At 71.7% G+C, this 45,360-nt stretch carries 41 protein-coding genes and 1 pseudogene (1 of these 42 only partly in view); 21 read left to right on the top strand and 21 right to left on the bottom strand.

Features of this window, described 5'->3' with window-relative positions; translation table 11 throughout:
• Positions 1-101: 101 nt before the first annotated feature.
• Positions 102-848 (bottom strand): GntR family transcriptional regulator, encoded by a 747-nt coding sequence (locus AB0I72_RS21675; protein WP_358571538.1) that lies wholly within the window; start codon positions 846-848, stop codon positions 102-104.
• A gap of 340 nt (positions 849-1,188) precedes the next feature.
• On the opposite strand from AB0I72_RS21675, the gene AB0I72_RS21670 reads away from it, so the two are divergent.
• Together AB0I72_RS21670 and AB0I72_RS21665 are read left to right on the top strand one after the other, a co-directional pair.
• Positions 1,189-1,536: a PLD nuclease N-terminal domain-containing protein gene (locus AB0I72_RS21670; protein WP_358571524.1), complete on the top strand. Its 348-nt coding sequence runs from the start codon at positions 1,189-1,191 to the stop codon at positions 1,534-1,536.
• 127 nt (positions 1,537-1,663) lie between these two features.
• Positions 1,664-2,218 (top strand): GNAT family protein, encoded by a 555-nt coding sequence (locus AB0I72_RS21665; protein WP_358571522.1) that lies wholly within the window; start codon positions 1,664-1,666, stop codon positions 2,216-2,218.
• Between the two features lie 64 nt (positions 2,219-2,282).
• Here the strand turns inward: AB0I72_RS21665 and AB0I72_RS21660 are convergent, their stop codons facing one another.
• From AB0I72_RS21660 to AB0I72_RS21645, 4 genes are all read right to left on the bottom strand, one after another.
• Positions 2,283-3,557 carry a dihydrolipoamide acetyltransferase family protein gene (locus AB0I72_RS21660; protein ID WP_358571520.1) on the bottom strand — a complete coding sequence of 425 codons (1,275 nt, stop codon included), beginning with the start codon at positions 3,555-3,557 and terminating at the stop codon, positions 2,283-2,285.
• Between the two features lie 16 nt (positions 3,558-3,573).
• Complete coding sequence (locus AB0I72_RS21655; protein ID WP_358571518.1) at positions 3,574-4,587, bottom strand: alpha-ketoacid dehydrogenase subunit beta; 1,014 nt, start codon at positions 4,585-4,587, stop codon at positions 3,574-3,576.
• Positions 4,588-4,602: 15 nt separating this feature from the next.
• A complete protein-coding gene (gene pdhA, locus AB0I72_RS21650) occupies positions 4,603-5,709 on the bottom strand; it encodes a pyruvate dehydrogenase (acetyl-transferring) E1 component subunit alpha (protein ID WP_358571516.1) in 1,107 nt (368 codons plus the stop codon).
• Positions 5,710-6,240: 531 nt separating this feature from the next.
• Positions 6,241-6,924: a GntR family transcriptional regulator gene (locus tag AB0I72_RS21645; protein ID WP_358571514.1), complete on the bottom strand. Its 684-nt coding sequence runs from the start codon at positions 6,922-6,924 to the stop codon at positions 6,241-6,243.
• 729 nt (positions 6,925-7,653) lie between these two features.
• Here AB0I72_RS21645 and AB0I72_RS21640 point away from each other — a divergent pair.
• The gene (locus AB0I72_RS21640; RefSeq protein WP_358571536.1) at positions 7,654-8,415 is read left to right on the top strand and encodes a phosphatase PAP2 family protein; all 762 of its coding nucleotides are present in this window, start codon (positions 7,654-7,656) and stop codon (positions 8,413-8,415) included.
• An 87-nt stretch (positions 8,416-8,502) separates the two neighbouring features.
• On the opposite strand, the gene AB0I72_RS21635 is transcribed toward AB0I72_RS21640, so the two are convergent.
• Entirely contained in the window at positions 8,503-9,690 is a 1,188-nt protein-coding gene (locus tag AB0I72_RS21635; RefSeq protein ID WP_358571512.1) for an FAD-dependent monooxygenase, read from the bottom strand.
• An 85-nt stretch (positions 9,691-9,775) separates the two neighbouring features.
• On the opposite strand from AB0I72_RS21635, the gene AB0I72_RS21630 reads away from it, so the two are divergent.
• Complete coding sequence (locus tag AB0I72_RS21630) at positions 9,776-10,372, top strand: TetR/AcrR family transcriptional regulator (protein WP_358571510.1); 597 nt, start codon at positions 9,776-9,778, stop codon at positions 10,370-10,372.
• Between the two features lie 109 nt (positions 10,373-10,481).
• Here AB0I72_RS21630 and AB0I72_RS21625 read toward each other — a convergent pair whose 3' ends face one another.
• From AB0I72_RS21625 to AB0I72_RS21615, 3 genes are all read right to left on the bottom strand, one after another.
• Positions 10,482-10,988, bottom strand: a complete 507-nt coding sequence (locus AB0I72_RS21625; protein ID WP_358571508.1) for a hypothetical protein — start codon at positions 10,986-10,988, stop codon at positions 10,482-10,484.
• Entirely contained in the window at positions 10,988-13,414 is a 2,427-nt protein-coding gene (locus AB0I72_RS21620) for a hypothetical protein (protein ID WP_358571506.1), read from the bottom strand. The genes AB0I72_RS21625 and AB0I72_RS21620 overlap by 1 nt, the downstream gene beginning before the upstream one ends.
• A 593-nt stretch (positions 13,415-14,007) precedes the next feature.
• Entirely contained in the window at positions 14,008-14,391 is a 384-nt protein-coding gene (locus AB0I72_RS21615; protein ID WP_358571504.1) for a DUF6507 family protein, read from the bottom strand.
• A 302-nt stretch (positions 14,392-14,693) separates the two neighbouring features.
• On the opposite strand from AB0I72_RS21615, the gene AB0I72_RS21610 reads away from it, so the two are divergent.
• The gene (locus AB0I72_RS21610; RefSeq protein ID WP_358571502.1) at positions 14,694-15,083 is read left to right on the top strand and encodes a hypothetical protein; all 390 of its coding nucleotides are present in this window, start codon (positions 14,694-14,696) and stop codon (positions 15,081-15,083) included.
• Positions 15,084-15,157: 74 nt separating this feature from the next.
• Positions 15,158-16,660: a multicopper oxidase family protein gene (locus tag AB0I72_RS21605; RefSeq protein WP_358571500.1), complete on the top strand. Its 1,503-nt coding sequence runs from the start codon at positions 15,158-15,160 to the stop codon at positions 16,658-16,660.
• Between the two features lie 171 nt (positions 16,661-16,831).
• Here AB0I72_RS21605 and AB0I72_RS21600 read toward each other — a convergent pair whose 3' ends face one another.
• On the bottom strand, positions 16,832-18,295 hold the full coding sequence (locus AB0I72_RS21600; protein WP_358571498.1) for an alanine/glycine:cation symporter family protein: 1,464 nt from the start codon (positions 18,293-18,295) through the stop codon (positions 16,832-16,834).
• Positions 18,296-18,873: 578 nt separating this feature from the next.
• On the opposite strand from AB0I72_RS21600, the gene AB0I72_RS21595 reads away from it, so the two are divergent.
• Positions 18,874-20,625 (top strand): NAD+ synthase, encoded by a 1,752-nt coding sequence (locus AB0I72_RS21595; RefSeq protein WP_358571496.1) that lies wholly within the window; start codon positions 18,874-18,876, stop codon positions 20,623-20,625.
• 67 nt (positions 20,626-20,692) lie between these two features.
• On the opposite strand, the gene AB0I72_RS21590 is transcribed toward AB0I72_RS21595, so the two are convergent.
• From AB0I72_RS21590 to AB0I72_RS21570, 5 genes are all read right to left on the bottom strand, one after another.
• Positions 20,693-21,205, bottom strand: a complete 513-nt coding sequence (locus AB0I72_RS21590) for an N-acetyltransferase (RefSeq protein WP_358571494.1) — start codon at positions 21,203-21,205, stop codon at positions 20,693-20,695.
• 252 nt (positions 21,206-21,457) lie between these two features.
• A complete protein-coding gene (locus AB0I72_RS21585; protein WP_358571492.1) occupies positions 21,458-22,366 on the bottom strand; it encodes a DMT family transporter in 909 nt (302 codons plus the stop codon).
• Positions 22,367-22,617: 251 nt separating this feature from the next.
• Complete coding sequence (locus AB0I72_RS21580) at positions 22,618-23,604, bottom strand: ATP-binding cassette domain-containing protein (protein WP_358571490.1); 987 nt, start codon at positions 23,602-23,604, stop codon at positions 22,618-22,620.
• Between the two features lie 3 nt (positions 23,605-23,607).
• The gene (locus AB0I72_RS21575) at positions 23,608-24,435 is read right to left on the bottom strand and encodes an ABC-2 family transporter protein (protein WP_358571488.1); all 828 of its coding nucleotides are present in this window, start codon (positions 24,433-24,435) and stop codon (positions 23,608-23,610) included.
• Positions 24,428-25,228, bottom strand: a complete 801-nt coding sequence (locus AB0I72_RS21570; RefSeq protein WP_358571486.1) for an ABC-2 family transporter protein — start codon at positions 25,226-25,228, stop codon at positions 24,428-24,430. The genes AB0I72_RS21575 and AB0I72_RS21570 overlap by 8 nt, the downstream gene beginning before the upstream one ends.
• Before the next feature lie 293 nt (positions 25,229-25,521).
• On the opposite strand from AB0I72_RS21570, the gene AB0I72_RS21565 reads away from it, so the two are divergent.
• Entirely contained in the window at positions 25,522-26,292 is a 771-nt protein-coding gene (locus tag AB0I72_RS21565; protein ID WP_358571484.1) for an SDR family oxidoreductase, read from the top strand.
• Between the two features lie 54 nt (positions 26,293-26,346).
• Here AB0I72_RS21565 and AB0I72_RS21560 read toward each other — a convergent pair whose 3' ends face one another.
• On the bottom strand, positions 26,347-27,408 hold the full coding sequence (locus AB0I72_RS21560; RefSeq protein WP_358571482.1) for a hypothetical protein: 1,062 nt from the start codon (positions 27,406-27,408) through the stop codon (positions 26,347-26,349).
• An 85-nt stretch (positions 27,409-27,493) separates the two neighbouring features.
• On the opposite strand from AB0I72_RS21560, the gene AB0I72_RS21555 reads away from it, so the two are divergent.
• Both AB0I72_RS21555 and AB0I72_RS21550 read left to right on the top strand, forming a co-directional pair.
• Complete coding sequence (locus AB0I72_RS21555; RefSeq protein WP_358571480.1) at positions 27,494-28,096, top strand: TetR/AcrR family transcriptional regulator; 603 nt, start codon at positions 27,494-27,496, stop codon at positions 28,094-28,096.
• Positions 28,097-28,174: 78 nt separating this feature from the next.
• Positions 28,175-29,032: an amino acid-binding protein gene (locus AB0I72_RS21550; RefSeq protein WP_358571478.1), complete on the top strand. Its 858-nt coding sequence runs from the start codon at positions 28,175-28,177 to the stop codon at positions 29,030-29,032.
• Positions 29,033-29,056: 24 nt separating this feature from the next.
• Here the strand turns inward: AB0I72_RS21550 and AB0I72_RS21545 are convergent, their stop codons facing one another.
• Positions 29,057-29,785, bottom strand: a complete 729-nt coding sequence (locus tag AB0I72_RS21545) for a DUF6518 family protein (protein WP_358571476.1) — start codon at positions 29,783-29,785, stop codon at positions 29,057-29,059.
• 161 nt (positions 29,786-29,946) lie between these two features.
• Here AB0I72_RS21545 and AB0I72_RS21540 point away from each other — a divergent pair, with 161 nt between their 5' ends.
• From AB0I72_RS21540 to AB0I72_RS21530, 3 genes are all read left to right on the top strand, one after another.
• Positions 29,947-30,708: a L,D-transpeptidase family protein gene (locus AB0I72_RS21540; protein WP_358571474.1), complete on the top strand. Its 762-nt coding sequence runs from the start codon at positions 29,947-29,949 to the stop codon at positions 30,706-30,708.
• A gap of 179 nt (positions 30,709-30,887) precedes the next feature.
• Positions 30,888-31,709, top strand: a complete 822-nt coding sequence (locus AB0I72_RS21535) for a protein phosphatase 2C domain-containing protein (RefSeq protein ID WP_358571472.1) — start codon at positions 30,888-30,890, stop codon at positions 31,707-31,709.
• Between the two features lie 421 nt (positions 31,710-32,130).
• Positions 32,131-32,550, top strand: coding sequence for a hypothetical protein (locus tag AB0I72_RS21530; protein WP_358571470.1), 420 nt, complete (start codon positions 32,131-32,133; stop codon positions 32,548-32,550).
• 88 nt (positions 32,551-32,638) lie between these two features.
• Here the strand turns inward: AB0I72_RS21530 and AB0I72_RS21525 are convergent, their stop codons facing one another.
• Positions 32,639-33,631: a DUF389 domain-containing protein gene (locus AB0I72_RS21525; protein ID WP_358571468.1), complete on the bottom strand. Its 993-nt coding sequence runs from the start codon at positions 33,629-33,631 to the stop codon at positions 32,639-32,641.
• Between the two features lie 203 nt (positions 33,632-33,834).
• Here AB0I72_RS21525 and AB0I72_RS21520 point away from each other — a divergent pair, with 203 nt between their 5' ends.
• The 4 genes and pseudogenes from AB0I72_RS21520 to AB0I72_RS21505 all read left to right on the top strand — a co-directional run.
• Complete coding sequence (locus AB0I72_RS21520) at positions 33,835-34,908, top strand: NAD-dependent epimerase/dehydratase family protein (RefSeq protein WP_358571466.1); 1,074 nt, start codon at positions 33,835-33,837, stop codon at positions 34,906-34,908.
• A 168-nt stretch (positions 34,909-35,076) separates the two neighbouring features.
• Positions 35,077-35,763, top strand: coding sequence for a glycosyltransferase family 2 protein (locus AB0I72_RS21515; protein WP_358571534.1), 687 nt, complete (start codon positions 35,077-35,079; stop codon positions 35,761-35,763).
• Positions 35,760-36,431, top strand: a complete 672-nt coding sequence (locus AB0I72_RS21510; RefSeq protein WP_358571464.1) for a DUF2064 domain-containing protein — start codon at positions 35,760-35,762, stop codon at positions 36,429-36,431. The genes AB0I72_RS21515 and AB0I72_RS21510 overlap by 4 nt, the downstream gene beginning before the upstream one ends.
• Positions 36,428-36,892: pseudogene (locus tag AB0I72_RS21505) on the top strand (methyltransferase domain-containing protein); the annotation flags it as partial. The gene AB0I72_RS21510 and the pseudogene AB0I72_RS21505, both read left to right, overlap by 4 nt.
• A gap of 224 nt (positions 36,893-37,116) precedes the next feature.
• Here AB0I72_RS21505 and AB0I72_RS21500 read toward each other — a convergent pair.
• Entirely contained in the window at positions 37,117-37,608 is a 492-nt protein-coding gene (locus AB0I72_RS21500) for a hypothetical protein (protein ID WP_358571462.1), read from the bottom strand.
• Positions 37,605-38,951, bottom strand: a complete 1,347-nt coding sequence (locus tag AB0I72_RS21495; protein WP_358571461.1) for a molybdopterin-dependent oxidoreductase — start codon at positions 38,949-38,951, stop codon at positions 37,605-37,607. The genes AB0I72_RS21500 and AB0I72_RS21495 overlap by 4 nt, the downstream gene beginning before the upstream one ends.
• 161 nt (positions 38,952-39,112) lie before the next feature.
• On the opposite strand from AB0I72_RS21495, the gene AB0I72_RS21490 reads away from it, so the two are divergent.
• Positions 39,113-40,501 (top strand): hypothetical protein, encoded by a 1,389-nt coding sequence (locus AB0I72_RS21490; protein ID WP_358571460.1) that lies wholly within the window; start codon positions 39,113-39,115, stop codon positions 40,499-40,501.
• A gap of 53 nt (positions 40,502-40,554) precedes the next feature.
• Here the strand turns inward: AB0I72_RS21490 and AB0I72_RS21485 are convergent, their stop codons facing one another.
• Positions 40,555-41,169, bottom strand: coding sequence for a TetR family transcriptional regulator (locus AB0I72_RS21485; protein WP_358571459.1), 615 nt, complete (start codon positions 41,167-41,169; stop codon positions 40,555-40,557).
• A 161-nt stretch (positions 41,170-41,330) separates the two neighbouring features.
• Between AB0I72_RS21485 and AB0I72_RS21480 the strand changes: the two genes are divergently transcribed.
• The 3 genes from AB0I72_RS21480 to AB0I72_RS21470 form a co-directional block, all read left to right on the top strand.
• A complete protein-coding gene (locus AB0I72_RS21480) occupies positions 41,331-42,554 on the top strand; it encodes a beta-ketoacyl-[acyl-carrier-protein] synthase family protein (protein ID WP_358571458.1) in 1,224 nt (407 codons plus the stop codon).
• 79 nt (positions 42,555-42,633) lie between these two features.
• Positions 42,634-43,887, top strand: coding sequence for a cytochrome P450 (locus AB0I72_RS21475; RefSeq protein WP_358571456.1), 1,254 nt, complete (start codon positions 42,634-42,636; stop codon positions 43,885-43,887).
• A gap of 101 nt (positions 43,888-43,988) precedes the next feature.
• A protein-coding gene (locus tag AB0I72_RS21470) for a beta-ketoacyl synthase N-terminal-like domain-containing protein (protein WP_358571454.1) crosses the window boundary here: on the top strand, positions 43,989-45,360 show its 5' portion. The gene runs 767 nt beyond the window's last position; only the first 1,372 of its 2,139 coding nucleotides appear in the window; its start codon is at positions 43,989-43,991; its stop codon lies beyond the right edge, outside the window.

Here is a 45,360-nt window from a genome sequence, read left to right as displayed (position 1 = left end):
CCCGCAGTCCCCGGCCTCGGCGCTCAACCCGGCGCTGCGGCTGCGGACGCAGCTGAGCGTCTCCCGTGCACGGGAGACGGGCCACCGCCGTCTCGCGTGGGTCAGGCCCGTCCGCGCGGATCGCCGGAGCGGCGCGGACGGGCGAGGGACAGTTTGTAGAGCAGTCGACACTGCTCCGCCGCGCCGATGAGGTCGGAGGTCTCCACGGGACGGCCGCCGCTGTAGTGCGTGCGCTCCACGACGAGTACCGACATGCCCGGAGCGGCCCCGAGGAGGGTGGCCTCCGAGTCGCGCAGGGACCGTACGCACACCTCCTCGACCACCCGGTCGACGGGGTGGCCCGCGGTGCTGAGCCGGTCGAGCAGGCCGAGGTCGGCCGCGGCGTCGAAGGGGGTGCGCAGCGTGCCCGCCGTGAGGGCGGCGGACTCCCAGGAGATGTGGAGGGCGATGGGCACCCGCGCGGAGAGGCCCCGCTGGGTCGTCCGGTACACCGGGTCCCCGTCGCGCAGGCGCAGGCGGGAACTCAGGGGGGACGCGCAGGGCTCCTGTTCGGTGCCGAACCGCTCGCGGCTGAGCCGACCGAGCCCCGAACCGGAGGAGGCGTCCGTGCGGCACAGCCGGAACACCTCGGGGACGTCGCGGACGAAGTAGCCGGAGCCCGGTCTGGCCTCGACCAGGCCCTCGGTGACCAGGAGGCGGAGCGCGGTGCGGGAGATCTGTTCGCTGACGCGGTAGGCGCGTGCCAGCCGGGTTCGGGAGGGCAACCTGGTGCCGGGGGACATCTCGCCGCGCAGGATCGGTTCGCGGAGCTGTTCGGCCAGCCAGAGGTACCGGGGCTGCCTGACCACGGTCACTCGACCACGGTCGCCGGGCCCTCCGTGGCCGCGTCCGCTCTGGGCTCCCACGGGGGAGCGGTGGGGCGGACGGGTGGGTGGGGGCCCGCGTCGGGCCGGGTGGAGGGGGTGGACCTGCCAGTTCGCCGAAGCTCGCCCATGTGCCCAGTAAAGCAGTGGAAAGCGCAGGTGGGGGGCGCTACCTGAAAGTAGTCGGTTACGGCCGACCCAAGACCGTGGATTCGGAACGACGCCGCGTGCACGGGAAACGCCCGAAAGCAACGGAATGTCAGGGAGTGAACACGATCTGTTATTACTCTACCTCGTAGTGGCAGCACCGCATATGGGGAGAGTCATGTTCACGTACCTCGCCGACACCACCGATCCCGTCGCCACGCTGGCGGCCGGGATCACGGGGGTCATCGTCCTCGCCCTCGGCCTGGCGCTGTTGGTTCTGTTGGTGGCCGCGGTCGTCTCCACGCTGGTCCACAAGGACACGACCGGCGGGGGCAAGCTCCTGTGGATCATCTTCGAGATCTCGTACCCGCTGTTCGGTCCCGTGGCCTGGTTCGTCGTCGGTCGCAAGGGCCACCTGAACCGGATTCTCGGCATCGCCAAGAACCGCTCCCGCCACTCCGCTCCCCCCAGCGTCGGTCAGCACAGCGACGTCTCCAACGACCAGAACGGCCTCGGTCACGCCTGACCCCGCCCCGTTCCGGCCGGACCCGACGGTCCGGAGGCCGCCGCCGTCGTCCACAGGCTGTGGACGACGACGGCGGTCGCGTGTGCGAGGATCCGGTGGACACGCACGCCGAACGTGAGGAATGGGTATGTTCGCGATCTCCCTGGGCGGATCGGCCGAACTCCGGCCACTGGAACCCTGGCGGGCCGAGGAGTTCCTCGCTCACATGGACCGCGGTCGCGAGCACGTCGGCCGACACGTCGGCCTCCCGGACATCGTCCCCGACCTCGACTCCGCGCGGGCCTGGCTCCGGACCTACGCCGACAAGGCGGCCGCCGACACCGGGCGGCTGTACGGCATCTGGGAGGACGGGCTCCTCGTCGGCGGTGTCCTGTTCCGGGTCTTCGACGCCGCCTCGGGCACCTGCGAGGCGGGCTGCTGGCTGGAACCGGCCGCGGTCGGGCGCGGGCTGGTCACCCGCGCGACCAGGGTCATCATCGACTGGGCGTTCCGGGAACGCGGGATGCACCGCGTGGAGTGGCACGTCTCCTCCGAGAACCTCCCGAGCATCAACGTCGCCAAGCGCCTCGGGATGAGCCGTGACGGCGTCCTGCGCGAGGACAGCCTGTACCGGGGTGTGCGGCAGGACACGGAGATCTGGTCGGTGCTCGCCCACGAGTGGCCGGGCGGGCAGGCGGACTGAACGACGAACGCCCCGGCCGGGGATCCGGCCGGGGCGCCCGCGAACGCGCGGCGCTCGTGGAGCGTTACAGGATGATCCGCATGGGCTCTTCCAGGATCTCCGCGAGGTCCTTGAGGAAGGCCGCGCCCACGGCGCCGTCCACCGCGCGGTGGTCCACCGACAACTCCAGGGCGATGCGGTTGCGCACGGCGACCTCGCCGTCGACGACCACGGCCTCCTGCCGCATCGCGCCGACCGCGAGGATCGCCGCCTCCGGCGGGTTGATCACGGCGGCGAAGCTGTCCACGCCGAACATGCCCAGGTTGGACACGCTGAACGTGCCGCCGCTCATCTCCTGCGGCTTGAGCTTGTTGTCGCGTGCCTTGCCCGCCAGTTCACGCGTGCGGGTGGAGATCTCCGACAGCGTCGCCTTGTCCGTGTCGTGCAGGACCGGGACCACCAGGCCCGCCTCCACGGCCACGGCCACGCCGACGTTGACCCGGTGGTGCTGGAGCAGCGTGTCGTCCACCCAGGAGGTGTTCACGGCCGGGTGCAGCTTCAGCGCGGTCGCGCACGCCTTGACGATGAGGTCGTTGAAGCTGACCTTCACGCCCGTGCTCGCCAGCTGCTCGTTGATCTGCGCGCGGAAGGCCTTGAGGGCCTCGGCGTCGATCGTGCGGCGCAGGTAGAAGTGCGGCACCTGCTGCTTGCTCTCGGTCAGGCGGCGCGCGATCACCTTGCGCATGTTGCTGACCTTGAGCTCCTCGGAGGCGCGGCCGTCGTCGAAGGCCGGGGCCTGCGGCGCGGCGGCCGGGGCGGCCGCGGCGGGAGCGGCGGCCGGAGCCTCGGGGACACCGGCCTTGGCGGCGGCCTCGATGTCGGCGCGCACGATTCGGCCCTTGGGACCGGAGCCCTTGATCCTGGTGATGTCCAGGCCGTACTCCTTGGCCAGCCGACGGGCCAGCGGGGAGGTGCGCGGACGCTCACCGTCGACCGACGGGGCGGCCGGGGCGGCGGGCTCGGCGGCGGGGGCCGGGGCCTCGGCCCCCTTCTTCTCCTCGGCCTTCTCCTCCCGCTCGGCGGGGGCCGGGGCGGCCGGAGCGGACTCCTCGGGCACGGCGTCGGGGCTGTCCCCGATCACACCGATGACCTCGCCGATCGGCACCGTGTCACCCTCGGCCACGGACTGCTTCACCAGGAAGCCGTCCTCGTAGGCCTCGTACTCCATGACGGCCTTGTCGGTCTCGATCTCGACCAGGACGTCACCGGAGGCGACCTTGTCGCCCACCTTCTTGACCCAGGTGCTGATGACGCCTTCCTCCATGGTGTCGGAGAGGCGTGGCATGTGGATTTCGCTCATGACTGGAAAAACTCCTCTACCCGACCCGCTTGCCGACGGCGCTCAGGGTCTCCTTGATGGCGGTGCTGATCGACTCGACGGAGGGCAGGGCCGCCGTCTCCAGCGGCTTGGCGTAGGGCATCGGCACCTCCGCCATGGCCACGCGTCGGACCGGGGCGTCCAGGTAGTCGAAGGCGCCCTCCTGGATGGACGCGGCGATCTCCGCGCCGATCCCGTAGGTCAGCCAGTCGTCCTCGCAGATCACCGCGGCGCCGGTCTTCTTCACCGAGTCCACGAACGTCTGGCGGTCCAGCGGGCGCAGGCTGCGCAGGTCGACCACCTCGACGCTGATGTCCTCCCGCGCCAGCTTCTCGGCGACCTGGCTGGCCACCATCGCCATGCGGGAGTAGCCGATGAGCGTGATGTCGGTGCCCTCGCGGGTGACCGCGGCACGGCCGATCGGGGCGACGTCGTCGTTGTCGGCCTCGGCGTAGTCCTCGGGCACCTCGCCCTTGGAGTTGTACAGCCCCAGGTTCTCCAGGAACAGGACCGGGTCGTCGTCGCGGATGGCCGCGCGGAGCATCGCGGAGGCCTCCGCCGGGGTGCTCGGCGCGAGCACCTTCAGGCCCGGGATGAAGGAGTAGAACAGCTCGATGTTCTGCGAGTGCGTCGCACCGAGCTGCTGGCCGCCGCCACCGGGGGTGCGGATGACCATGGGCACGCTGGTCTGGCCGCCGAACATCCCGTAGATCTTGGCGGCGTGGTTGATGATCTGGTCGATGGCGATCAGCGAGAAGTTGATCGTCATGAGCTCGACGACCGGGCGCAGGCCCAGCATGGCCGCGCCGATGGCGGCGCCGACGAAACCCTCCTCGGCGATCGGGGTGTCCTTGACCCGGCGGGGGCCGAACTCCTTGAGCAGGCCCTCGGTGATCTTGTAGGAGCCCTCGAAGACGCCGATCTCCTCGCCCAAGACGAAGACGTTCTCGTCACGGAGCATCTCGGCGCGAAGGGTGTCCCGCAGAGCCTGGCGGTAAGTGATCACAGACATGTGCTGGTTCCTTCTCTACTCCGCGAACACCGGGTCGGCGGGCATGCGCCGCGACTCGTTGGGAACCGGGGTGGCGTACGTGTAGTCGAAGAGGGTGGAGACGTCGGGCTTGGGGCTGTTCTCGGCGAAGTCGGCGGCCTCGGTGACCTCGGCCTTGACCGCGGCGGCGATCTCGTCGCGGATCTCGTCGGTCAGCACGCCCGCCTTGGTGAGCTGGGCCTCGAACAGGTGGATCGGGTCGTTCTCGTCGGCCCGCGCCGTGTCACGCTGCTCGTCGGTGCGGTACTTGGCCGGGTCGACGACCGAGTGCCCCTTCTGGCGGTAGCTCCACGCCTCCAGCAGGAACGGGGTCTGCTCCTCGCGGGCGCGCTCCACGAGGCGGCGGGCGGTGTCGCGCACGGCCAGGACGTCGCGGCCGTCCACGCGCTCGCCCTCGATGCGGAACGCGGCGCCGCGCTTGTACAGCTCGGGCTCGGCCGAGGACATCTCGACGGTGGTGCCCATGCCGGTGAAGTTGTTGATCACCACGAAGACGATCGGCAGGTTCCACAGCTTGGCGATGTTGAGGGACTCGTGCCAGGCGCCGATGTTGGTGGTGCCGTCGCCCATCTGGCACATGACGACCTCGTCGCCGCCCTTGTAGGAGACGGCCAGCGCCGCGCCCGTGGCCAGCGGGAGCTGACCGCCGACGATGCCGTAGCCACCGAGCATGCGGGACTCGGTGTCGTACATGTGCATCGAGCCGCCCCAGCCCTTGGACACGCCGTCGGAGCGTCCGTAGAGCTCGGCCATGACCCGCTTGGGGTCCATCCCCTTCTCGATCGCGTACCCGTGGTCGCGGTAGTTCGTGAAGAGGTAGTCGGTCTCCTTCAGGGCGGTCATCAGGCCGACGACCGTGGCCTCCTCGCCCAGGTTCAGGTGGCAGTAACCGCCGACCCTGGCCTGGGTGTACGCCTGCGCGGTGCGCTCCTCGAAGCGGCGGATGAAGAGCATCCGGCGGTAGTAGTCGAGGAGGGTGTCGGGGCTCTCGTCGCCGAGGTTCGGGGAGGTGTCCTTGCGGGTCCGCCGCCGGGACCCGGAGGACCTGGCGGTGCCGCCCTTCGGCTTGGCCGTGTCAGCCATGGTGTGCCTTTCTACGTACGAGAAGGCCTGTCGCCCGGGCCTGTGGGCCGGAGCGCGAGGCCCGCCGTGGCCCGCTGTCGGGCGTGACCGTGGCGTACGCCGTCGCCGGGCTCATTCGGCGGTGGCGTTCTTGTGGCTGTCGCGGGGCGCGTCTCGGGGACTGTGGCTCGTTGCTCCCCTGACGCGAAGCGATGATGGGGTCTCGTGTGCAGTTGTCGCCGGGACCCTTGACCGCATTGCTTCCCGGTCTGGGGTGCCCTATGCATCCCGTGCGGTCGGCGCGGCGGTCTCCGGTCACCCGGGTTCGTCCACCGGCCGGATGAACGACACCGTGATCCCGTGGGACACGTGCGTGTGACGTGTGTCGCGCACACTCTACGGACTGATCGATGATCGATCAATACGACTTTACGGTAGATCTCCGAAGTTTGGTGCGAAGGGGCAGGTCATCCCGGATCGGCTCGGAGAGTCATCCCGGATCGGCTCGGAGAGTCGTCCCGGGGCCGGCCGGAGCGCGATCCCGGGCCCGTGTCAGTGGTGCACGGCCTGTCCGTGGGTCCGGAGGGCGGCCTCGACGTAGTTGAGGACGTGGTCGCTCACCATCTGGCCCACCGCGGGATCGCCCTCGCGGAAGGCCCGCGTGATCTGGTCGTGGTCGGCCGCCTTGGCGTGCAGCTCCATGTCCAGCCACCGCACGGACAGGGCGGTCCAGACCTCGACGCCCAGCGACTCCCAGGTGTGCAGCAGCACGCTGTTGTCGGCGGCGCGCACGATCTCGCGGTGGAACTCGACGCTGTGCCGGATCTGCTCGGAGACGTCGCCCTGGGCGGTGGCCCGCTTGAGCGCCTCGACCTCCCGCTCCAGCGCGGACGGGTCCGCGGCCAGCCGGGGCGCCGCGAGTCGGGCGGCGACGAGCTCCAGACCGGCGCGGACGGGGTAGATCTCCGCCATGTCCTGGACCCCGAAGGCGCGTACGCGGGCGCCCTTGTTCGGCACCGTCTCGATCAGCCGCAGAGTCTCCAGCTCCCGCAGCGCCTCGCGGACGGGAGCCTGGCTCACCCTGAGTTCCGTCGCGACGCGGCGCTCGACGATCCGTTCGCCGGGCTTCCACCGCCCGGACAGCAGGCCCTCGACCAGTACCTGCCGGATCTGCTCCCGGAGCGGCTCTCGGGCCAGCTTCGAGGGATCATCCGGCAACTGCGGGAGGTCGACCATCCACGGCCCTTCCGTTCCACGGCTCGCGCGCGCCCTGCGCGAGCCCGTCCGCTCAGCGACGTACAAGCTCCTTGAAGGGTGCCACACCGGCGCGGGTCGACCGGACCGCGTGCGTCGAACGTCTAACGGAAGCGTCACGAACGCGTCTCCTCGGAGTGAACCATGCCCGACTGCTACCGGGGCATCGGGCAAAGTCCCAGGTGGAAGGAGCACGGTTGACCCGACGGGACGCTCTTGGGCCGAAGTGTCCAGGTAGGCTCATCTGTCGGCAATGTTCACCCCTGCTTCGGCGAGGAGTGTCCCACGCCATGGCAAAGGACCCGACGAGAGCGCCCTGAACTGCGCTGACGACCATATTCGCGAGGCGGGGCGCACCCCATGGGCGCCACAGCCGTCCAGTTTGTTCCTTGGACGCCGGACCTGCACGTGACCGGACACGACGTCGTGAACCGGTTCCAAGGCCCGGCCGTCGAACGGGGTGACGGGGAACGTACCCCGTCCTGAACGACGAGCCCCGAGTCGGCCCTGAGGACGTCAGGATCAGTACCAGCAACCGCGGCTAGCCCGTCCCCCGCGCTCCGACAGCGCCAAGGCGAGCCCCCGAGAGACAGCACTGAGCACATGACGCACTCTTCGCGGACCCGGCACGCACGGTCCATCCACGTGACGAAGGCACACGACAGACAGCAGCGGTCCCCCGCACCGGGACCGTACAGCGGTCCCATTCCGGTGGTGCGCACCTCGGGCGCGGCCCCGGGGGTCCCCGTCGTGCGTTCCGTCACGTGGCCGAGTGTGAGCGAGATCGCGTGGGGGCTGGCCTCGGACCGGGTCGCCATCATCCTCGCGGTCGCGCTCATCGTGATGACGATGCTGGCCGCGGGGCCGCTGCACCCCGTCGACGTGTTCCTCAACGAGCTGCCGAGGCCCTACTGGGACCTGCTGCGCGAACCGCTCATCCTCTGGCCGGACACGGTGGCCTCGCGTGCGGTGGCGCTCCCCGTTCTCATGGTGACCGCGATCCAGCTCGCCTACTGGCACCGCAGCTGGCGGCCGATCGTGCTGAGCGCGGTCGGGGTGGTCGGCATGATGTCCCTGGTGTCGGTGATGAAGCTGGCGATCAACCGGGGGCACGCCAAGAACTTCGACCCGGACTTCTTCCAGGGGATGGGCAACGTGGCCTTCCCCTCCGGGCACGGGGCCAACGCCATCCTCATCTACGGGCTGGTGCTGTTCCTCATCATCCGCTTCGCCGCGGCCCGCCCGCACATCATCCGGAGGCTGGGGTACTGCATCGTGGGCATCGCCCTGCTGCAGTCGACCGTCTCCGTCTACCTGCACTTCCACTGGTTCACGGATCTGCTGGCGGGGATGGTCGCGGGCGGTTTCGCGCTCCGGGTGACCATCCGCCTGGACCGGATGTTCCCGCACGGCCGCACGGTCGAGTGGTGGCCCTGGTACGGGCGCGAGGCGCCGGTCGAGACCGGCGCCTGACCCCCCGAAGCACGCGGCGCCCGTCGGAGTCCCTCCGACGGGCGCCGCTGTCACGTGCGGGGCGGCTCGCACACCGATGCGGACGCGTCAGGCCCCGTTCGGAGCGGATCGCTCGGTACGGGTTCCGTCCGTCGGGGGACGCCAGCCCAGGGTCTCCTCCAGGGGACCGAAGAACAGGCGGGGCAGGAGGCGGATGGTGAGCACCATTCCGTTGTCGCGCAGCGCCCTGGCCAGCGGATTTCGCATGAGGGACATCCGCCCGGCGGCGGCGGAGCGGCGGACGGTCGCCGAGGTGCGGGGGAGCCGGGCGGCGGTGTAGGCGGCCAGTCGTTCCGGCACCGCCGCACCCTTCCCGACCGCGTGGGCCAGCACGACGGCGTCCTCGATCGCCTGGCAGGCGCCCTGTCCCAGGTTCGGGGTCATGGCGTGCGCGGCGTCGCCGAGCAGCGCGACCCGGCCGCGGTGGTGGGCGGGCAGCGGGGTGGGCATGTGCCAGACGTCGTTGCGCAGCACCGCGTCGGGGTCCGCACGGTCGATGACCCTCGGGATCGGGTCGTGCCAGTGGCCGAAGCGGCGGAGGAGTTCGGCGCGCTCGTCGGCCGCGTGCGCGTTCGCGGGCAGGCGGCTCATGGCGTACAGGTACACGCGGCCGTCGGCGAGCGGCATGACCCCGACCGATCCGCCCGGGCCCCACGACTCCGCGGACACCGAGGCGTCGACGCCCTCGGCGATCAGGCGCCAGGTGGTGGAGCCGGAGTAGACGGGGCCCGGGTGCTCGGGGAACAGCGTCGCGCGGGTGCGCGAGCGGATGCCGTCGGCGGCCACCACCAGGTCGGCCGCCCACTCCCGGCCGTCGTCGGCGGTGACGCGGGCGGGGTGGTCACGATCGCCCATGTCGGTGAGCACCGCGCGCGTCCGCGTGTGGATCGCCGGTGCGACCCCTCCGCCGGACAGGATCTCCATCAGTTCCGCGCGGGGGACGATCGCGATGGTGTCGCCGAACCGCCGGCGCATCTCGTCGACGTTGGTCGGCATGATCCAGCGCCCGCGCCAGTCGCGGATGCCGCCCGTGCCGATCGCGGCCCGCTCGCGCACCGCGTCGCCCAGGCCGACGGTGTCCAGTGCGCGCAGGGCGTTGGGCGCGACCGCGAGGCCCGCACCGACCGGTGTGGGGTCGCGCTCCTCCAGGACGTCGACCTCCCATCCGCGTGCCTGGAGGGCCTGGGCCGTGGCCAGCCCGCCGATGCCGCCCCCGATGACGACCGCTCTTGCCATGTCCGCTCCCCGTGGTCGCAGGCTCTACACCTGTAGAGCCATTACTCTACAGGTGTAGAGACGACGGGTGAAAGGGGGTCGGCGCGTGCCGAACCCGAACGAGCGGGTGGAGCTGATCGCCGCCACCGCCGTGGAGCTGATCGCCGACCGGGGGCTGCGCGGGCTCACGCACCGGGCGGTGGACGAGGCCGCGGGGCTCCCGCCGGGGTCGACCTCGTACCACGCGCGGACCCGGCTACGGCTGATCGAGACCGCGCTGACCTGGCTGGTCGACCAGGAGGAGAGGGACACGATGTCCCTGCTCCGCCAGATGAGGGGGGACCGGGCGGAGGTGGCGCGGCTGGCCGCCCGGTTCCTGCGGGCCTCCGTCACACGCGACCGGAAGCGGTCGCTGGCGCGGTACGAATTGGCGTTGGAGGCGGGGCGCAACCCCGAACTGCGGGAGATCTACGACCGGTTGGGTGAGCGGTTCCGCGCGATGCTCGACGAGCTGATGGTCGCTCTGGGCTCCCCGACGCCGAGGCGGCACACGCGCGCGTTCCTCGGGTGGATCGACGGGACGCTCTTCGACTCCCTCGCCGGGGTCGGCGCCGCCGCGCCCCTGGGGGAGGAGGAGCTGCGGGCGATGGCGTCGGCCGTGCTCGACGGACTGTTGGACGCCGACCCGGCGCACGGGGGGTAGGTCGGTGGGACTGGAGATGACGGCCGGCAGCGCCGCGCGGCTGGGGCTCCGGCGGACGAGCGCGTGAGTGGGAACCGGATTCGGTTCTCGCCCCACCAATGACCGCGCCCTACTCAGACTGATCGAGCTGATCGAGCGATTCCTTGTCGAAGCTGAGTAGAGGCCTAACCCGGGCATACCTGCGAACCTCGCCTCGCGGTACGGAGAGCCCGTCCACCTCGATGAAACCGGCTGGCGTGAGGTTGATGGTGTCTCCGCGCTCGTATACGAGGAGGAGAGGGAAGAATGGGTCGGGTAGATCGGGGAGCTGTTCCCCCGCATCCTTCAGGGAGGCGAAGTGAAGTGACCATTCCACGGTTCGCCTCACGTAGAAGGTGACGAAGCCGGGAAGCGCCCTCAGAGTGTCGTCGACGGTCTCCTCCGGGGCCCGGACATCCGGGTTGACCCAGTGGGCGATGTCGAAGAAGGGCCACCCCTGAGCTTGGATTTCCTGGGTCCAGATGGCGGATCGCCTGAGGTACTCCTGAAGGAGCCGTGCCTGGGACCTCCTGAACAGGGGTTTCTCATTCCATTCGACCGCCCGCAGTCGGGAGGCGATCTCTGTGCACTCGTTCATCACTTATTGAACCTTTCGAAGATCTCCCGTGCGATTTCCTCGGAGTTCGACAGGTCCGCGTTGGGCCTGACGCTCGGAGCTTCCCACTCCTCACGATAGTGATCCCACGGGTTCGGCCTCCCCTCCGACGGCGCGAGGTTGTGAGCACCATAGTGGTCGACTGTTGGCGTGGGGGTGTAGTCCTCATAGAGGTCATCCCACGAGAAGGCAGCGGGGTCGGACGACAGGTAGGGCATCCCCCACTCCATGAGCAGGCTTTCTACCGACTCGTGCTCCAGCCACTGATGGAACGCAGGCAACTCGGTATCACTGATCCGGCCTGTCTGGGCCTTGATCCACCAGCTGGCGATGTGTGTCATCGGAGTGAACCTCCCTCGTCTCACCTCGCCCGGTCCGACAGCGACGTCGTGTTCGCTCATGAAGATGTGATTCTTGATGCGGTCGAGAACTTCGACCCTCACGCCGGTCTGCTCAGCGATTCTGTTGGTGTCACCCACATCTGCGCGGATCTGGTTGTAGATCCGCGCGTCATTGGCTGTGACTGGTGGCTCGATGTGTGCGATCCCCATGTCGTCGAACCAACGCCCCGACGCGTCGGTGTGGCCGTACTCGATGTCGAATGGCTTCTTCCCATCCTCCAGGATGGTCGGTTCCATGGTGTCTGGGTCGGGCCCGTCGCTAGGAGGCCGATCGCTGTCCGTGCTCTCACCCTCATGGCCGGGAACACGTTCTCCAGAAGGAAAGTCGTCATCGGCACTCGTTGTCAGACCGCGACCGCCGGTCGAGTCTCCGACGGTCGGACTGTCGCCGTTGACACGCGTGTTGTCGGGCGAGCCCCCGTTGGTGGGCGTGGTGTTGTCGGAGCTGTTGATGACGTCCGGGGTCCGGGCGCGCATGTCAACGTCGTTCTGGACGTCACCGTTTCGCTGGTTGTTCGGAACATCGCTGTCGGAACCGGACATGTCGATCCGCTGGCTCGGCCGTGTGTTCGCGGTCTCCGCCGCGTCGCTTGTACCCATGTGCGGGCCGACCAGAGCGGGTTCCCTGTCTATTTCAGGCCCACCGCTCCCATCAGATTCAGGATCGCGGACGACACCAGCCTCCCATGGGGAGTCCGGGTCCATGGCTCGGAACTCCTCGGCCAGCTCCGGGGTCATGGCCTCAGCCAGGGACGGGTCCTCCCGGAGCATCTCCGCCAGCACCTGGGCGTCCTGAACCTCCTGGACCGTGGGGTCCTGCGCGGGGGCGTCAGCGTGAGAGTCGTCAGGAACCTCGGCGTCGCTGTCCGACGTCGGGGCCGTCTCGCCGCTGTCGCGGTTCGGGGGGCGTCCGGGGGATTCCTGTGCCTCCGGCACCCAGGGGACGTCGGGCGTAGTGCGAGGGGTCTGGGGTGGTGGGGGGCTCTGTTGGGCGGCGAGCTCGTCCAGGGTCTCGCGCACGGAGTCCAGCTGCTCGCTGTCCCAATGCCCCTCGGACGTGTTCGACAGGTCCGTGCGTGGGACGTTGCCGGTCGATCCGTTGGAGAGCGGCGTCCTGCCCCCCATCACGTCGGTGAGTTCCTCATGGGACAGAGCGTTGAGGTCGATGTCTCCGTTGCCGAGTCCCCGCAGCCCTCCAAGCCCGCCCTTGATCAGGCTGGCGCCGCCCACGAACACACCGGCCACGTTGATGGCTCCCTGGGTCAGTGCGTAGCCGGGGCGCCTCTCGTTCTCCGTCCAGGGGTACACGCCGTGTGCCATCTCGGTGAGGCCGGTCCTGACGTTGCCCCACCATTCCTCCCGGGATTCGGGCATGTACCAGCCGTCCCACTCCCACGCGTACGGTACGTCGAAGAAGCTGTCGTCAGCGGTGAACGGAGCTGGACCCTCGCCCCGGTAGAACCCGCTCAGCCGGAAGATTCCGGTCCAGGTGTCGGCCGCGTAGTTCCGGAAGTTGGCCTGGCCCTGGGAGGGGATGAAGGGTGCGATGGGCGCGAACAGGACGATGGGTACGCCCCACTGGCCCTCGTAGTACGTGCCGGTCATCCCCGCGATGTCGGTGACCCCGCCCATGGTCCAGTCCCACGCACTGTGGGTGGCGTCCACCCACCAGTGGTGGTCGGTGGTGGCGGGCGGTCCCCACTCGGTTTCCATGTCCGCCGGGATCTCGGTGAGCCCGTACACGAACTCGTTCTCCCCGACCTCGGTGGATCCGTCGGGATCGGCCGACTTGAAGAGCGTGCCGTCCGGAAGCAGGCTCGTGATCGCGTTGGCGCACTCGATCTCGGCTGCGGTGAACTCTTCCGTGGCCTGGCGGATGTCGGCCTGGAGGGCAGCGAGTTCTTCCGCCTTGTCGCTCTTGCCACCGAACCAGCCGCCCTTGTCCCAGTCGTCGTCGCCTTCGATCGATGTCAGGAAACGGCGCGCTTCGATCTGGAGCGTCAGCATGCGCAGTCTGATCTCGGCCGCGGTGGCGGCGAAGGTCTCCAGTGCGCTGGCAGCCGAGGTCAGGGCATCGTTGAGGTCCTCGCCCTTGCTGGATACGGGGTCCAGGACAGCGAACAGGGTTTCGGCCTCGGGAGCGGAGTAGCAGTGGGACAATCCGGCCCAGGTGCTCGTGATGTCGTGACCGGAGTCGGAGAAGTCACCACCGATGGTCCTGAGCTTCGCGGCCTCGTTCTCCAGTTCGATGGTTCTGGTCTGCGGGACAGGGATCGCGTCGGGATCGATGGGGTCACTCACGGCTCTTGTTCCACCTCGCGTCGGGGACCCGTCGTGCCCGTCGTTCCTGGGGGAGGGCAGGTCGGGAGTGGGGGCAGGGATTCGACGGATGCGCTGAACGCACCTTTCGTCTTATCAGTGAGTGGTGACGGAGTCGACGCTGTCGGTGAAGGTCGAGGTGGCCTTCCATGAGCGGGATGGCGAGCGCCGATGGGCAGGTCAAAGCCGATGCCCGCAGCGGCTGCGGGCATCCCGGGTCTGTATGGGGTTGTGGTCCGCGTCACTGGCCGGTTTCGGTCACGGACGCGGGACGGGGGTGGCTAGAAAGGGACGTCGCTACCGGCGAGCGCCGCGTCGCGGGGGTCCACGGGCGTCGGTGGGATCTCGCCAGCGTTGGCCTGGGCCTCCGCGGCCATCGCATGGTTGCCGTTGTTGTAGTGCACGGTGGCCTCCCCGGCGCCTTCGATGGCGCTGCCCGTCAAAGCGACCATGTCACCGCTGAACGAGAAGTAGTGCTCGGCGAACTCCGCCAGGGCCATGCTGACGACTGGGCTCTTGGCGTGGTTGCTCGCGTTGATCAGGCTGGTCTCCATGCGGTCGATGCAGCCGACCAAACCCTCTCCGCTGCCTTCTTCTCCCACGTGACCCATGACGGATTCCAACACGGAGAGGACCTCGCTCGGTTGGATGTCCCAGGCTGTCATTCGGGCACGCTCCCTTCGGCTTCGAGCTACACGTGGCGGTGACCGGCGTTCCCGGCGAAATGGGGCTGGAGTCCGGTTCGCCGCTTGTGTCCGCTCGTCATTATGCCAACACCCACGGTCAGGGGGTGGTCGGCGCGTTGCCTCCCGACGTTGGGCGAGGTCATCCCGGTTGGCCGCTTCCACGGATGAGAGCCGGACGACGACGCCGCTCATTCCGCGACCCGGCGGCGGCTCCATACCCCTCGGTGGTATCTTCTCCGCAACGCGGGGCGACGGTCCCCGGCGGTCGCGGGGGGAGGGGCGTGCACGCGATGACGCGGTGGGCGTCGGCCCTGCTCGCGACGGTTCTCGTCCTCCTGGCCCTGGCGCGCCACGGCGTCGGCGAGTGGGATCCCGCGACTCCGGAGGAGACGAGGGCGCACGCGGCGCCGCCTGTGTCCGCCACCGCCGAGGACCACCACCTCGCGACCCACGGCGACGCGGCCCTCGCCAACGCGAGCCCCACCGACTGCTCGACGGACGCTCCCGCTTGCTGGGACGGTCATCCTGGCCTGAATCTCCCGGGGCCGGTCCCGGCACCCGACGTCGTGCTCCCGCCGCCGCCCGTCCAGGCGGCCCCGCGCGTGGACCGGTGGTCGGGTCCACGGCCCCGCGCCCCCGACCTCTCCGAACTCTCGGTTCTGCGGATCTAGAAGCCGCCTCGTCCACAGGCGTTCTCCAGATCCAGCAGAAAGATCCATCCACCATGTCCGCATTCCGTTCCCGCATGCCCGCAATCACCCGCCGCACGGTCGTCGGCGGGGGCGTCGCCCTCGGCGGGGCCGTCCTCCTCGGCGCCTGCTCGGGGGAGGGGGAGACGGCGTCGCTCGTCAGCCCCGAAGACCCCCGCGTCCAGGCCACCGAGGAGGCGCGCTCCGCCACCGGACGCGAGCGACGGGTGACCCTCACCGCAGCGCCCACCGAGTTCGACCTCGCCGGTACGACCGTCGCCACCTGGGCCTACGGCTCCTCGATCCCCGGCGAGGAGGTACGCGTCCGGAGGGGTGACACCGTGGTCGCCGAACTGGTCAACGACCTGCCCGCCCCCACGACCGTGCACTGGCACGGCCTGGCGCTGCGCAACGACATGGACGGGGTCCCCGGCCTCACCCAGGACCCCGTCGCCCCGGGCGAGCGGTTCACCTACCGCTTCGTCGCCGCCAACCCGGGCACGCACTGGTTCCACCCGCACGTGGGCACCCAGCTCGACCGGGGCCTGTACGTCCCCTTCGTGGTCGAGGACCCGGACGAGCCGTTGTCGTACGACGAGGAGTGGGTGGTCGTGCTCGACGACTGGCTCGACGGTGTGGACGGCACCCCTGACGACGTCCTGGCCGAGCTTCGACAGGGCATGGGCCACGGGTCGGGCGACGGGGGCGGCCCGATGCGCATGGGCTCCACCCTGATGGGTGCCACCAGCGACTACCTGGGCGGCGACGCCGGGGACGTGTACTACCCCGAGTACCTGGTCAACGGTCGACCGACGGGGGACCCGCGGACCTTCGAGGCGGCTCCGGGCGCACGGGTGCGCATCCGGTTCGTCAACGCGGGCGGCGACACCGCCTTCCGGGTGGCGCTCGGCGGGCACGTCATGACCGTCACCCACACCGACGGCTACCCGGTCGAGCACACGGAGGCCGACGCGCTGGTGGTCGGCATGGGCGAGCGTTTCGACGTACTGGTCACCGTGGAGGACGGGACGTTTCCGCTGGTGGCTCTGGCTGAGGGTAAGGACCGAACCGGGTTCACCGTGGTGCGCACGGGCGGCGGATCGGCTCCGGAGGCCGACGTCCGCCCGGAGGAGCTGGACGGCCGCGTGGTGGTGGCGACCGACCTCACGGCGGAGGAAGGAGCCCGTTTGGACGGGGGTGAGCCGGACGTCGAGCACGCGATCGACCTGACCGGGGGGATGGTGAACTTCAACTGGGGACTCAACGACCGCCGGTTCGACCCGCGGGACCCGACGGGCGGGGTCTTCCGGGTCGCCGAGGGGCAGCGGGTCCGGCTCACACTGACCAACGCCACCGCCATGTGGCACCCCATGCACCTGCACGGACACCACGTCCAGGTCGGAGCGGACGGGCCCCGCAAGGACACCGTGAACCTGCTGCCCGGGCAGACGCTGTCCCTCGACTTCGACGCCGACAACCCCGGACTGTGGATGACGCACTGCCACAACGTCTACCACGGTGAGGCGGGCATGATGGGGGTGGTCGGCTACTCCGCGTGACGGGCGTGGCCGGGTGGGGTTTCACGTGAAACCCCACCCGGCCTGGCCGTTCAATCAGCCTGGGCGTCCGCCCGAGGACACGAGAGGGGGCGGTGCCGTGGCGGCACCGCCCCCTGGGCGTCGGTCACCGGTGGCCGGGAACCCTGCCGGTGACAGGGGGTGATCCGGGGGTCAGCCCCGTCCGGGCACCTTCCGGGCCCGGTCCAGGTTCTCCTCGCCCCAGCACTCGACCCCGGTGAGCTCGGGCATGCTCGCCTTGGTGAAGACGGGGTCCGAGCCCTGGCGGCGCTGTCGGACGAAGTCGTCGAGCAGGCGGCAGGCGATCGGCGCCAGGAAGGCCAGCGCCGCGAGGTTGACCAGGGCCATGATGCCCATGGTCGTGTCCGCCAGCGTCCAGACGAGGCCGCCGGAGCCGATCGCGCCGAGGAAGGTCACCACGACGACCGTGAACCGGAAGGCGATCATGGCCGAGGGGTTGCGCGTGAGGTAGCTGATGTTCGAGGCGCCGTAGAAGGTGTTGCCGAGCACGGAGGTGAAGGCCACCAGCAGGATGATCAGCGTGAGCAGGTGCAGCGCCCACGAGCCCAGGCTGGCCTCCAGCGCGTTCTGCGTCAGCGTCGGACCGGCTTCCTCGGTGTAGGTCGGGTTGGACAGCAGGATGATGAACGCGGTGGTGGAGCAGACGATGAGGGTGTCGAAGTAGACGCCCAGGGTCTGCACGAGGCCCTGCTTGACCGGGTGGCTGACCGAGGCGCTGGCGGCGGCGTTGGGCGCCGAGCCGAGCCCGGCCTCGTTGGAGAACATGCCGCGGCGCATGCCCTGCACGATCGCCGTGCCGATGCCGCCCGCCGCGATCTCGCGGAGGCCGAACGCGTGCGCGACGATGTCGGCGATGACGGCGGGGATCTGGCCGACGTTCATCACGACGACGGCCAGGCCCATGAGGACGTAGATCGCAGCCATGAACGGCACCAGCGCCGTCGCGGCCTGGGCGATCCGGCGGGCGCCGCCGAAGATGATGACACCGGTGGCCACGGCGATCACCGCGCCGACCGCGTACGGCAGCCACGGCGCGGGGTCGGCTCCGGTGGCGGTGGAGACCGTGTTGGAGATGGCGGCCGAGATGGTGTTGCTCTGCACGCTGTTGAACACGAGGCTGAAGGTCACCGTGATGATCACGGCGAAGAGCACGCCCATCCACCGGGCGCCGAGCCCGCGTTCCATGTAGTAGGCGGGACCTCCCTGGTACCCCTCCTTCCCGCCGACCTTGTAGAGCTGGGCGAGGGTGGACTCGACGAAGCTCGCCGCGCCCACGATCAGCGCCATGGCCCACATCCAGAAGACCGCGCCGGGGCCGCCGAGGGCGATCGCGGTGGCCACGCCCGCGATGTTGCCGGTGCCGATGCGGGCGGCGGCGGAGACGGCGAAGGCCTGGAACGCCGAGATGGGCTTGCCGCCGTCGGCCGCGAGGCCCGGGTCGCCCCGCATCGCGCGGAACATGTCGGGCAGCAGGCGGAACTGCACGGCCTTGGAGCGCACCGTGAAGTACAGGCTCAGGATGAGCAGCACGGGGATGAGCAGGTACGCCCAGAAGGCGTCGTTGAAGCTGGAGACGCCAGCACTGAAGGCTTCCACAGGGAACGTTCCCTTCGTCGTCGGCGGAGACGGCGTTGTCTCGCTCCGCGACCGGTTCGTGTCCGCGGGGGGTCGGGCGGAGGTTGCGTGCGGTGTGGGGCTTTCCGTCGGAGCTCGAACACGGAGCGCGATGACGCGGTCGAGATCATCGCCGGTCGAAGCGCCCGGGCCGCCGAGGTGTGGCGGGCCCCGACTGGATCGAGGGAAAAACGCCCGTCGTGCAAGATACGTCACTTTGGGGAGTGATGCGGTCAATGTGCTCGCGGTCACGTTCCGAGTGGGACTCGGTCTCCGGTCGGCGTCGGCCGGGCGGGGCGGCGTTCCCGGAAGGGCGTTGGGGTGGCGTTCCCGGAATGAGGCGGCGCGCCGGGGCGCGGTCGACCGACCGGGCGGTGTCCCGGCCTCGCCGCTTCCACGCGCCGAATCGGCGGGAGTCCTTGTGGTGCACATCACGTGATACGCGCATGGAGGAACTGACAAAAGGGATCACTGTACGTGTCCGAAAGTCCACGAATTATCGCAGTTATAGGAATGTGACATGTTGCGTCCGTGTTAACTCATTCGCTACCGTTCACGCCGTGGTACAACTTCGTATAGCTCTGGCCCAGGTCAACCCGGTTGTGGGTGATCTGGAAGAAAATTGCGACAGCGTCGTCGCTTACGCTCGTGAGGCGAGCGACGCTGGAGCCCATCTCGTCGTGTTTCCCGAGATGGTCGTGACGGGATACTCGGTCGAGGATCTCGCCCTGCGGGACGGCTTCGTCTCCGCGTCCACCAAGGCCACCCACCAACTCGCCGAACGGCTTTCCGCCGCGGGGCTCGGACATCTTCCGACGGTCATCGGATTCCTGAATCGCAGGGAGGGCGCCGAGGCCCGGTTCGGTCAGCCCTCCGGTGCGCCGCAGAATTCGCTCGCGGTCCTGCACCGGGGCCGCGTCCGACTCGTCTCGGCCAAACACCACCTGCCCAACTACGGCGTCTTCGACGAATTCCGCTACTTCGTCCCCGGTGACACCCTTCCGGTGCTGCGGTTGCACGGCGTCGACTTCGCCTTCGCCATCTGCGAGGACCTGTGGCAGGACGGCGGGCCCGTCGCCGCCGCGGCCGAGGCCCGTGTGGGGATGCTCATCACGCTGAACGGCTCCCCCTACGAGCGGCACAAGGACGACGTGCGGCTCGGGCTGTGCCAGCGGCGAGCGCGGGAGATCGGCGCGGCCATCGGGTACGTCAACATGACCGGCGGCCAGGACGACCTGGTCTTCGAGGGCGACTCCCTCATCGTCGACGCCGACGGGGAGCTGGTCGCCCGGGCCGCGCAGTTCGAGGACGCACTGCTGGTCACCGACGTCTCCCTCCCCCCGGCGGAGGACTCGGCGGACGAGTTGACGGAGGCGGGCGGCTTCCGGATCGTCCGGTACACCGTGTCCGACCAGCCCGCCGCGCCCTACGAGTCGCGCTCACCGGTCCTGACCCCGCGCAGGGACCCGCTCAGCGACCTCGGCGAGGTCTACACCGCGCTCGTCACCGGTGTCCGCGACCACGTCCGCAAGAACGGGTTCACCTCGGTCCTGGTGGGCGTCTCCGGCGGCGCGGACTCCGCGCTCACCGCCACCATCGCCGCCGACGCGGTCGGGCCGGAGCACGTCCACGCTCTCGTCACCCCCGGGCGGGGCGCCGACGCCGGAGCCCTGGAGCGCGCCGAGGACCTGATCAAGCGTCAGGACCTCATCCGGCGCCTGCACCCGACGGACGGTCTGCTGGACGCGCTGGAGTCGGCGTTCGTCTCCGACGACGAGGGCCGGGGCGCTCTCCTGGACCAGGCGCGGGGCGCGCTCCTCACCGCCCTCTCCCGTCAGGAGGGGCACCTGGTCCTGGCGACCGGCAACAAGACCGAGCTCGCGACCGGGATGTGCGCCCACTACGGCGACGCGGTGGGAGCCTACGCACCGCTCAAGGACTGCTGGAAGACCCTGGTGTGGGAGCTGGCCCGCTGGCGCAACGCCCAAGACGTCGGCGCGGGCGGCGGGCCGCCCATCCCGGAGGCCTCCCTGGAACGGAGGCCGGTCAGCGGCTGGGGGGTCCTCGACCCGGCGCCCGCGCGCCCGGAGTACGAGGTTCTCGACGGCCTGCTGGACGCCTACATCGGCACCGACCAGGGGGTCGCGGCGCTGACGGCCGCCGGGTTCGCCCCCGACCTGGTGCGGCACGTCGTCCGCCTGGTCGACCGGGCCGAGCACAAGCGCCGCCAGTACCCGCCGGGTCCCAAGATCACCCGGCGCAACCTGGGTCGGGACCGGCGCCTGCCGATCACCAACCGGTGGATGGCCTGACGGAGGCGGGAGCGACGGACGACACCGCGGTGCGGAGCGCGTGGACGCCCCGCACCGCGGCCGCGGATCAGATGCCGAACGGCGCCGCGTAGCGGACGGTTCCGCCGGGCAGCGGGTGTGCGGCGTCCAGGGCGAGGGCCATGAGCGCCTCGTCCGGAACGTCGACGCTCAGGCGGATGCCGTGGGCGGAGGCACGGGTGAAGCCGAACCTGGGGTAGTACGTCGGGTGCCCCAGGACGACGACGTGACGCTCGCCCCTCTCCCCCGCCGCTTCGAGCGCGGCCCGGGCGGCCGCGGACCCGGCGCCGGTTCCCTGCAGCTCGGGCAGGACGGCGCACGGCGCCAGACACAGGGCCGGGACGTCGCCGATGTGGCAGCGGGTCAGCAGCGCGTGGCCGACGACGCGGCCGTCCTCGTCCGCGGAGACGAGGGACAGGCCGTCGATCCACGCGGACGCGTCGGCGCGCAGGGCGTCGACGAGGTCGGCTTCCTCGTCTCGGCCGAAGGCGGCGCGGTTGATCTCACGGATCGCGGGGATGTCGGCGCGTGTCTCGGCGCGCGTGGTCCAGGTGTTGTTCATGGGTGGTGACCCGTTCTGGAGTGGTGTTCGTGGACGTACCCCGCGAGCTCACGCTCCCAGCGGGGCGGACGAGGGTCAGGCCACGGCCCGGGACGTGAGGGAGACCCGGGTGCTGTGCACGGTGGCCGTCAGCGCGGTCATCGACCCCACCTCCCCCGTTCCTCACTCCGAACACGAACGCACGTCAGGATACCAACCCCGGCCCGGCCGCTCCGTGCCCGCGAACCGTCGTCGGACCCGTCCCGTTCCCGATCAGCTCGGCATGCTGTCGTGGCGCCGGTCGGCGTCCGCGACCGCCTCGGTTCGCGCGGTGCCCTGGGGGACGGTGAGCAGGCGGATGCCGTGCGCGGCCAGCAGGGCGCTCACCAGCGCGACCGCGCCGCCCACCCAGCCGCCCGCGTAGGACTCACCCATGAACGCCACCCCGACCACGGAGGCCGCGACCGGGTTGGTCAGCGTGGTGATGCCCAGGGGCGCTCCGAGGTCCATGCCCTGGTAGGCGGCCTGGGCGAGGAACAGGCCGAGGATCGCGATCACGGGCGTGGCCAGGGTGGCGGGGTGCGCCAGACCGGCGGCCCCGGTGTCGGCGATGACGGCGACGGACGTCTTGACGGTGGCGGAGGAGACCCCGAAGGCCACCCCGGCGGCCCCCGACAGCAGGTAGCTGCGCCACGCCGTCGACGGGACCCGGCCCGCGCCCCACGCCGTGACCAGCAGGAGCGCGGTCGTGCCGACCCCGACCAGGACGGAGTCGGGCGTGTCGAGGACACCGCCCTGGCCGTTGGTGACCGACACCGCGAGCAGGGCGCCGAGCGCCACGACCGTGAACGCCGCGCCGCGCCACTCCGCGCGGCTCACGCGCCGTCCGCCCAGCCTGGCCGACCACGGGATGCCGAACACGAGCACGAGGACGCCGAGCGGCTGGATCACGGTGAGCGGGGCGAAGCTGACCGCCGCGACCTGGAACCCCGCGCGTCCCCCGTTGAACACCAGCGACACCCACCACAGCGGGTGGCGCAGCAGGCCGACCACCTGGCGGCGACCGGTGAGCGGGGCGGTCACGCGCACGGCCAGTCGACGCTGCGCCACCGCCGCCGCCGTGTAGGCGGTGCAGGACAGGACCGCGAACATGATCCCCAGCCAGATACCCATGTCGGACATCCTTCCGTTCGCGGGGAAGTCCGTGTGGGGCGGGGTCCGGTCCTCCCCCGGACCGTCCGGTCGCCGCTGGTCGGAGCGGGGGCGGCCGGGCTGGGCCGGGCCACGGCCGGGCGGAGTACCGGTTCGCGGACGGGGTGGACGTCAGGACCGAGGCGGCGGGCACCGGGACTGGGGTCCTTTCGACTGATGAGAACGCGGCGAGAGTTGTGCTGGGGCGACGTGTAGCAGGGCACGTGTCCGCCATACACGCCCTAATCCCGGGTGGGGACCGCGCCGCGGTAGAGGGCGGCGACCACGTGCTCGATGTCGGGCTCGCGCAGGGTCAGGTCGGCGACCTCGTGCCGCCGCGTGACCTCGGAGATCACCGACGCCGGGTTGGCCGACAGCTCCACCCACTGCCGAGGGCCCTCCACGCGTACGCAGCGGCCGCCCGGCACCTCGATCGGCGGGGCCGGGGCCGCCAGGTCCACGACCAGGACACGGGGGGTGGGCACACTCGCGCGCAGCCCCGGAAGGTCGCCGTCGTAGGCGAGCCGTCCGTGGTCGATCACCACCACCCGTCGGCACAGCCGTTCGACGTCCCCGAGGTCGTGCGTGGTGAGCAGGATCGTGGTCCCCTCCTCCGCGTTGAGCCGGAGGAGGAACTCGCGGATGGCGGACTTGCTCACCACGTCCAGGCCGATGGTCGGTTCGTCCAACACCAGCAGCCGGGGCCCGTGCAGGAGCGCCGCCGTCAGGTCGCCGCGCATGCGCTGGCCGAGGCTGAGCTGGCGCACGGGCGTCGACAGGAACGGGCCCAGCTCCAGCAGGTCGGTGAGTTCGGCGAGGCGGCGAGCGTGGTCGGCGGCCGGGACGCGGTACATGTGCCGGGTCAGCTCCAGGCTGTCGCGCAGCGGGAGGTCCCACCACAGGGTGGTGCGCTGGCCGAACACGACGCCGATGCGCGAGGCCAGCCGGGTGCGTTGGCGGGAGGGCTCCAGTCCGGTGACCCGGACCCGGCCCGCGGTGGGGGTGAGGATGCCGGTCAGCATCTTCATCGTCGAACTCTTGCCCGCGCCGTTCGGCCCCAGGTAGCCGACGATCTCGCCCGGCTGGACGTTGAGGGTCACGTCGCGTACGGCGCTGACGGTCCGCTTCCGCCGGCGGAGGAAGGGGCCCTCGCGCAGGACGAAGTCGCGGCCCAGGCCGACGGCCTCGACGATGGGAGGGCGGTTCGCGGTCGGGTGGTTCGCGGTCATGGGTCAGCTCCCGGTGGATCGGTAGCGGCGCAGCCCGGCGCGCCAGCACAGGGCGGCGACCGCGCACATGAGGAGGGCGGCGACGGGCGGGGCGAAGCGGAGTGCGTCCGGCAGGCCCGTCGGGTCGGGGCGGCCGAGCAGGAACAGGGCGGGCTGCCAGCTGACGAAGGCCAGTGGGACCACGAAGGTCACCGAGCGCACGACCGCCCCGCCGTAGACGGCGAGTGGGTACTCGGTCAGTGCCTGCCCGCCGTAGGTGAGGGAGTTGGCGGCCACGTGCGCCTCGGGGAGGACGAACTGGATGCACGCGCCCGCGACCCACACGGCGCAGCAGAGGGCGATCGCGGAGACCAGCAGCACCGGCAGCGTCAGCACGCGCGCGGGCGTCCAGTCGATGTCGCACGCGACGAGGGCGACGGTGAGGGCCCCGACGGCGGGCACGATCTTGCCCAGCCGGCGCGGCGTGAACTGGTCGGTGGCCAGCAGCACGAGCGTCGGGACCGGGCGGACCAGCATCGTGTCGAAGGCCCCGGACCGGATGTGCCGACCCAGGCGCTCCACCGAACCCATGAGCATGTCGGCGCACCCGAACGCGGTCGCGGACAGCCCGTAGACCAGGAGTCCCTCGTGGACGCCGAATCCGGCCAGCTCGCCCGCGTGGCCGAAGACGATCAGCACCGCGGTCATCTCCGCGAGCGCGCCCAGGGAGACGAACACGGTGAGCAGGATGAGGGAGGTCGGGTACTGGGCCAGGGCGCGGCACCACGTCCACGCCAGCCGGACGTAGGCGCGCAGCGGCCACAGCGCGCGGGTCGTGAGCGGTTCAGCCACCCTGGAGCACCACCCTGCGCGTCGCCCGGGAAGTCGCCAGCGCGCCGAGGGCCAGGAGCACGGCCGCCCAGAACGCCTGGAGGGCCAGACCGCCGACCACGCTCCCGCCCGGCAGGGTGTCCTTGCCGAGCAGGATCTCGGCGGGGATCTGGACCATCGACGCCCACGGCAGCAGCCGCAGCACGTCGCCCACCGCCGTCGGGAACAGGGTGAGCGGCAGCAGCGTCCCGGCGGCCACCGGTCCCAGCAGCCCGGCCGCCGCCCACACGCCCCGGGTGTCGGTGAGCCAGAACCCGGCCAGCGCGTACAGGTAGCGCAACGCGAAGGCGACCACGGCGACCAGGGCGAAGGAGACCAGGACGGCGGCCCAGCCGAGGAGTCCGTCCGGGAACCGGAGGTCGAACAGGAGGACCCCGACGCCGAACGTGGGGACGGAGCGGAAGGCGAGCTGGAAGGTCGCTCGGCCGAGGTCGTCCGCCAGCCACCAGGCCTGGAGCGACACCGGGCGCAGGAGGTCGATCGCCACCGCTCCGTCGCGGATGCGTTCCTCCAGGTCCAGGGGCGGCCCCATGACGGCGGACACGCCGAGCAGCGCCTGGGCGACGAACACCTGCGTGACGGCGTCGCGCGCGTCGTAGCCGTTGATCTCGGGGCGGGCGGCGAACAGCGCGAGCAGGACCATCGCGTTGACGACGCCGAAGACCGCGTTGGTCAACACGTGTGCGACCGTGGCGGCACGGTAGGTGGAGTAGCGGCGCAGCCCTCGGGCGAACACCGCGCGGTGGACACGCATGGGTGTGGCTCCCTGGCGGATCGAGACCGTGCTGGGGTGAACGTCCGGTCTCGGCGCCGGGGCGGGGCCGCCGCGGGCGAGGCCGGATCCGGCACGTCCCTGATCTCGCACAGGTCCGGGTCGCCGCGAGGGAGTGAGGCTAACACAGGGGCAGGGGGCGGGCGAGGGGTTTTCTCGAAGAGGGGTCCTCACGAACGCGTGGACGGCGGCGCGCCGAGGTCGGCCCCCGGTCGCACCGGCGGAGTCCGCCCCGGATAACCTCCGACTGCCGAGCGGACGGGGAGGAACAGCTGGTGACGTCGACGACTGCCGGGACGACCGGAGACGACCGGAAGGTCGTGGTGCTGACGGGAGCGGGGTCGGGTCTGGGCCGCGCCATGACCCGGCGGCTGCTGGCCGACGGGCACTCCGTGGTCCTGGCGGGGCGCAGGCGCGCGACGCTGGAGGAGACGGCGGACGGGCACCCCGGCGCCGTGGTCGTGGAGGCCGACGTGACCTCGGCGGACTCCGTGCGGGAGCTGTTCGACGTGGTCCGGGAGCGGTTCGGCCGGGTCGACGTGCTCGTGAACAACGCGGGGATCTTCGGCCCGAGGGCGTCGGTGGACGGGATCACGGACGAGGACTGGGAGCGCACGCTGGCCACCAACGTGACCGGCTCGCTGTACTGCGCGCGAGAGGCGGTCCGCCTGATGAAGGAGCAGTCGCCGAGCGGGGGCCGCGTCGTCAACAACGGGTCGGTGTCGGCGTACGTGCCGCGTCCGCTGAGCGTGGCCTACACCGTCACCAAGCACGCGATCACCGGGCTGACCGCCGCGATGAACCTGGACCTGCGGGCGCACGGGATCCCCTGCACGCAGATCGACGTGGGCAACGCGGCGACGCCGATGGTGGCCGACTTCGGCGTGGAGGCGTTGCAGGCGGACGGGTCCACACGGGCCGAGCCCACGATCGACCCGGTGCACGTGGCCGACATGGTCGCCCACGTCGTCTCCCTGCCGCTGGACGTGTCCGTTCCGCGCGTGACCGTGATGGCCAGGGAGATGCCGTTCGCCGGGCGGGGGTAGGCACTGCGGAGTGACCGTTTCGCGAGACGAGGGCCCGCGCCCGGCGGGGCGCGCTCAGACCGTGGTCGGGTGGGCCGGGTCGGTCCGCTCCGCCCGTTCCCGGCGGGAGCTCCGGACGTAACCCCAGGCGACCAGGGCGATCACCAACAGGGCGAAGAAGGCGTTGCTGCCGTACTTGAGCAGCGGCGCCACCGGTTCGCCCAGGGGCTCGACCACGAACGACAGCAGCCCGTTGACGACGAGCGGCGCTCCGGCCACCAGGACGACGTGCCGCCCGGACCAGCCCTCGCCCCGTGACCACGCCCAGACCAGGGCGGCGAGTCCGGCGAGCACGGCCAGCTTGCCCGCGAAGCCCGGCCAGGTGGGCGGGAGGAACATCGACCCCGCCGCCGCGAGGAGGGTCAGACCACCGACGAGCCAGGGCGACGGAGCCCTCCGGGCGGACCCGGGCTCCGACCCGTGCGCCCGTCGGCGCGGCAGGGTGAGGGCGACCAGGACCAGGAGCGCCACGACGGCCGCCGCTCCGGCGAGCTGGCCCGGGGAGGCGGTGAAGTCCTCGGTGGACAGGTGGTCGTCGAACACGAGGTAGGCCGCCGCGAGGTAGAGGACGGCCACGACCGAGGTGCCGAACCAGCCCAGCCACGGGCGGCGGGCGAGGTCACGCGGGGCGAGGGCCTCGACCACGGCGATCGGCGCGCCGAAGGACCAGACCGTGTGGCCCAGCAGGAAGGTGAGTCCCATGTCGGCGCTCACCCCGATCTCCTCGACGAGCGTGGGAGCGCGCATGCCGTCCCAGTAGTCGATGTCCCGGTAGACGGGGTTGAACAGGCTCTGGTCGACGAGGCCGGCCTGGATGACGCCGAAGGCCAGCGCGAGGAGCAGGATCGTCGGCCAGCCGCGCCCGGTCCGGCGGGCGATCTCCCGGATGAGAAGGGCGACCGCGCCGTACAGGGGGCCGAGGATGAGCAGCCCGCCGAGGAGGACGAGCGGTCTGCCGACGTTGGCGTCGTAGCCGATGAGGTACTCGGCGCAGACGGGGGAGAGCAGGAGCAGGCCGATCACCGGGAGCAGTCGGCGGTGGAGGCGTGGACGTGGGGCGGTCGGAGCGTTGGGCATGTCACCGACATTAACAGAGCAATCACTCTATTAATAGCCCGGGCGCGGTCGGGAGTCCGCGCGCGGCGCCGATATGCTGCGCGGGATGCGCACCGTCAACCCCGAACAGCACGCCCGCAGGCGGGCCGCCATCCTGGCCGCCGCCGCCCAGGAGTTCGCCGAGAAGGGCCTCGACGGCACCTCCACGGCGAGCATCTGCCGCCGCGCGGGCATCGGCTCCGGCACGCTGTTCCACTACTTCCCGACCAAGCGCGAGATCTTCCACGCGCTCTTCGCCGACGACCTGGAGGGCGGCGCGCGCGCCCGCGAACGCGCTCTGGCCGCCGGGGACCCGCGCGCGGGAATCGACGGTCTGGTCGACCACCTCGTCGCCGACGCCGACGACCCGCTCGTCCCGGGCCTCATGGCGGCGGCCCTGTTCCAGGTCAACCGGGACCCGGAGTTCGCGCGTCTGCTCGGTGAGGACGAGGAGCGCACGGTCGAGACCCTCACGACCCTCCTGGGTGCCCTGGCCGACGCGGGGCGGCCGCCCGCCTTCCCGCCGGAGCGGGCCGCCCGCTGGATCCACCACCTCGTGGACGCGGTCTTCCTGTCCGCGGGGGACGACGACTTCGACGCCGACCGCGCCCGCGCGGAACTGCGCACCATGGTCGACTGGCTGCTGACCGGCCCCGATCGCACTCCGTGACACGGGCCACCCCGCGTCGTTACCTGGGATTCACAGAGTGACGACGCGACGCAACGTCGGATGGGCACCGTGGTGGGCATGGACGCTTCCGAAGGCAGCTACGGAACCGACGACCGCACGCGCCCCGGCTTCCTCGGCCGCGAGGCGCTGGACCTGGGAGTACTGCTGCTCGCCGCCGGTGCGGCGCACGTGCTGGTGCTCTCCCTCGGACACAGTGACGGCGGTGTCCGCGCCCTCATCACCATGGGGGCGATCCTGCTCGCCGTCTCGGCACTGCACCGCTGGCACCGCCACCGGAGCGCGGTGACCCGCCGGTCCCGGGCGGGCGGCCGTGCGCGGAAGGGCGGTCGCAGGGCCCGCGAAGCCGTTCCCGATCGGCCTGAGGGGGCCGTGGACCGGCTGTGGAGCGTGCGGGTCACACTCGCCGACCTCCCGGGCGGGCTCGCCGCGCTCACCGCGCGCTTCGCCTCGCTGGGAGTCGACATAAGGCTCGTGCGGGTCCACCCGGACGAGGCCGAGACCACCGACGAGTTCCTCGTCAGCGCGCCCGCGCACGTGGTCGAGGAGACCCTCTACTCGGCGGTCCTGGGCGCCGGGGTCCGCGACGCGATCGTCCGACCGGCCGACGTCCACGAACTCAGCGACACGACGAGCCGCACGCTCAGGCTGGTCAGCGCGCTGGTGGAGGGCGCCGCCACGCTGGAGGGGGCGCTGCTGTCCCTGGCCTCCGCCCAGGACGTGGAGCGGGCGGAGGAGGCGCCGGACGGGATGGGCCGGGAGGACACGGACGGGACCACGATGACCCTGCCCGCGCCGGACGGGACGGTCCTCGTCGTCCGCAGGGTGGGCGTGCCCTTCACCGCCGTGGAGTTCGCGCGCTGCCGGGCGTTGGTCCAGGTGGCGGCCTCCCTGCACGGGCGGTCGCGGCAGCGCTGAGCGGATCGGCCGTGGTCGTGGGGGCTACGTCGGGGGCATCAGGAGGTCCCACACCAGATCGATGCCCGCGCTCCAGACCACGGCCATGAGGAGGACGACGCCGAGGGCGGGCAGCCGGTCCGCCTTCCGGCGGGACGCCAGGACGGTGAGCAGGAGACCGGCGACGGCCTGCACGGCCTGGTCGGCGTACCACCAGAGTCGCGAGCCGTCGTCGGGCGGCATCGGGACCGGGCTCAGCGCGAGCGTCACCTCGTCCACCAGCACGCGCAGCGACTCGGCGACGAAGACCGCGCCCAGCAGACCGAGCGCGCCGAGTCGCAGCCAGCGGGGGACGTCGCGCACCAGGAAGGTCCCGGTCAGCGCGAGGATGGGCCCGGCCAAGCCGGCGGCCACCAGCCAGGCCCAGGCGGGGAGCAGCCATCGGTCGACGTCGGCGAGGGTGGTGGGGCCAGGGAACACGGCCACGACGAATCCGTAGTACCCCACCACGGAGGCGACCAGGAAGAGCGCCCCGGCGGGGAGCACGAAGCCGGTGCGGAAGCGGGCGAGCGCCGCGCCCACGCCGAGGGTGACGGCGCACCACAGGGCCGAGGATCCGCCGATATCGCGGAACGGCGGGAAGGGGAGGACGGCCGGGAGGAAGAGGGTGACGACGCCGAACAGCAGTCCGGTGACCAGGACGCCGACCCCCGCCAGCGCGTGCCGGGCGGCGGAGGGGACCGGTCGGGGGGTGGAGGTCGTCGAGGGGTTCATACCGTCCCTTACGGCCTCCCACGCGGTCGCGGTTCCGTTCGGGAGTCCGGCCCGGGCGTTCGCGGAACGGCGCTGACGCCTGACCCGCGCGGATGCGACGGAGTTGTCCACAGGCGCGGTTTCGATGAGGAAAACGCCGGGCGCGTGGGTAGATGTGGCGTATGGCAACCCCACTGTCACCCCCTGTCCGAAGCCGCCCCCGACCCCTCGCCCGCACCGCCGTCCTGGCCCTGGCCGCGGCGTGCGCGCTCGGGACCGGCGCCGTCCTGCTCGCCGCCCCGGCCCACGCCGCCACGCCGAGCGTCGCCGCCCCCGCCACGCTTCCGCCCGATCTGCGGGAGGGCGACTCCGGCGCCGACGTGACCGAGCTCCAGAACCGGCTGAACGAGCTCGGCTACTGGACCAACGGCGTGGACGGCGAGTTCGGCTACCACACCGAACAGGCCGTCATCGCCCTCCAGAAGGCCGCCGGGATCGCCCGGGACGGCGTCGTCGGTCCCGACACCGAGAACGCCCTCGACCAGGGTGTGCGCCCGTCCGCCAGCACCGGCTCCGGCGATCTGCTGGAGATCGACCTCGACGACCAGCTCCTGCTCGTCGTCTCCGACGGCGAGGTCGAGCGGATCATCAACACCTCCACCGGGTCGGGTCGGCCCTACGAGCGGTGGGACGGGACCGAGGTCATCGCCACCACGCCCACCGGGACGTACAGGGTCTTCCGCGAGGTCGACGCGTGGGACCCCGGGCCCTACGGGGCGCTGTACAGACCCAAGTACTTCAACGGCGGGATCGCCGTCCACGGATACCCGAGCGTCCCGGCCCACCCCGCCTCGCACGGCTGCGCCCGGGTGAGCATGGCCGCGATGGACTGGCTGTGGGAGAGCGGAACGATGGAGGTGAACACCACGGTCGTCGTGTACTGACGGGCGGGGTCGGGTCTGGTCGGTGCCGCCCCGCGGGCCGAGGTCGTCATCGTGGTCCTCGGGGGTGGGCCGGATCCTCGGGCATTCTCGGCCGTGACCGCGGCCGGACACCGGGTAAGGGACGGTCGGGGAAGCGTCCACCCGCGGCCCCGACCGTCCACGAACGCGAGGAGAAGCGCGTGCCCTTCCGGATCGCCACGGACCCCGGACGCCCCGACCATCCGAACGAGGACTTCGCGGCCGTGAGCGCCGACTGCGCGGTGCTGCTCGACGGCGTGACCGCGCGCCCGGACAACGGATGCCGCCACGGGGTGGCGTGGTTCACCCGGTCCCTGGGCGGTCTGCTGCTGGCCGGGGCGGACGCGGGACCGCCCCTGGACGAGGCCCTGGCGGAGGCGATCGCGGGCGTGTCCTCGCTGCACGCCGCCACCTGCGACCTCGCCAACCCCCGGACGCCGTCCGCCACCGTCGTCGCGGTGCGGGTGCGCGACGGCGTCCTGGAGTACCTGGTCCTGTCCGACTCCGTGCTGGTGGCGGAACAGCCGGAGGGGGTGCGCGTGGTCGCCGACACCCGGTTGGACGATCTCGAGGAACGGCTGGCCGTCGGATCGCGGGACGCCGGGGCTGGGCGCACCACGCGAGGGGTGGCGCCCGATCGGGGCGGGGCGGCTCTGACGGTGGGTCCGAATCCCGGCGTCGAGGCGTACCGCAACGTGCCCGGCGGCTTCTGGACGGCGGGCGCCGACCCGGCGGCGGCCGACGAGGCGCTCACGGGGACGCTGCTCCCGGGGACCTTCGCGGCGCTCACCGACGGGGCGAGCAGGGCCGTCGAGGTGTTCGGCGCGTGCCGCTGGGACGAGGCGTTGACCCTGGTGACGAAGGACGGTCCCGACGCCCTCGTGAGCCTGGTCCGCGAGCTGGAACGCGCCGATCCCGAGGGGACGCGTCATCCTCGGGGCAAGGGGCACGACGACGCGACCGTCGTTGCCTGGTCCCCGTGACCGGATTACGGACATCCGTTACCAAGGGTTCCGGTTCGTCTGATCTGGGATGAAAGGGATCGTTTCTGTGGGAGCACCAGGTGAAACATGTGCGGATATCGCGTGGTGATTGATGACGTTTTCTCCGGTGCGTGAGATCACCTTCTCCCCCTTTTTAAGGAAAATTCCCCCAAGGGTCGCCTCGCCGACTCGCCGACCTGTGCCGAGGAGACGAAGGCCTCGTCCCCAAGGGGGCGTCGGACGCTTTCGTGTGTCGTCTTCATCCGGTAGATTTCTCGGTAACCGATCAGTCGGGATTCTCTCCACAACGTCCCGTCATCGGTGTTCCCCCTACTTCTCGCGCGTGCGCGTTCCCGCATGGTCGGCGTCAGCGCGCGTCAATGATCGTGGTCGTCGTCCCGCCCGGTGAAAAGGAGACGGTGTGAGCAGCACGGGCGTCCTCGAACCGACCGGTCCCCACGACTCCTTCGGCGGAGTGGGCTGGTTGGACCGCCTTCTCGCCACGCCCGTGAGCGGTGCCGTCGAGCGGCCCGGTGCGGTCCGTGACCGCGCCGGATACCACCAGCGCCCCGACCCCACCCACGCCGCCACCGCCGCCGAGTTCCTGCTGACCATGCGCCGCTACCTCGTCTGGGCGGGCGACTGGTCCTACGCCGAGCTGGAGTACCTGTGCGGGGGAGCGGTCAAGAGCTCCACCTTCCGTGCCGCCCTCGAAGGGGCCTGCCTGCCGCGCTACGTCGTCCTCATGGCCTTCGTGACCGCCTGCGCGGGCGAGGACGAGGCCGAACGCCGCCGCTGGGCGACCGCCTGGCATCGACTCCGCCGCTCCGGCCACGGCTAGCCGCTTCCGGCGGGTCGACCGACCGGAACCGGCTGGGCGTCGCGGCCACCCGATGCGGTCGGCCACCCGCCGTGCGGTCTCCTGACCGTCACTGCCCGACCACGCCCGCGTCGATGCGCTGGCCGTTGGTCGTCTGGACCACGACCGGGATGCCCCTGGGGACCTGGCCGTCGAGCCGTTCGATCAGGTCCTCCTTCGGCGGGAGGTCACCCGGGGTGCGGACGTGCACCTGGATCGTCCGCGACACCATGTCCACATGGGTGACGGACGATCCGGGATCGTCGGCGAGCCACGCGTGGGCGGCCTCCCGCGCCCGTGCCGTCCACAGGTCGATGAGCAGCGTGATCGTGGTGTTGCCGACGAGCGGGATGAACACGACCGTGAACAGCAGGGCCATGGCGAACCGGGTCCTACGGGGCGTCCGTCCGGCATCCCCGGCCCCGTACCCGACCGCCGCGAAGACCGCCATCCCGGCGGCGACCAGGCCGAACAGGTTGGACAGGAACAGCACGAGCGCGCCCGCGGCGGGCCAGAACGCGAAGTGCCCGAGGCACACCCCCACCACGACCAGGGGAGGGACGAGGGAGATCGCGATCGCCACCCCCGGCAGCACGGCGGCGACGTCCCGGCGGGACAGGGCCAAGGCGCCGGCGAGGCCCGTCGCGATCGCGGACACCAGGTCCATCAGACCCGGCGAGGTCCGCCCGGAGACCTGGCCGTTGGAGAGAAGGTTGTAGTTGTCGGGCAGGGCCAAGGAGAACAGCAGCCCCACGCCGATCACCAGCAGGCAGCCGAGGAGGACGACACGGACCGACCTGGTCCGCCGCCGTTGGACGGATCCCAGGGCGATGCCCATGATCGGCGTGGCCAGGGGAGCGATGATCATCGCGCCGATCACCGTGGCGGTCGAGTCGGTGATCACCCCTCCCGCCGCGATGACCGCCGACAGCGTCAGCATCGTCCAGAACGCCGAGCGCTTGGCCCTGCTGTCCCCCGCCGACAGGTCGAGGTCCTGCACCATCTCGTCCACCGTGCGACGTTGGCTGGCCGGAACGATGCGTTCGAGAAGTGCGCTGAGCATGGCCCGAGTATCGCCCCGGCGGCCGCTCCGACCAGGGGGGACACGGCGGTGGACCCGGGTCGCCGTTGGACCGGCTCCGTCGTCGCGGGCTCCGCGTCGCTTCGCGCGCGGTGGCGCCGGGCCGCGCGACCGGTTCCACCCGGATCCCCGGTCGGCGGCGTGCCCCGGGGCCCGTGCGGCGCCCGGCGCCTAACGTTGGCCGCATGCGCGTACTCGTCACTGGTGGTGCTGGGTTCATCGGTTCGCACGTCGCGGAGGCCCTCCGCGCCGCCGGGCACACGGCGGTGACGCTCGACGTCCTCCTGCCGCAGGCGCACGCGGGGCGGCCGCGCGGGGACGCGGAGGTCGACCTGGTGTGCGACGTCCGCGACGGCGAGGCCGTGGAACGGGCGCTGCTGGGAGTGGACGCCGTGTGCCACCAGGCGGCGATGGTGGGACTGGGCTCGGACTTCGACGACGCGCCGGACTACGTCGGCTGCAACGACCTCGGCACCGCGACGCTGCTGGCCGCGATGGCCCGCCGGGGGGTCCGCGACATCGTGGTGGCCGGGTCCATGGTGGTCTACGGCGAGGGGACCTACACCTGCGCCGAGCACGGTGGGGTCCGGCCCGGGCCGCGTCGGGAGTCCGACCTGGCCGCCGGTCGTTTCGACCCTCCGTGTCCCCGTTGCGGGGCGCCGCTGGAGCCCGGACTGGTGGGCGAGGACGCCCCGACCGACCCGCGCAACGTCTACGCCGCCACCAAACTGGCCCAGGAACACCTGTGCGCGGCGTGGGCGCGGGCCGTCGGCGGACGCGCGGTGTCGTTGCGCTACCACAACGTGTACGGCCCCGGCATGCCGCGCGACACCCCCTACGCCGGTGTGGCGTCCTTCTTCCGCTCGGCCCTGGCCCGGGGCGAGGCTCCGCGCGTGTTCGAGGACGGTCGCCAGCGGCGCGACTTCGTGCACGTCCGCGACGTGGCCGACGCCAACGTGGCGGTGCTGGAAGCGCTCTCCGAACGGCCGGAGGGGGTCCTGTCCGCGTTCAACGCCGGCAGCGGGACACCGCACACGGTCGGGGAGATGGCGTGGGCCCTGGCGGAGGTGCACGGGGGGCCGTACCCCGAGGTCACCGGCGAGTACCGGCTGGGCGACGTCCGGCACATCACCGCCCGCTCCGCGCGCCTGACCGAGGAGTTCGGCTGGCGTCCGCGCGTCGGGTTCACCGAGGGCGTGGCGGAGTTCGCGCGGGCGGGGCTGCGCGCCCGGTCCGGGGCGGACGCGTCGGCGAGGTGACGGGGGCGCCCGCGTGTCGCGGAGCACACCTCCCCCATCGGAGTCGGTTCGCTTCGTAGCGTGATGATCGTGATCGATGAGCGACGTGAGAGCGATGACTCCACCACGTGTCAGGACCGCCCCTCGGAAGAGCCCGCAGACCCGGCGCGAGAGCACCGGCGACCGCCGGTGGACGTGATCCTGCCGTGCCTCGACGAGGCCTCGGCACTGCCGTGGGTCATCGAGCGCGTCCCCTCCGGGTGGCGGCCGATCGTGGTGGACAACGGGTCCACGGACGGGTCCGCGGGCATCGCCGAACGGCTGGGGGCCCTGGTCGTCACCGAGCCGCGGCGGGGGTTCGGGGCGGCGTGCCACGCGGGGCTCCTCGCGGCCACCGCCGACATCGTGTGCTTCTGCGACTGCGACGCCTCACTGGACCCGTCCCTGCTCCCGCTGCTGGTGGACACCGTGCGCGAGGGCGCGTCGGACCTGGTCGTGGGGCGCCGTCGACCCACCGTGGCCGGTGCCTGGCCCGCCCACGCCCGGTGGGGCAACGCGGTGGTCGCGGGGATGCTGCGGGGGCGCACCGGAGTGCGGATCCGCGACATCGGCCCCATGCGCGGCGCGCGGAGGGAGGACCTCCTCGCACTCGGACTCACCGATCGCCGCTCCGGCTACCCCCTGGAGATGGTCGTGCGCGCCGCGGCCGCGGGGTGGCGGATCGACGAGGTGGACGTCCCCTACCACCCGCGCGTCGGCGCCTCCAAGGTGACCGGCACGTGGCGGGGGACGTGGACGGCCGTGCGGGACATGGCCTCCGTGCTGCGCGAGCCCACCACGCGAACACGGGCGCGGTCCGTGGGAGGGAACCTGTGAACGGCCGCGGGGAGGGCGGGTCGGCGGCCGGGTCGGCGACGCTCCTGGTGATCGCCAAGGAGCCCGTCCCCGGCCGGGTCAAGACCCGGCTGGCGCCCGAGTACACACCGGAGGAGGCGGCGCGCGTGGCCGCCGCGGCGCTGGAGGACACACTGCACACCGTGCTGTCGCTTCCGGCGCGCAGGAGGGTGCTGGCTCTGGAGGGACGGCCGGGACCGTGGCTGCCGGACGGCGGGTTCGACGTGGTCGCGCAGCCGGACGGCGGGCTGGACGAGCGTCTGGCCGCCGCGTTCGCCGGGTGTTCGGGGCCCACGCTGCTGCTCGGCATGGACACGCCGCAGGTCACGGCGGGCATCCTGGCCCCCGTGTTGGCGGCCGACGCCTGGCGGCGCGCGGACGCCTGGTTCGGTGCGTCCGAGGACGGGGGGTTCTGGGCGCTCGGCCTCGCGGATCCCGACCCCGCCCTGCTGCTCGGTGTGCCCATGTCGACGGACCGGACCGGCCGGGTGCAGCGCCGACGTCTGACCGACGCGGGTCTTCGGGTGGGCGACCTGCCGCGCCTGGTCGACGTGGACACCGCCGCGGACGCCGCCCGGGTCGCCCGGCAGGCCCCCTGGAGCCGGTTCGGGCGCACCGTCCGGGCCCTGGCCGAGGGGTGCGCGCGATGAGCGCGGCCGAACTCGGGGTCGCCCCCGCCGACGTGACGGCGTGGCGGTGCGACCCGTACACCGAGGCGCTGGTCAGGGGGTACGGTCCCCTGTTCATGCGTCGGCCCGACGGGTCGCTGCTGTCGTTGGACGTCCAACGCTGGTGCGGCGGCGTCGACGCGGTCGACGCCGCCGCACTGGACCGCTGCGAGGGCAGCACGCTCGACCTGGGATGCGGGCCGGGACGCCTGGTGGCGGCGCTGGCCGAACGCGGTCGCCCCGCTCTGGGGGTGGACCTGAACCCGCTGGCCGTGGCGCGCGCTCAGGCGGCGGGCGGAAGGGCGCTGTGCCAGTCGGCGTTCGACCCCCTGCCCGACGAGGGCCGTTGGGGCACCGCGCTGCTGGTGGACGGCAACATCGGGATCGGCGGGGCCCCCGAGAGACTCCTCGCCCGGGTGCGGGATCTGGTGCGGTCCGGCGGACTGCTCATCGTCGAGACCGCCCGGGAGGACGTCTGTGAACGGATGACCGTGCGCGTCACCGACGGGTGGGGCCTGATCGGCGCCCCCTTCCCGTGGGCCCGGCTCGGGCTCTTCGCGCTCCTGCGGCTGGCGGAGCGGTCGGGGTGGTCGCACGCGGAGTCGTGGGAGGTCGGGGGGCGCACGTTCGCGGCACTGCGCTCCGCCGGACCGGGTGTGGCGGTTCCTCAGGCCGAGCGGGCGCCCGAGGACGCGCGTAGGTACCGGACCGCTCCCACCACCGCGGAGGCGGCGAACAGGAACGCGCAGACCAGCAGCCACCGTCCGGCGAACGGGTGCCCGGGCAGCCCGCTCTTGGACAGGTAGGTCTCCGAGGGGCCGAGGACCAGTGGGAAGTAGACGACGAACAGCAGGGCGGAGACGACCGCGGGAACGCGCACGTGGTTGATCAGCCGGATCCGGGCCCGGTCGTCTCCCTCCGTGGTCCGCCTCCGCCGTGTCAGGCGTCCGGTCGCCGACTGCCAGACGCGGTCGACCAGGCTGTAGCCCGGGAGGAACACCAGGTCGTGGAGGACGGCGGCGCCGACGAACCACACCAGGACGCCGACGACGTCGCCGCCCAGAAGGCGCACTCCCGCGTAGCCGATGAGGGCGAAGGCCCCGACCATGAGCAGGAGGTGGAGGGCCGAGGCTCCGTACCACCGCCGCAGGACGGTCATGGCAGCTCCCCGAAGGTGAGCCGTCCGATCCACTTCGTGTTGTGCACGCCGGGACTGGCCGGAACGATGACGCGGGCCGGATAGCCGTGGTCGAGCGAGAGGTCCGCGCCGTTGACGCGCAGGGCCAGCAGCGAGCGGGGGTCGCCGACTTGGTTGGCGCGCAGCCCGACGCTGGTGAAGCTGCCTCCGCGCTGGAGGGACTCCACGAACACCCCGGTTGGACCCGGGACTCCGACCAGGCCGGCCAGGTCGGAGAGGCGGACCCCGGACCAGTCCTGGTTCTCCGTCGACCACCCCTCCACGCAGGCGATCGGCAGCGCCGCGCGGTGCTGGGGGAGGGCGAGCAGCTCCTCCCTGCTGAGGACGGCCTCACGCCCGCCGCCGCGCACGGTCAGCCGCCAGTCGTCGCCGACGTCGTCCGCCCCGATACGGGCTCGGGCCGCGGTGTTGTTGACGGGGAAGCCGTTGGGGCCGTCGCCCGACCTGCCGCGCGGGGCCAGCAGAGCGGTCGCGCGCAGCGGTCCGCCGATGCTCTGCCCCACGGTCACCGCGAGCAGCGTCAGCGATCCCAGCCCCACCATGCCCAGCAGTCCGCCGCGGGAGAGCGTCGCGGGTGCGGGGTCGGGAGTGACGAGCCCGGTGTCACCGGGTGGCGCGCCGCCAGGGGACTCCCCCGAACTCGGAGGGCCCTCCCGCAGGGCCCGGACCATCGTCGGCGCCTTGGTGGCGATGTGGACGACGAAGCCCCCGAGGAACACCCACGAGCCGTAGAAGTGCAGGACGTAGAAGGAGCCGGGGAAGACGTACTCGAGCTGGACGTTCAGCAGCCCGGTGGCGAAGACGAACAGCGCCCCGCCCACCAGGCACAGCAGCGACAGCCGTTCCAGGGCGTGGGCCGCGGATCGGACCGGCGGCCACGTGAAGAAGAGGGGGATGACCGACCAGAGCTTCGCGAGCAGCACGGGGACCAGCACGATGCCCAGGGTGACGTGGATGCCCTGGGTCAGCCGGTAGAGCCAGGGCGGGTCGGTGGGCCAGGGGAAGAGGTAGAACCCGAGCAGGCCCTTGTCGGGGGTCTTGTCGTTGACCGGGGTCAGGTCGGGGTTGTAGGCGGCGTACGACAGCAGCCCGGTCACGGTCACGAGGGTGAGGCCGACCAGCAGCACGGCTCCCAGCACCGACGTCGTCCAGGGGCCGCGGATCGGGCTGCGCCAGAACCCCGGGCGTGTGGGGCCGAAGGGCGGCCCCTCGCGAAGGAAGGCGCGCAACCGGTCGCGTGGCGGGGGCGGCCCGCCGGAGACCGCCGGTGCGGAGGGGCTCGTCCGGTCGGTGTCCTCGTCCATGCGTGCCTTCCGTCCCTCGTTCGCGCCGGGCCGCGCACGCGATCATGCTAGGCGAGCGGATCCGTGCGCCCCGGGAACGAAACGCCCTCTGAACAGGCGTTCTCGGCGACACACCACGAGGCGTCATGGCTCCGGGACGGGCTCGAACCTAGGCTGGCGGCGTGACGTCGAGGGGTCTCCAGAACCACGTTCGTGAGGCGGTCGGCGACGAGCGTGCCGGACGTCGGCTCGACGTGCTCACCGCGGTCGGGGCCGTGCTCCTCGTCGTGCTGGCCGTGACCGTCGGACGCGCGATCGAACGCGCCGACGCCAGCCTGTACGTGGGCTGGCCCCCTCTCTACGCCTCCTGGGACCCGCACTCGGGTCCCGGCAGCGTTCCCGCGCTCGCCCTGGCCGCGGTGGTGGTCGCCTGCGGGCCCTCCGTGGCGCGGATCCTTCCGTGGCGCCGCCTGCCGCTGGTCGTGTGGGCGGCGGCCGCACTGTGGACGCTGTCCCTCGCCCTCGTCGACGGCTGGCGGGGGTTCGCCCAGCCGCTGGAGTCCCCCTACGAGTACCTGGGTTCGGTCGACCGCTTCGCGGACGTGGGCGCCGCGCTGCGCGGGTTCACCGGGCACATCCTCGTCGGGTCGCCCGACAACTGGCCGACGCACGTCGCCGGGCATCCGCCCGGAGCGATCCTGACGTTCGTCGCGCTGGACCGGGTCGGCCTCGGGGGCGGCGTCTGGGCGGGGCTCTGGTGCGTCGTGGTCGGGGCCTCGGCCGCGGCGGCCGTCCTCGTCGCGCTCCGGGCGCTGGGAGCCGAGGAGGCGGCGCGCCGGTCGGCCCCGTTCCTGGTGCTGTTCCCCGGCGCGGTCTGGATCGGCTCGTCGGCGGACGGATACTTCGCCGCCGCGGCGGCGTGGGGTCTGGCCCTGCTCGCGGTGGCGGCGGCTCCGGGCGCCCGCGCGCCCCGCGCCACCGCGCTGACGTCCGGCCTGCTGCTCGGCTGGACGGTGTACCTGTCCTACGGGTTGGTCCTGGTCGGGATCCTGGCGGTGACCGTGCTGGTGTGCGCGCGCACCGTGCGTCCCCTGCCCTTCGCCCTCGCGGGTGCGCTGGCCGTCGCCGCGGCCTTCACGGCGGCGGGCTTCTGGTGGTGGGAGGGGTACCACCTGCTGGTGGAGCGGTACTACCAGGGGGTGGCCGCCGTCCGGCCCTACGGGTACTGGGTGTGGGCCAACCTGGCCAACGCGTTGATCGTGGCGGGGGCCGCCTCCGCCGCCGGGGCGCGGCGCGTCCTCGCGCTGCTGCCGGGGGCGGTGCGCGCGCTGCCCACGGCCGTGCCCGGCACCGGCGCGGTGGTCCTCCTCGTGACGGCCGCGCTCTGCGCGACCGCCGTCGCCGACCTGTCGGGGATGAGCAAGGGCGAGACCGAGCGCATCTGGCTCCCCTTCCTCGTGTGGTTCGTCCCCGCCGTCGCGCTGCTGCCGTCCCGCGACCACCGCGCGTGGCTCGCCCTCCAGGCCTCGGCCGCCCTGCTCGTCAACCACGTGCTGCGTACCGGGTGGTGAGGCGCGCACGGGAGACGCCCCCGCTCGCGGAGGCGGACGTCCGTGCGATGTCGTCAGGAGACGACTCCTGACCTGGACGATCCCGTTCGCCTCTCCAGGTGCGGAAGAGTGCGGGCCACGGCGACGACGTAGGAGCGTGTGTCCGGCACGCTCTCCGTGCCACGGCCCAGGATGAGGCGCGTCATCTGGGGAAAGGCCAACGGCCAGACGGCGATGCCGACGACCGCCAGGAAGGTGGCCGCGGCCGCCTCGTCGTCCAGGGGCGCTCCGGTCGCCTCGGCCAGGGCCGCGGCCTTGCGCGCGTAGTGCCCGCTCCGCAGCTGTTCGTCGGGGAGGAGGTCGCTGCCGTAGTGCAGGGCCTCCCACATCATCAACCTCGTCATCTCGGGGTTCTCCCGATGGAAGTCGAAGATCCGTCCCGCGTACTCGCCCAGGTCGCCGCAGGGAGGACCGACCTTGGCCGCGTGCTCGCTCAGGGCTTCCGCGACCACCGCGGTGAACAGGTCCGCCTTGCTGCCGAAGTGACTGTAGATGCGCTCCTTGTTGATCCCGGCGTTGAGGGCGATGCGGTCGACACGGGCTCCGCTCATGCCGTACGCGGCGAACTCCGAGCGTGCGGCCGCAAGCAGGCGGGCTCGCGTGTGTTCCGAGCGGCTGCTCAAGGACATGCCGAGAGCATAGCGGATCAAAACCAACTCATTGGTTTGTTTGGTCAGGAGATTTGGCCGACACGTTGGCTCGATTCACGCGAAAAACCACCACAAACCACCACAAACACCCCAAATAAGGTATTGCGTACCTACCAGTAGGTTGGCTAGAGTCCCCAGCCATGCAGTCACGCACTACTGACGTCTGGGCAACGGGTCTGGGCGCTATGACTCCCCTCGGCGCCGACGCCACCACGACCTGGTCGGCGATGTGCGCGGGCGAGAACGGTGTCTCCCCTCTCCACCAGAGCTGGGCGGAGACACTTCCGGTGCGTATCGCCGCCCAACTGCCCACCGACCCCGCCGAGGCGCTGGAACGCACGGAGGCCCGTCGGCTGGATCGCTGCGAGCAGATGGCGCTGGCGACCGCACGCGACGCCTGGGACGACGCGAAACGTCCCGAGGTGGACCCCGAGCGCCTGGCGGTGGTGATCGGCACCGGTATCGGCGGAATCGGTTCGCTGCTCGACCAGAACCACACCCTGATGACCTCCGGGCCACGACGGGTGTCCCCGCACACCGTGCCCATGCTGATGGCCAACGGGCCCGCCGCCTGGGTCAGCATGGAGTTCGGCGCCCTCGCCGGAGTGCACTCCCCGGTGAGTGCCTGCGCCTCGGGGGCCGAGGCGCTCGCGCTCGGTCTCGACCTCATCCGCTCCGACCGCGCCGACATGGTCATCGCCGGCGGCGTCGAAGCCAGCATCTATCCGCTCACGTTGGCCGCCTTCGCCCGCATGCTGGCACTGTCGACCGACAACGCCGCCCCGGAGCTCGCCTGTCGCCCCTTCGACACCGGCCGCAACGGCTTCGTCCTCGGCGAGGGCGCCGCGATCGTCGTTCTGGAGCGGGCCGAGCACGCCCGCGCCCGGGGCGTGACGACGCCGCACGGCCGACTGCTCGGCGCGGGCCTCAGCGCCAGCGCGTCGCACATCACCGCCTCGGACACACCGGGCCAGGTCCGCGCCATCCGGCAGTCCCTGCGCACCGCCGACCTGAGCCCGGCCGACGTGGGCGTCGTGCACGCCCACGCGACCTCGACACCGCAGGGTGACGTGGCGGAGGCCGACGCCATCACCTCCGCGCTGGGAAGCCACCCCGTGGTCACCGCCACCAAGTCCATGACCGGACACCTCCTCGGGGCCTCGGGCGCGCTGGGCGCCGTCGCCGCGATCCTCTCGCTGCGCGACGGAACGGTGCCGCCCACCCGCAACCTGCGGGACCTCGATCCCGAGGTCGACTGCGACGTCGTCACCGGCACCGCACGCACCGGCCACTGGGACTGTGCCCTCGTGAACTCCTTCGGCTTCGGGGGGCACAACGTCTCCCTGGTTCTCGGCCGCCCCTGACCCGCCCCGACCGGGGCCGGTACGCCCCGGCCCGCTGCCGACCGGCAGCGCACCACCCCACAGAAACCGATGGTGTGACGTGAGAGAACCGAACGACACGCCGCGCGGCGGCTGCCCCATGGAACTCGACGGGGAGTTCTACGCTGACCCCTACCCCGTCTACCGGACCATCAGGGACTCCGGCAACAAGCCGACGCCCGTGGTCCTGAAGACCGGAATGGCCTATCTTCCGCCGGGCCTCAAGGCGTGGCTCGTGACCTCCTACGAGGACGTCACCTTCGTGCTGCGCGACCCGAGGTTCCGCAAGAGCATCGACGAGGCCATGCCGCTGTTCGCGGCCAACTCGGGCCGGGAACAGGGCGCCGCGGGCGACCGGGGGCGGGCCTCGCTGCTGTACGACAACATGGCGAACAACGACCCGCCCAAGCACACCCGACTGCGCAAGCCGCTCAACACGATCTTCACCGCCCGTGCGGTCGCGGCGAAGCGCGACGACATGCACCGGGCGGTCACCGAGACCCTGGACGCCCTCGTCGGCAAGGACAGCTTCGACCTCGTACAGGACTTCGCCCTCCCATACTCCGTCGCGGTCATCTGCGACACGTTGGGCGTCCCCCGCGCGGACCGGAGCCGGTTCCACGCGTGGGTGCAGACCATCACCGGCGCCGCGGAGCCGGAGGCGCTGCGTCGTGACGCCGACCGTATGGCGTCCTACCTGGGCGAGCTGATCCGTGCCCGGCGCGACGGCTCGGGTGACGACGTCCTCACACAGCTGGCCACGTCGCTCGATGAGCGGGAGGCCGTGGCGCAGGCGTACGCCCTGCTGGCGGCCGGATACGAGACGAGCGCCAACCTCGTCGTGACGGGTTTCCTCGCGCTCGAACGCGACCCGGAGCAGAAACGGCGCCTGTGGGCGGATCCCTCCCTGGTGCCCGGAGCCGTCGAGGAGCTGCTCCGCCACCAGTCACCGTTCAACTTCTCGCTCTACCGCTACGTGACGGAGACGGTCGAGGTGGGCGGTGTGGAACTCCCGGCGGGCGCCATCGTCTTCCTCTCCTTCGCCGCGGCCAACCGGGACAGCGCACGCTTCGAGGACCCGGACGCCCTCGACGTCACCGCACCGCGCGGCGAGCACCTCGCGTTCGGCGGGGGCATCCACAACTGCATCGGCAAGCACCTCGCACGGCTGGAGGCCGAGGTCGCCTTCGACGCCCTCATCCGCCGCTGCGCCGACCTGTCGATCGTCACCCCCTCCGACCGGTTCGACTGGAAGGCCAGTCCGACGTTCCGCGGTCTGAAGAGCCTCACGGTCGCCCCCGGGCCGCTGGCCTGACCCCCACCGCCACACTCCCACCGCCACCCACTCCCACGCACCAACCCCGCGCGTCCGCCATCACCCATGCCCACGCGCAGTGAACCCCTCGGAGCGCATCCATGACACCTGTCGCCATCATCGGCCTGGCCTGTCGATTTCCCGGGGCGAAGAACCCTGTCCGGTTCTGGGCCAACCTCATCGGCGCCGTCTCCAGCGTCGGCGCCGTCCCCGAGGGACGATGGGCCGACCGAAGACCCGGACCGGGCGCCCCTCCGGCCGGTGCGGGGGGCTTCCTGCCCGACCCCGACCTCTTCGACGCGGAGTTCTTCGGCATCTCGCGCAGGGAAGCCCAGTACATGGACCCGCAACAGCGGCTGCTGCTGGAGCTGGCGTGGGAATGCGTCGAGGACGCCGGTGTCGCGGCCGACGGGCTGCGCGGCACGCGCTGGGGCGTCTTCGTCGGCGCGGACGCCGACGACTTCCGGATGCGCTACTTCATGAGCGGATCCCTGGACCGGTTCGGCCACATGGGCACCAGCGGCTGCATGCTCGCCAACCGGGTGTCCCACCACCTGGGCCTCCGCGGCCCCAGCGAGGTCGTCTCCAGCGGCCAGTCCTCCTCCCTGGTCGCGCTCCACCGCGCCGTCGGCGCCCTGCGGCTCGGTGAATGCTCGGCCGCACTCGTCGCCGGAGCCAACCTCAACCTGTCGGGGGCCGTCACCGAGCAGGTGCGGCTGTGGGGCGGGCTGTCACCGGACGGGCGGTGCCACACCTTCGACGAGAGGGCGAACGGATACGTCCGGGGCGAGGGGGCCGGTTGCGTCGTCCTCAAGCCGCTGGACGCGGCGGTTCGGGACGGTGACCACGTCTACGCGGTCATCCGCGGCAGCGCCACCGCCAACGACGCCGGCCGGGGACCGGGCGGCGTCGGCGTCCCCTCGGTCGAGGCCCAGCGCGAGGCGATCACCGCCGCGCACGAGATGGCCGACGTCACCGCCGACCGTGTCGCCTACGTGGAACTCCACGGCACCGGAACCGCGGTCGGGGACCCCGTGGAGGCCGCGGCACTCGGTGCGGCCGTGGGACGGCGCCGCCCGGACGAGGACCCGCTGCCGGTCGGTTCCGTCAAGACGAACATCGGACACCTGGAGTCCGCCGCCGGCATCGCCGGACTGATCAAGGCGTGCCTGATGCTGCACCACGGCTGTCTGCCGCCCACCCTCAACCACAGCCGGGCCCACCCCGGCATCCCGCTGGACGAGCACAACATCCGGGTGGTCACCCGGCCCGAGCGGCGGACGTTCGGTCCCCAGGAGGTCATCGGGGTCAGCTCCTTCGGCATGGGCGGTACCCACGCGCACGTGCTGCTCGGAGCGCCGCCCGACCGGTCGGACTCCGGCGGCTCCGGTGACTCGCCGGACCCGGACCCGGTTCCGGGGAGCGACGATCACGCGGACGCCGTCTGGTGCCTGTCCGGACGTTCCCGCGACG

The sequence above is a fragment of the Nocardiopsis sp. NPDC049922 genome, from assembly GCF_040660275.1.
GTDB lineage: Bacteria > Actinomycetota > Actinomycetes > Streptosporangiales > Streptosporangiaceae > Nocardiopsis.
Note: the sequence above shows the minus strand (reverse complement) of the source record. Positions and strands in the feature narration are given on the sequence as shown.

Coding starts and splice junctions, on each gene's coding strand:
- AB0I72_RS21590 (WP_358571494.1), bottom strand. CDS start 21,205: ATGAACAACACCTGGACCACGCGCGCCGAGACACGCGCCGACATCCCC.
- AB0I72_RS21655 (WP_358571518.1), bottom strand. CDS start 4,587: ATGTCTGTGATCACTTACCGCCAGGCTCTGCGGGACACCCTTCGCGCC.
- AB0I72_RS21550 (WP_358571478.1), top strand. CDS start 28,175: ATGGACGCTTCCGAAGGCAGCTACGGAACCGACGACCGCACGCGCCCC.
- AB0I72_RS21495 (WP_358571461.1), bottom strand. CDS start 38,951: ATGGACGAGGACACCGACCGGACGAGCCCCTCCGCACCGGCGGTCTCC.
- AB0I72_RS21525 (WP_358571468.1), bottom strand. CDS start 33,631: ATGCTCAGCGCACTTCTCGAACGCATCGTTCCGGCCAGCCAACGTCGC.
- AB0I72_RS21625 (WP_358571508.1), bottom strand. CDS start 10,988: ATGAACGAGTGCACAGAGATCGCCTCCCGACTGCGGGCGGTCGAATGG.
- AB0I72_RS21585 (WP_358571492.1), bottom strand. CDS start 22,366: ATGTCCGACATGGGTATCTGGCTGGGGATCATGTTCGCGGTCCTGTCC.
- AB0I72_RS21615 (WP_358571504.1), bottom strand. CDS start 14,391: ATGACAGCCTGGGACATCCAACCGAGCGAGGTCCTCTCCGTGTTGGAA.
- AB0I72_RS21555 (WP_358571480.1), top strand. CDS start 27,494: ATGCGCACCGTCAACCCCGAACAGCACGCCCGCAGGCGGGCCGCCATC.
- pdhA (WP_358571516.1), bottom strand. CDS start 5,709: ATGGCTGACACGGCCAAGCCGAAGGGCGGCACCGCCAGGTCCTCCGGG.
- AB0I72_RS21520 (WP_358571466.1), top strand. CDS start 33,835: ATGCGCGTACTCGTCACTGGTGGTGCTGGGTTCATCGGTTCGCACGTC.
- AB0I72_RS21670 (WP_358571524.1), top strand. CDS start 1,189: ATGTTCACGTACCTCGCCGACACCACCGATCCCGTCGCCACGCTGGCG.
- AB0I72_RS21545 (WP_358571476.1), bottom strand. CDS start 29,785: ATGAACCCCTCGACGACCTCCACCCCCCGACCGGTCCCCTCCGCCGCC.
- AB0I72_RS21645 (WP_358571514.1), bottom strand. CDS start 6,924: ATGGTCGACCTCCCGCAGTTGCCGGATGATCCCTCGAAGCTGGCCCGA.
- AB0I72_RS21580 (WP_358571490.1), bottom strand. CDS start 23,604: ATGACCGCGAACCACCCGACCGCGAACCGCCCTCCCATCGTCGAGGCC.
- AB0I72_RS21570 (WP_358571486.1), bottom strand. CDS start 25,228: ATGCGTGTCCACCGCGCGGTGTTCGCCCGAGGGCTGCGCCGCTACTCC.
- AB0I72_RS21500 (WP_358571462.1), bottom strand. CDS start 37,608: ATGACCGTCCTGCGGCGGTGGTACGGAGCCTCGGCCCTCCACCTCCTG.
- AB0I72_RS21480 (WP_358571458.1), top strand. CDS start 41,331: ATGCAGTCACGCACTACTGACGTCTGGGCAACGGGTCTGGGCGCTATG.
- AB0I72_RS21540 (WP_358571474.1), top strand. CDS start 29,947: ATGGCAACCCCACTGTCACCCCCTGTCCGAAGCCGCCCCCGACCCCTC.
- AB0I72_RS21560 (WP_358571482.1), bottom strand. CDS start 27,408: ATGCCCAACGCTCCGACCGCCCCACGTCCACGCCTCCACCGCCGACTG.
- AB0I72_RS21485 (WP_358571459.1), bottom strand. CDS start 41,169: ATGTCCTTGAGCAGCCGCTCGGAACACACGCGAGCCCGCCTGCTTGCG.
- AB0I72_RS21605 (WP_358571500.1), top strand. CDS start 15,158: ATGCCCGCAATCACCCGCCGCACGGTCGTCGGCGGGGGCGTCGCCCTC.
- AB0I72_RS21635 (WP_358571512.1), bottom strand. CDS start 9,690: ATGGCAAGAGCGGTCGTCATCGGGGGCGGCATCGGCGGGCTGGCCACG.
- AB0I72_RS21620 (WP_358571506.1), bottom strand. CDS start 13,414: ATGCTGACGCTCCAGATCGAAGCGCGCCGTTTCCTGACATCGATCGAA.
- AB0I72_RS21660 (WP_358571520.1), bottom strand. CDS start 3,557: ATGAGCGAAATCCACATGCCACGCCTCTCCGACACCATGGAGGAAGGC.
- AB0I72_RS21665 (WP_358571522.1), top strand. CDS start 1,664: ATGTTCGCGATCTCCCTGGGCGGATCGGCCGAACTCCGGCCACTGGAA.